Consider the following 55,561-nt stretch of genomic DNA (forward strand, 5'->3'; position numbering starts at 1 on the left):
GCCGTTTCTGCGGCGTCCGGACCTGCTGCGCAGCCTGATCAGCTACTGGCACAACCATCCTTCGCTGTCGTACCTGTTTTCCGGCCTGTTCATCGGCCCGACGTCCCAGGCACCGCGCATCGACGAGGCGCGCAACGACTCGCTCTACGAGATGGAAATCGCTTTTGCGCAGATGCCGGCGCCAGGCGAGGAAGTTGCGCCGTGGGTGGTGGACCGTCTGCTGCGTAACCTGCTGATCGACGTCACCGGCAATACCCACCGTGCCGAGTTCTGCATCGACAAGCTTTACTCGCCCGATGGTGCAACCGGACGTCTGGGGCTGCTGGAGCTGCGTGCGTTCGAGATGCCGCCGCATGCACGCATGAGCCTGGCGCAGCAGTTGTTGCTGCGCGCCCTGGTGGCGCGCTTCTGGCGTGAACCCTACGCCCCCGCGAAACTGGCGCGCTGGGGCACGCAACTGCATGACCGCTTCATGCTGCCGCACTTCATCGAGCAGGATTTTGCCGATGTGGTTGCCGACCTCAACGCGGCAGGCTACCCGGTGCAGGCCGACTGGTTCTCTGCGCACCTGGAATTCCGCTTCCCGAAAGTGGGCGATTACGCCGTCAACGGTATCGAGCTGGAGCTGCGTCAGGCGCTGGAGCCCTGGCATGTCCTGGGTGAAGAGGGCTCGGCCGGCGGCGCGGTGCGCTACGTCGATTCATCGCTGGAGCGTCTGCAAGTGCATATCAGCGGGCTGCCGCCGCAGCGCTACGTGCTGACCTGTAACGGTGTGGCAGTGCCTCTGCAGCCGACCGGGCGGGCCGGCGAGTTCGTTGCCGGTGTGCGTTATCGCGCCTGGCAGCCGGCCAACTGCCTGCAACCGACCATCGGCGTGCATGCGCCACTGGTTTTCGATCTGCTCGACACCTGGATGCACCGCTCGCTGGGTGGCTGCGAGTATCATGTCGCCCATCCGGGCGGCCGTAATTACGAAACCTTGCCGGTCAACGCCAACGAAGCGGAAAGCCGTCGCCTGTCACGTTTCTTCCGCATCGGCCATACCCCGGGCAAACTGGACGTTCCGTCGCTCAACATTAACGACGAGCTGCCGATGACGCTGGATATGCGTCTGCATTAAAAAAACAGTGGCTCTGTGCGTCAGATGCACACGGACGTGACATCTGACTGCACTAATCTGAAGTCCTTACGTTGCCTGCCGAGCCTTCCATGCCCGACCTGCTTGACCACTACCCGCTGTCCGAGGGTACCTACCACGAAATGCTCGACGCCTACGGAGCCGTTCGCCCGCACTGGCGTCGTCTGTACGAGCACATGCGGCGCAGCAGTGCAGCGCAACTGATCCAGCGTCAGGCCCTGCTGACCCGGCAGATTCAGGAAAACGGTGTCACCTACAACGTGTATGCCGACCCCAAGGGCGCGGATCGCCCGTGGGAGCTGGACCTGTTGCCGCACATCATTGCAGCGGATGAATGGCAGCACGTGGCGGCAGGGATTGCCCAGCGTGCGCGGCTGCTCAATGCAGTGCTCGCCGACCTTTACGGCCCGCAGACGCTGATCGCCAATGGCCTGTTGCCCGCCGAACTGGTGTTTGGCCACAACAACTTTCTCTGGCCGTGCCAAGGCGTGAAGCCTCCGGAAGGCACGTTCCTGCACATGTACGCCGTTGATCTGGCGCGTACCCCGGACGGGCGCTGGTGGGTGACTGCCGACCGTACCCAGGCGCCTTCGGGTGCCGGTTATGCGCTGGAAAACCGCCAGAGCGTCGCGCGCGCCTTGCCGGAAACCTACCGCGACCTGCAAGTCCGGCACCTGTCGGGTTTCTTCGATGCGCTGCAGCAGACCCTGGCCCGTCAGGCGCCGACCAGCAACGAAGCCCCCCTGATCGTTCTGCTGACGCCGGGCCGTTTCAACGAAAGCTACTTCGAACACTTGTACCTGGCGCGGCAACTGGGCTATCCGCTGGTCGAGGGGGGCGATCTGACGGTGCGCGATGCCACGGTCTACCTGAAGACCCTCAGCGGCTTGCGTCGGGTTCACGCCATCATGCGCCGGCTGGACGATGACTTCTGCGATCCCCTGGAATTGCGTACCGATTCTGCGCTGGGTGTGCCGGGGCTGCTTGAGGCGGTGCGTCAGGGCAATGTACTGGTCGCTAACGCGTTGGGCAGTGGTGTGCTGGAGTCGCCCGGGCTATTGGGCTTTTTGCCGAAAATCAGCCAGTACCTGTTCGGCGAGGATCTGATCCTGCCCTCGGTGGCGACCTGGTGGTGCGGAGAGCCGCCGGTGCTGGCTCAGGCGCTGGAAAAACTGCCGGATCTGTTGATCAAACCGGCGTTCCCCTCGCAGCACTTCGCGCCGGTGTTCGGCCGTGATCTGAATGAGGAGCAACGCCTCGCACTTGCCCAGCGCATGCAGTCGCGGCCCTATGCCTATGTCGCTCAGGAACTGGCGCAGTTGTCCCATGCTCCGGTGCTGCAGGCCGATGGCACCGGTTTGCAGCCGCGCGCCATCGGCATGCGTGTGTATGCCGTGGCCAGCCTCGACGGCTATCGCGTGCTGCCGGGCGGCCTGACCCGAGTGGCCGCCGAAGCCGATGCCGACGTGGTTTCGATGCAGCGTGGCGGGGCGAGCAAGGACACCTGGGTGCTGGGCGAGCGCTCGCACCTCGGCGAGCCGTGGAAAGGCCAGCGTAAGCTGGGTGTCTACGACCTGATCCGTCGCGATCCTTATCTGCCGTCACGGGTGGTGGAAAACCTGTTCTGGTTCGGCCGTTACTGCGAGCGCTGCGACGACAGTGCGCGCCTGCTGCGCATCATGCTGACGCGCTACGTCGACGATGATGACCCTCTCGCGCTGCAAGCTGCCGTCGCGCTGGCCGAGAGTCTGGGCATGCTGCCCGAGGCGCAGGAGGGCGAAGAACTGAAGGATCGCCTGCTTGTCGCGCTGCTGGGGGACGAGTGGCCGTTCAGCCTGCGCGCCAATTTGCAGCGTCTGCAATGGGCGGCCTCGCAAGTGCGTGGCAAGTTATCCAAGGAAAACTGGCAGGCGCTGGTCGAGTTGCAGCGCGAGGCCTTGAGCCTGGAAAGCGAAGAGCCGGATTTCGGCGAACTGCTGGATTTTCTCAACCGTCTGGTGATGTCGCTGGCGGCCCTGTCCGGCTTCGCCATGGATGACATGACCCGCGACGAGGGCTGGAGCTTCCTGATGATCGGGCGACGGATCGAGCGCCTGAAGTTTCTCAGCACCAGTCTCTCGGCGTTTTTGCGCGGGCTGGTGGTTTTCGAGCGGGCCGGTCTGGAGTGGTTGCTGGAGCTGGGCAACAGCAGCATCACCTATCGCTCGCGCTACATGGCGGTGCCGCATCTGATTCCGGTACTGGACCTGTTGCTGCTCGACGAGCAGAACCCGCATGCGGTGCTGTTTCAGCTCAAGCTGGTGCAGCGCTCGTTGCGCCGCCTGAACGACGAGTTCGATGCGCCACGCGACAGTAGCCTGGCGGTGCTGGCCCAGCGTCTTGCCGCGTTCGACCTGGGCAGCCTGGAGAATCCCTTGTTTGGCCAGAGCAGTATCGATGCCGTGCTCGACGGGCTGGCGGACTTGCTGCAAAGCATTGGCGACAGCAGTGGCCTGGCATCCGATCGCCTGGCGTTGCGCCACTTTGCCCACGTCGATGATGTCAGCCAACGCACGGTGTCTGTCTGATGAGCGCTTTCTACCAGATTTTCCATGACACGCATTACAAGTACGACAGCCCGGTCTCGCTGGCCCAGCAACTGGCGCACCTGTGGCCGCGCAGCAGTCCCTGGCAGCGTTGCACCGAGCAGGCGCTGGAGATTCTTCCGGAGCCCACCACGCGTCGTGATGAGCTGGATGTGTTCGGCAACCCGCTGACCCGTCTGGCCTTCGAGCGTCCGCACGATGAGTTGCAGGTCAATGCGCGGTTGCGTATCGAGGTCATGGAGAAGCCGTTTCTGGATTTCAATCTGTCGCCGGAATGGGAAGTGACCCGCAGTGCGCTGACGTACAGCGCCAAGCCGATGACCGAGGACATTCTGGAGGCCTGCCGCTATCGCTTCGAATCCCCCTACGTTCACCTGAAGCGCTCGTTCGTCGAGTTCTCGCAGGTCTGTTTCCCGCCGGGCCGCCCGTTATTGCTGTGCGTACAGGCGTTGATGGAAAAGATTTTCGAGGAGTTCACCTTCGATGAAGAAGCCACTCAGGTCGCCACGCCGCTGGTGGAAGTGCTGGAGCGGCGGCGCGGCGTGTGTCAGGACTTCGCCCATTTGATGCTGGCGTGTCTGCGCTCCCGTGGCCTGGCGGCGCGCTATGTGAGCGGCTATCTGCTCACCCAGCCGCCACCGGGGCAGCCGCGGCTGATCGGTGCCGATGCCTCGCACGCCTGGGTCTCGGTATTCTGTCCGGCCTCGGGCTGGGTCGACTTCGACCCCACCAACAACGTGCAGCCTGCGCTGGAGCACATCAGCCTGGCCTGGGGACGCGATTTCTCCGATGTCTCACCGTTGCGTGGCGTGATTCTGGGCGGCGGCACGCATGATCCGGAGGTGCGGGTCACGGTGATGCCGGTCAGCGGCTAATTACCGGGTCCCGTGAATCGTTCTTCAAAAGGACGCTCTGTCACGAGCGTCCGAGAGACGATTTGACGCACGTCCTTGGAACCCCGGCGCTGATCGGGCACTCTCTTCTTACATCAGTTTTACGTTAATCAAGTCCTGCCCTGGAGATTCAAATGATTCGCAAGCTTGTAGCGATTTCGCTGTTGTCATTGGCCAGTGGTCAATTGCTGGCTGCCGAGTGCTCGGTCACAGTCGATTCGACCGATCAAATGATGTACGACACCAAAGCCATTGAGATCGACAAGAGCTGCAAGGAATTCACCGTCAACCTGACTCACTCCGGCAGCCTGCCGAAGAATGTCATGGGCCATAACTGGGTGCTGGGCAAAAAAGCCGACACCCAGGCAGTCGTCACTGACGGCATGGCCGCGGGCATCGACAAGGACTATTTGAAGCCGGACGACAGCCGCGTCATCGCCCACACCAAAGTCATCGGCGCTGGCGAAAAGGACTCGGTGACGTTTGACGTGTCGAAGCTCGACGCTGCCCAGGAATACCAGTTCTTCTGCACCTTCCCCGGGCACATCAGCATGATGAAAGGCGCTGTGACGCTGAAGTAACGGCAGGTCTCCGGAGCGTCTGAGAGTATCGTTCCTCACGCTCCGCGTGGGAATGCCGTTCGTGACGCTCTGCGTCACAGATCTGAGCCGCTGCGCACATTCAGGATCGGACGCGGAGCGTCCAGAACTGCATGCCGACGCAGAGCGTCGGCACGATAGCCAGCAATGAGCGTCACAAATCCGTGCCGCGCACTCACTCACGGCGCGTAAGGCAGCTCGCGCTTGTGCTGGGTCTTGGCGTAGGTTTCGCAAATGATCCGGAACGCTTCCTCGCGTACCGGCTCGCCGTGCAGGAAGGCGTCGATCTCGGCGTAGGTCACGCCGTGCGAAGCTTCGTCCGGTTTGCCGGGTGACAGGTCTTCCAGGTCCGCAGTCGGCACTTTCTCGACCAGTGATTCAGGTGCGCCGAAATGGCGGGCGATGGCGCGTACCTGGTTTTTCACCAGGCCGCTCAACGGTGCCAGGTCGCATGCGCCGTCGCCGAACTTGGTGAAGAAGCCCATCACCGCTTCGGCCGCGTGATCGGTGCCGATCACAAGGCCATGGTAAGCGCCGGCGACGGTGTACTGCGCGACCATGCGCATGCGCGCCTTGGTGTTGCCGAGCACGAAATCCACCGAGGTCGCTGGAAGCCCGTCGAAGGCCTTCACCTCGGCTGCCAGGGCCTTGACGCTGCTGCCGATGTTGATGGTATGGCGCTCGTCCGGCTCGATGAAGTCGACAGAGGCCTGGGCTTCGTGCTCATCGGCCTGCACCACATAAGGCAGGCGCACAGCGATGAAGCGGTAGGCGTTGTCACCCGTGCTTTCACGCAGTTCCTTGACCGCGCGTTGGGCGAGCAGGCCGGCCGTCAGCGAGTCGACCCCGCCGCTGATGCCGAGCACCAGGGTCTTGAGCCGTGCGTTCTGCAGGCACTCCTTGATGAAGTTGACGCGGCGGGCGACCTCGGCCTGCAGCGCGTTCTGGTCCGCGAAAGGTGGCTGGACCTTGAGCTGTTCAGCAATCTGGCGCTGTACGGCGTGCATGATTCACTCCTCGTAGATAGGACAATTCAAGCGGGTTTTTCCGGGCTCGGCAAATCCGGCACCTTGAACACATGCCGCAGGTAAGCGACAAAGTTCGGGTCCTTGCACTGCGTCTTGCCGGGCTCATCAGAGATCTTCGCCACGGCCTGACCGGCGCACGCCGTCATTTTCAATACCATGTTCATCGGCGCAATGCCGGGGATGTCGGCCGTCAGGTTGGTGCCGATCCCGAAGCTGACATTGATGCGTCCGCGCAACGCGCGAAAGATATCGAGCGCCTTGGGCAGGTTCAGCCCATCGGAAAACACCAGGGTCTTGCTCATCGGGTCGATACCGAGCTTCTGGTAATGCGAGATGCATTTTTCGGCCCACTTCACCGGGTCGCCCGAATCATGGCGCAAACCGTCGAACAGCTTGGCGAAGTACAGATCGAAGTCGTTCAGGAAGGCATCGGTGGTGATGCAGTCGGTCAGCGCGATCCCCAGCAGGCCGCGATATTCACGGACCCAGCAATCGAGCGCGGCAATCTGACTGTCGATCAGACGCGGTCCCAGCTGCTGATGGGCCATGATCCATTCGTGGGCCATGGTGCCCAAGGGCTTGAGGTCAAGCTGGCGGGCCAGATGCACATTGCTGGTGCCGACGAACTGGCCTGGAAAGTCGTTTTTCAGGACGCCGAGCATTTCTTCCTGCACGCGGTAGGAGAACCGCCGGCGCGTGCCGAAGTCCGCCACTTTCAGCTCGGCCAGTTCATCCGTCGTGGCATGCGTGGTCAGCCATTCGAACTTGTCATACAGACGATCCCGCGCCTGGCTGAGCAGGGTGTCCGGGTAGCGATGCCGGTTGCGCACTTCGCTGACGATGGCCAGCAGCGGCACTTCGAACAGGATGACGTGCAGCCACGGCCCGTGCAGGCGAATGCACAGTTCGTCATTCTCGATGGTGGTTTTCACGTAGCGGGTATTGAAGCGGAACAGCCCGAGAAAGCGCAGAAAATCCGGTTTGATGAAGGTGATGCGTTCCAGAAAAGCCAGGTGTTCGGGGCTTAGCGACAGCTCGCACAACAGCTCGATCTGGTGCTTGATTTCATCCAGATAGGGGCGAAGGTCCTCCCCGTTGCGGCAACGGAATTCCCACTCGACGTCCACGTTCGGGTAGTTGTGCAGGACGGCCTGCATCATGGTCAGCTTGTAGAAATCGGTATCGAGCAGGCTTTGCACGATGCGATTGGAAAAGGCGCTCTCGCTCATTGAATCAGGCTCTCCAGAGCAGCCGGATAAAGTGGGGCGCGTGACTTCCTGTCTGTCACCATGGAAGGCTCACGGCCGGATGGGTGTGCATTGTCGCCCTTAAGCGGGGGGTTGATCCAACTGTTCCAGCATCCACTGTAGAAAAACCCGGATTTTGGGCACGTCGGCGGTGTGTTCCGGATAGGACAGGTAGTAGGCGCTGTTAGTGCTGGGCAATGCGTAATCCCAGGCAATCACCAGTTTGCCCTCGGCCAGTTCCTCCTCGACCAGAAAGCGTGGCAGCAGCGCAACGCCGCAGCCGACCTGGGCTGCGCGGATGCACATATAGAAAGTTTCAAAGCGTGGCCCGTGATAGCTGTGGTCGGTGTGATAGCCCTGGCTTTCGAACCATTCATGCCACGCTTCGGGGCGGAAGGCATTCTGCAGCAGGACCAGCTCGCTCAGTTGAGTCGGGTCGGCGAGAGGCTCGTCCGGCAGGCTTTCGGGGGCGCACACAGGCACCAGTTCCTCACCGAACAGCTTCACGCTTTCTGCGCCGGGCATGGCCGCCTGGCCGAAATAGAACGACACGTCACAGCGGCCCTTGATCAGGTCATCGGATTCCTGTTCGTTGATAAGGTCCAGGTGAATGTGCGGGTGACGCAAGCGCCAGCCCTTGAGGCGCGGCACCAGCCAGCGCGCGCCGAATGTCGACGGTGTGGAGACGCGCAACACCTCGGTTTCTCCGCCGTAGGAGCGCAGGAAGTGGGTAGACATCTCGATCTGGGTCAGGATCTTGCGCACTTCAGCCAGGTACAGCGCCCCGGCTGGCGTCAGTTGCAGACGGCGGCGCACGCGCTGAAACAGCAGGTGCTGAACCAGCTCTTCGAGTTGTGCGACCTGCTTGCTGACGGCGCTCTGGGTCAGGTTGAGTTCTTCTGCCGCGCGCGTGAAGCTCAGGTGCCGGGTCACTGCCTCAAAGCATTGCAATGCGGCTATCGAGGGCAGGTGACGTTTGTTCAGCATGATGACTTCTCTGTCTGCGGCGCGCGGGGGCTGGCGTAAGCGTTATGAATAATCGGAATGATATCTCGCTTAAAGGTCGTTTGTCGGGTGTACGCGGGGAGGTTATTACTGGCGTCGCGTGACGCGCGCTCCAGAATCGAACGATGGCTGCGGCAGGTCTCGTTTAATCCGCTAGCCTCAAATGGTGCGTCTCGTAGCGTTCGCGCACCGGGCGTGTGCAATTCGGTGACGTGTGCTGTTACACGTGGGTTGCCCATCATGGCATGCGCTGGTTGCTACTCGTGTGCGCATGGGTTGCTCTTTTTTCGGCCTGGGTTGCACCTTGCGCGCCCGAAGTGCCCACGGTGCCCTGTTGCGCGATGTTGAATGATGGAACGACACGAAAAACACGACATCGCCCTCAACCAAAAAGCGATGGCACGCGCCTTGCTCTGAGCAACTCTGTATCTGTTCGATCATGAAAGTGCCAACTAAAAAAATACCCTCAGGAGCACCACTTATGTCGCATACGTTTTACAGGAAAGGTTTTCTGGCAATCGCAGTGGCTACTGCATTGGGCGTGTCTTCGTTTGCACAGGCGGACGTGAAAATCGGCGTAGCGGGCCCAATGACCGGCGCGAACGCGTCGTTTGGTCAGCAGTACATGAAGGGCGCGCAGGCAGCAGCCGACGCGATCAATGCGGCAGGTGGTGTGAACGGGGAAAAAATCGTCTTGGTTAAAGGCGATGACGCCTGTGAGCCAAAGCAGGCCGTTGCGGTTGCAAACCGTCTTGTGGATCAGGAAAAAGTGATTGGTGTGGTCGGGCACTTCTGCTCGTCGTCGACCATTCCCGCCTCGGATATCTACAACGATGCAGGCGTGATTGCCATTACTCCGGGCTCGACCAACCCGACGGTGACAGAGCGTGGCTTCAAAGAAATGTTCCGCATGTGCGGTCGTGATGACCAGCAAGGTGTGGTCGCCGGTGATTATATCGTTGACGTGCTCAAGGGTAAGAAAATTGCCGTTATCCACGACAAGGACACCTATGGCCAGGGCCTTGCCGATGCAACCCGCAAGCAGCTGGACAAGCGCGGCATCAAGAAAGAAGAAATTCTCTACGAGGGTCTGACTCGTGGTGAAAAAGACTTCAGTGCGCTGGTGACCAAGATTCGTTCGTTTGGCGCCGACGTTGTGTACTTCGGCGGCCTGCACCCGGAAGCCGGTCCACTGGTTCGTCAGATGCGCGAGCAAGGCCTCAAGGACGTCAGGTTCATGTCCGATGACGGCATCGTCACTGACGAGCTGGTTACCACCGCTGGCGGTCCGCAATACGTAGACGGCGTGTACATGACCTTTGGCGCAGACCCGCGGGTGTTGCCGGAAAGCAAGGCTGTCGTGGACCAGTTCCGCAAAACCGGTTACGAGCCTGAAGGCTACACACTCTACGCTTACGCTTCGCTGCAGACGCTGGCTGCCGGTTTCAATGGCGCCAAATCCAACAAGGGCGAAGAGGCTGCCAAGTGGCTCAAGGCCAACTCCGTCAAGACCGTTATGGGTGATAAAGCCTGGGATGCCAAAGGTGACCTGAAAGTCTCCGACTATGTGGTTTACCAGTGGGACGCCACCGGCAAATACAAGCAACTCGAAAAACAGAAGTGAGATAAACCTCGTGTCAGTTCTGCCCGGCAGAGGCTGACCGGGTGATGGGCTCGCCCATGAGCGGGCCTGCATCTCTTTTGTTGTTTTCGGACCTGCCGATCGCGCCTCACGAGGGGGCGATCAGTGGGGTGCTGAGCTGCCCTTCAGTGTGTGAGCGTGCGTGATGGATGGAATCTTCCTGCAACAAATGGTCAACGGACTCACCCTCGGGTCTGTTTATGGCCTTATCGCCATCGGCTACACGATGGTCTACGGCATCATCGGCATGATCAACTTCGCCCATGGCGACGTGTACATGATTTCCGCCTACCTGGCCGCTATCGGCCTCGCGGTTCTGTCTTTCTTCGGCGTGGAATCCTTTCCATTCCTGATTCTCGGTACGCTGATCTTCACCATTGTGGTCACTGGCGTTTACGGCTTCGTCATCGAGCGTGTGGCGTACAAGCCACTGCGTAACTCGACCCGCTTGGCACCGCTGATCAGCGCCATCGGCATTTCCCTGATCCTGCAGAATTACGCACAGATCAGCCAGGGTGCGCGCCAGCAAGGCGTGCCTACACTGCTCGAAGGTGCGTGGCGCTTTGAAGTCGGCAGCGGCTTCGTGCAGATCACCTACACCAAGATCTTCATCCTCATTGCCGCCTTCGTCGGCATGGGCGTGCTGACCTACATCATCAAGTACACCAAGCTGGGCCGCATGTGCCGCGCCACACATCAGGACCGCAAGATGGCGTCGATCCTCGGCATCAACACCGACCGTGTCATCTCCTACGTGTTCATCATTGGTGCTGCCATGGCGGCACTGGCCGGTGTGCTGATCACCATGAATTACGGCACGTTCGACTTCTATGCCGGCTTCATCATCGGCATCAAGGCGTTTACTGCCGCCGTGCTGGGCGGGATCGGCTCGTTGCCGGGTGCCATGCTGGGCGGCTTGATCCTGGGGGTTGCCGAGTCGCAGTTCTCCGGTCTGATCAACTCCGATTACAAAGACGTGTTCAGTTTCGGCCTGCTGGTGCTGATCCTGATTTTCCGTCCCCAAGGCCTGCTGGGTCGCCCACTCGTGGCGAAGGTATAAGTATGTCCGCTCCTGTTGCTGTTCCTGTTTCCAAACCTGTCGAAATCAAGAAGAGTCTGATCGATGCCGTGGTTGCCGGGTTGCTGGCGCTGATCGTGTTCGGCCCCATCGTCGGGATCGTGCTCGATGGCTACAGCTTCAACCTGCAGCCGACCCGCGTGGCCTGGCTGGTGGGCGTGGTCGTGATCGGTCGCTTTCTGATCAGTCTGTTTCTGCAAACACCCAGAGGCCTGCGTGTTTCCCAGAGCTTCGAAAGCTCCGACTCCGGCGTGCATGTGCTCAAACCGGATCATCGATCGAGCCTGTACTGGATCATTCCGCTGCTGATCGTGATTGCCATCGTGTTCCCGATCTTCGCCAACAAGTACATTCTGACCGTAGTCATCCTCGGTCTGATCTACGTGCTGCTGGGCCTGGGGCTGAACATCGTGGTCGGTCTGGCGGGGCTGCTCGACCTTGGCTACGTGGCGTTTTACGCCATCGGTGCTTATGGTCTGGCGCTGGGCTATCAGTATCTGGGCCTGGGCTTCTGGTCGGCCTTGCCGCTGGCGGCGATCGCGGCGGCGCTGGCCGGGTGCATTCTCGGCTTCCCGGTGTTGCGCATGCATGGCGACTATCTGGCCATCGTGACGCTAGGGTTCGGCGAGATCATTCGCCTTGTGTTGAATAACTGGCTGTCGTTCACCGGCGGCCCGAACGGTGTGCCGGTGCCGGCGCCCACCTTCCTCGGGCTGGAGTTTGGCCGACGCGCCAAGGACGGCGGGGTGCCGATCCATGAATATTTCGGCTTCGATTACAACCCGGACCTGAAATTCATCTTCATCTACACCGTGCTGTTCCTGGTCGTGCTGGCGGTGCTGTTCATCAAGCATCGCCTGACCCGCATGCCGATCGGGCGTGCCTGGGAAGCCTTGCGCGAGGACGAGATCGCCTGTCGTTCGATGGGCCTCAATCATGTGCTGGTCAAGCTGTCGGCGTTCACCATCGGTGCGTCGACCGCAGGCCTTGCCGGAGTGTTTTTCGCCAGCTATCAGGGCTTCGTCAACCCGACCTCATTCACCTTTTTCGAGTCGGCGCTGATTCTGGCGATCGTGGTGCTGGGCGGCATGGGCTCGACCGTCGGTGTGGTGATCGCCGCGTTCGTGCTGACCGTTGCGCCTGAACTGCTGCGCAGCTTCTCCGAATACCGCGTGCTGCTGTTCGGGATTCTGATGGTGCTGATGATGATCTGGCGACCACGCGGCCTGATTCGCATCAGCCGCACCGGGGTAAAACCGCGCAAGGGCGCGCTGGTGACAGAGAGGGCTGCGCGATGAGCACTGAAGTGATTCTCTCCGTCGAGCACCTGATGATGCACTTTGGCGGCATCAAGGCCCTCAGCGACGTCAGCCTCAAGGTCCGGCGCAATTCGATTTTCGCCCTGATCGGCCCCAACGGTGCGGGCAAGACCACGGTCTTCAACTGCCTGACCGGTTTCTACAAGGCCACTGGCGGACGCATCGAACTGCACACTCGTGGCAAGACCACCAATGTGATCAAGCTATTGGGCGAGCCGTTCCAGGCGACCGACTTCGTGTCGCCGAAAAGCTTCCTCAGCCGGGTGTACTACAAGATGTTCGGCGGCACCCATCTGGTCAACAGGGCAGGGCTGGCGCGCACGTTCCAGAACATTCGCCTGTTCAAGGAAATGTCGGTCGTCGAAAACCTGCTGGTCGCCCAGCACATGTGGGTCAACCGCAGCCTGATCAGCGGGATCCTGAATACCAGGGGCTATCGCAAGGCCGAAGAGGATGCGCTGAACACCGCGTTCTACTGGCTGGAGGTGGTCGATCTGGTGGACTGCGCCAACCGTCTGGCTGGCGAGTTGTCCTACGGGCAGCAGCGCCGTCTGGAGATTGCGCGAGCCATGTGCACGCGGCCGCAGGTGATCTGCCTGGATGAGCCGGCTGCCGGTCTCAACCCGCAGGAAACCGAGGCACTCAGCGGCATGATCCGCCTGCTGCGTGACGAGCACGACATGACCATTGTGCTGATCGAGCACGACATGGGCATGGTCATGGGGATTTCCGACGATATTGTGGTGCTCGACCATGGCAACGTGATTGCGATGGGCGGGCCGGAACAGATCCGTAATGATCCGAAGGTGATCGCTGCGTATCTGGGCGCTGATGAAGAGGAGCTGGTATGAGCAAGCCGATCCTCGAACTGAAAGAGATCGATGTGTTTTACGGGCCGATTCAGGCCCTGAAGAAAGTCTCGCTGCACATCAATGAGGGTGAAACGGTGAGCCTGATCGGCTCCAACGGCGCGGGCAAGTCCACGCTGCTGATGTCGATCTTCGGTCAGCCGCGCGCGGCCAGCGGGCAGATCATCTATCAGGGCACCGACATCACCCAGAAGTCCTCGCATTACATCGCCTCCAACGGCATTGCGCAGTCGCCGGAGGGACGGCGGGTCTTTCCCGACATGTCGGTCGAAGAAAACCTGATGATGGGCACCATTCCGATTGGCGACAAGCATTCGGCCGAAGACATGCAGCGCATGTTCGAGCTGTTCCCCAGGCTCAAGGAGCGCCGCAATCAGCGCGCCATGACCATGTCCGGAGGCGAGCAGCAAATGCTCGCCATCGCCCGTGCGCTGATGAGTCGTCCGAAATTGCTGCTGCTCGATGAGCCAAGCCTGGGTCTGGCCCCGATCATCGTCAAACAGATCTTCTCGACCCTGCGTGAACTGGCAGCCACGGGCATGACGATATTTCTGGTCGAGCAGAACGCCAACCATGCGCTCAAGCTGTCCGACCGGGCCTATGTCATGGTCAATGGCGAGATTCGCCTGTCCGGCACGGGGCGGGAATTGCTGGTAAATGAAGAGGTAAGGAACGCTTATCTGGGCGGGCACTGAGTTCGTCAAAACCCTGCCGTTTTCGTCGCGCGCCCCGGATGCTCAAACATCCGGGGCGCGGTCGTCTGCAATTGTGGAAAACAATTTTGGCGCGTCTGATAAGTGCGACATAAAACCGCTGCAAAGGGTTGTTTTGTCACCGTTTTGACTTGTTCAGGTTTACTGTGGAACCGGCTGTTAATAACTTGGGAGTATTTACCTGCAGCCCTTTATGCATAAGGCCTGCAGAAGAATGATCAAATTTCGTACAGAGGTTTTCGGCCGACGTGACGGGGCATTTGTCAACAGCATCCGGGCTGGTCGTTCATACAGGCTTTACAGGCGAGCAGCCTGTGGATAAGTCTGTTAACAAGCCTTGGAAAGACTGCCCCGGACGTTATGGGGTCTGGGCTACAGGCCATCACTGTTTTCTGACGCTTGGCGACCCCTTGGCGGTCTCGGGCAAAGTCAAGGAAAAAACTTCGCCTGATACGCTGCAGGCCCCGAAACACGTGATGTTCAGCGGACCTGACTTGCCCCCAGAGATTGTGGGTCTGACTGTGGATAAGGTGGGCAAAAGTGCCTGTGAGGCCCGTAGCGCATGGCCCGCTCCGGATTGGTTGTTTTTTGTACAAATACACTCGGTTGTTGCATCGATGTCCCGCTGACGGGCATTCTGCTGCCCTTGCCAGAAACTTATTAACAGGCAGCGCTGTTTTTGCGCCATGTCAGGAGAATGAAATGACTTCCACTGTATTCATCACGGGCGCCACTTCCGGTTTTGGCGAGGCGTGTGCCCGTCGTTTCGCCGAGGCGGGCTGGTCGCTGGTGCTGACCGGTCGACGCAAGGACCGCCTGGATACCTTGAGCGCCGAGCTGTCGAAGCAGACCAAGGTGCATACGCTGGTGCTGGATGTACGTGACCGCAAGGCGATGGAGAGCGCCATCGCAGGTTTGCCTGAAGAGTTCGGCAGCATTCGCGGGCTGATCAACAATGCCGGTCTGGCGCTGGGAATCGATCCTGCGCCCAAGTGCGATCTGGATGACTGGGACACCATGATCGACACCAACGTCAAAGGTCTGGTGTACACCACGCGTCTGCTGCTGCCGCGTCTGATCGCGCACGGTCGCGGCGCGAGCATCGTCAACCTGGGTTCGGTCGCCGGTAACTACCCGTATCCGGGCGGCAACGTCTACGGTGGCACCAAGGCCTTTGTCGGGCAGTTCTCGCTGAACCTGCGCAACGACCTGATCGGCACCGGCGTGCGCGTCACCAACCTTGAGCCGGGGCTGTGCGAGAGCGAGTTTTCGCTGGTGCGTTTCGGCGGTGATCAGGCCAAGTACGACGCCACCTACGCAGGTGCCGAGCCGATTCAGCCTCAGGACATCGCCGACACCATCTTCTGGATCATGAACACACCCGCGCACGTCAACATCAACAGCCTGGAACTGATGCCTGTCAGCCAGACCTGGGCCGGCTTTGCGATTGATCGCAACCGCGGTTGATTGATTGCTGATCGGGCCGCGCAGCTGCGGCCCGATCAGCTGTCTGCGGGTGTTGGCGGCGGGAATGCACTGACGAAGCGATTTTCGACGAAATCTGCCAGGCCGATGTAGCAGGTCGCCAGGTGGTAGGGCGTGGTCGACGGCATGTCGCTGCGGCTGACCCTGCCATCGGGCTCGACGCACTCGTTCCAGCCCCTGGCATGCAGAAAGCGCTGCTCGAAGGCCGACAACTGCTGGGTCAAGGCCGCTTCGCAGTCCGGGCGCAGGGCCATGGCCCGCAGGTATTCCGCCTGGGCCCAGATACGCTGGGTGGCATCGCGTACCGTACCATCGAGCGCCAGCATCGCCGTCACAGCGCCGCTGTGTGGATCGACGCCCTGCGCCTGAGCGTAGGCGAACGCGCGGGTCATGGATTCATGCAGCTCGCGCCCGTGCAGTTCCGGCGACGATTGCAGCAGAAAGAACCATTCGAACTGATGCCCTGGCTCGTACCAGTTATCCACAGCGCCCAGAGGCTTCTCCAGCATCACGCCGGTTGCGGTATCGACGAAACGGCGCTGCATGTGGATAACCAGTGCGTCCAGTGCCGCCTGCGTGGCAGGGTCGGCACGCACCGACAGGGCAGCCAGAAACGCCTCTGCCAGATGCATCAAGGGGTTTTGCAACGGTCCGGTACCCAATACCGACCAGTCCTCAGCGAGCTGCGCCTCGTACAGCCCGTCGTCGTCGGCAAAGCGTTCTGCCACAACGTTGAGCGCTGCGTTGAGCACCGACTCTGCCAGCGGGTCCTGCACGTTCGCCCAGTAATGGGCGCAGGCAAAGATAATGAAGGCGTGGGTGTAGAGGTCCTTGCGGCGATCCAGCGGCTTGCCTTGTGGATCAATGCTGTAGAACCAGCCGCCATGCTCGGCATCGTGGAAGTGCTGTTGCAGGGAACGGAACAATTCACCGGCCCGCGCCCGTGCATCCGGCACTTGCGCGTGATCGATGAGGCTGGAAAACAGAAACAGCTGACGCGCACAGGCCATGGCGCGATAGCGTTGCGGCGGTAACGGTTGATCACTGGCGTCGAGTGCTTCGTAGGGCAATGCCAGTTGTGCGTTCCAGCCAGGCCCCTGCCACAGCGGAACGACGACCTGCATGAAGTGCTGCTGCAGGGCGGCGAACAGCGAGGTCAATTCAGGCGTGGAGGCGGAGCGGGTCACATGAGGCATCGGCTGGCATCGCGGCAGTGTCGAGGTGCGCAGCATGTTATCAGGATTGCTGCACGAGGGCGGGTGATGATCGTTCCTCACGCCAGGCGCGTGAGGAAGCTCTGGCAGTCAGCCAATCAGCGCCAGTCGCTCATTGATCGCGGCTTCGATCCCTTGGGCATCCAGGCCGCACTCGGTGAGCATCTGCGCAGGCTTGGCATGCTCGACGTAGACATCCGGCAGGCCCAGGTGCAATACCGACTTGAGGATATTGGCGCGTGCCAGAAACTCGCTGACCGCAGCACCGGCACCGCCCATGACGGCGTTTTCTTCCAGTGTGACCAGCAACTCGTGATTGGCGGCAGCTTCGCTGACCAGGGCTTCGTCCAGTGGTTTGACGAAACGCATGTCGATCACCGTTGCGTCGAGCTTCTCGGCCACCACCAGCGCTTCGGCCAGTTGCACGCCGAACGCCAGTATCGCAACGCCCTGGCCCTGACGCCGCACAACGCCCTTGCCGATCTCGAGCGGTTCAAGATCGGCCTCGATCACCGCGTTAGGGCCGGTGCCGCGTGGGTAGCGCACTGCTGCAGGGCCGGTATGCAGATAACCGGTGCTGAGCAACTTGCGCAGTTCGTTTTCATCGCTCGGCGTCATCACCAGCATGCCGGGGATGCAGCGCAGGTAGGAGAGGTCGAAGCTGCCTGCGTGAGTCGGGCCGTCTTCGCCCACCAGTCCGGCGCGGTCGATGGCGAACAGCACGTCGAGGTTCTGTACCGCGACGTCGTGTATCAGCTGATCGTAGCCACGCTGCAGGAAGGTCGAATAGATCGCCACGACCGGCTTGCTGCCTTCGCACGCCATGCCGGCCGCCAGGGTCACTGCGTGTTGTTCGGCGATGGCCACGTCGAAGTAACGCTCGGGGAAGCGTTCGCTGAACGCGACCAGATCCGAACCTTCCTTCATTGCAGGCGTGATGCCGACCAACCGTGCGTCAGCGTCGGCCATGTCACAGATCCACTGGCCGAACACGCCGGAGTATTTCGGTGCGCTGATCTTTTTCTGCGCGGCAGGCGCATTCAGCGGCTCGAGCTTGGTAATGGCGTGATAGCCGATCGGATCGACTTCAGCCGGTGCAAACCCCTTGCCCTTCTTGGTCACCACATGCAGAAACTGCGGGCCCTTCAGGTCACGCATGTTGCGCAGGGTGGCGATCAGGGTCGGCAGGTCGTGGCCGTCGATAGGGCCGATGTAGTTCCAGCCCAGCTCTTCGAAAAGCGTGCCCGGGACCAGCATGCCTTTGGCGTACTCTTCGGTGCGCCGCGCGATTTCCCATGCTCCGGGCAGGCGCGAAAGCACCTTTTTGCTGCCTTCACGCATGCTGCTGTAGGTGCGGCTGGAAAGAATCTTGGCCAGGTAGTTCGACAGCCCGCCGACATTGCGCGAGATCGACATGTCGTTGTCGTTGAGAATGACCAGCATGTCGGCGGCCACTTCCGGCGCGTGGTTCAGCGCTTCGAAGGCCATACCGGCAGTCAGCGCACCGTCGCCGATCACGGCAATCGATTTGCGCTCGCTGCCCTGCAGGCGCGAGGCAATCGCCATGCCCAGCGCGGCGCTGATCGAGGTGCTGGAGTGTCCGACACCAAAGGTGTCGTACTCGCTTTCACTGCGACGCGGAAAGGCGGCAACCCCTTCCTTCTGGCGCAGGGTGGACATGCGCGCACGACGGCCGGTGAGGATCTTGTGCGGATAGGCTTGATGACCCACGTCCCACACCAGACGGTCGTCCGGGGTGTCGAAAACGTAATGCAGCGCGATGGTCAGCTCGATGACCCCGAGGCCGGCACCAAAATGCCCTCCGGTCTGGCCAACGGAATACAGCAATTCCAGGCGCAGTTCATCGGCCAGGGTTTCCAGCTCGGCTTCGCCCAGACGGCGCAGGCCGTGCGGGGTATCGGCTCGGTCGAGCAACGGCGTGACCGGGCGCTCGCGGGGGATCTCTTTGAACGTCGTGGGCATCAGGCGAATCGTTATAAGTAAAAGAGGCGGCAGTTTACCTTATGCATCGTACGCTGCCCATGAAGTGAGTCGGCGGATGATCTGCCGACTGACATGTGTAATGACTGAGACCACGATGAAGCGTGGTTGATTCAGCGGATTTTCCGGTCCGGTGACAGTGATCAGTGGCGACGTTCGACGATGTAGCGTGCCAGCTGGCGCAACGGCTCTGCGGCAGCATCGAACGGGCTCAGCGCCAGAAGCGCCTGATCACGCAGTTCCAGTGCGTAGTGTTTGGCCGCTTCCAGGCCCAGCAGCGCCGGGTAGGTCGGCTTGTCGCGAGCGATGTCGGCGCCCTGGCGCTTGCCGAGGGTCGCGGTATCGCTTTCGACATCGAGAATGTCGTCCTGAACCTGAAAAGCCAGGCCGATTGCACGCGCGTAGACCTGCAGAGCATCGAGGCGCGGCTGATCGGCGTGACCGCTGGCCAGTGCGCCAAGCCGGACGCTGGCTTCGATCAATGCGCCGGTCTTGTGGCGATGCATGTATTCCAGCGCGGCCTGATCGAGCTTCAGCCCCACTGAACCCAGATCGATAGCCTGACCACCCACCATGCCCGCCGGTCCGGCCGCAGTCGCGAGGGCCGTGACCATCTGCAGACGCGTCTCGGCATCGCGTGACGTCAGGTGTGGCGCGAGCAGGGCCGTGAAAGCCAGGCTCTGCAGGCCGTCACCGGCGAGGATCGCGCAGGCTTCATCGAAGGCCTTGTGTGTGGTCGGCTGGCCGCGACGCAGGTCGTCGTCGTCCATTGCCGGCAAATCGTCATGTACCAGCGAATAGGCATGAATCAGTTCAACGGCACAGGCGGCGCCGTTGGCATCCTCGGCTACACCGCCCAGTGCTTCGCAGGCGGCATACGCAAGCAGCGGGCGCACGCGCTTGCCGCCGTTCATCACGCTGTAGCGCATGGCTTCATAGAGACGTTCGAGCTCAGGGCCCGGAGCCTTGAACAGCCCGTCGAGTGCTGCGTTGACGCGAGTCTGGCTTTGCGCTTGATAGCTCGCGATCATTCGGGGAGTTCCGCATCGTCGAACGGCTCTTCGCTCAGCTCGCCATCGCGCTCCAGCAGCACCTGAACCTTCTGCTCGGCCTGGGTGAGGGCGCTCTGGCAGTCGCGGGTCAGGCGTACACCTTGCTCGAAGGCGGTCAGGGAGTCTTCCAGCGACAACTCGCCATTCTCCAGCCGCTCTACCAGCGCTTGCAGATCAGCGAGTGACTGTTCGAAATCCAGTGCAGCTTTCTTGCGGGCCATGAGGGCATTTCCGGTAGAGGTTAAACCGCGCGACACTAGCAGAGCGATGGCGTCTGGGCAAATTGCGGCGACGGAGCCGCGCTCTTCAAGCGGCTGCCGGGGTCACTCTGCCGCGAATCCGTTGCGCAGGTCTGCGATCAGGTCTTCCGGGCTTTCCAGGCCGACCTGCAGCCGCAGCATCGGCCCTGCACCGCGCTCGGGACCGTGTTGTTCCACTTCCGTGATCAGGCTTTCAAAACCACCCCAGGAATAGCCGATGCCGAACAGTTCCAACGCGCCGGTAAAGCGATCCAGCACTTGCCGGTCAGCGGTGTTGAATTCGAAACTGAGCAAGCCGTTGCAGCCATGGAAATCGCGCTTCCAGATGGCGTGGCCCGGATCGTCCGGCAAAGCGGGATAGAGCACGCGGGCAACCTGAGGCTGGGCCTGCAGCCATTGTGCGATCTGCAGCGCATGGCGCTCATGCATGGCCATGCGCGCCGCCAGGCTGCGGGCACCACGCAGCACCAGATAGGCATCGTCGGGGCTGACGGTATTGCCCACGGCGGTGTTCATGGTTTTCAGGGTATGCCAATGCGCTTCGGTGGTGCTGACGCTGCCCATCATGACGTCGGAATGGCCGGCCACGTACTTGGTCAGGGCCATCAGCGAAATGTCCGCGCCCAGCGCCAGCGGCTTGTACAGCACCCCCGAGCCCCAGGAGTTATCCACAGCCAGCAGCAGATTCCTTGCTTTGCACAGCTGCGACAGAGCGGGCAGGTCACACATGTCGAATGTCAGCGAGCCGGGCACCTCGGCATAGATCATCCGGGTGTTGGCCTTGATCAGCGATTCCACGTTACTGCCGTCGGCCGCGTAGAAGTCGAACTGGATGTCGAAGGCGGTCAGCATGGTTTTCGCCAGCCGTCGAACAGGGCCATAGACCGATTCGGTGATCAGGACATGATCGCCTGGGCGCAGAAACGATTGAAACATCTGTGCCACTGCGGCCAGCCCGGTCGGGTACAGGCAGGTGCCGTGTGCGCCTTCGAGCTCGGAGATCAGGTCCTGCAAGGCAAACGCAGTCGGGTTGCCGTTGGCGCCGTAAGTCAACGAGCGCTCCGGCCCCGTGGTGCGAATTTCCGCCTGCCGCAAGCTTTCCAGACTGTCGAACAGCACCGTACTGAGGCGCACGACGGGTGGGTTGACCGCAATCCCGGGCCCGCTGCCGGCGCTGCGGCCGCGTTGCGACAGGGCGGTGTGGGCACGAGGGTCTTTGTCTTGCGGCATTAGAGGCTCCGGGTGGAAAAGGCTTGCAGGCTGCGGCTCAGGTACCCGCAAGCGTAATGCATCGTGCGCCTGGCAGGTATCACTGATCGTTCAACACAGCGCTCGCGTAGAACTCATGCAGTTTCGCTTGCAGTAACTGTCTGTCCGGCAGGCGGGTCTGGTACTCGGCAATCAACGCGGGTGAAAGCGAGCGGTTCAGAGCGTACTCGACGACTTCGTCGTTTTTGCTGGCGCAGAGTAAGACGCCAATGGCCGGGTTTTCATGGGGTTTGCGTTCATTGCGGTCCAGCGCTTCCAGGTAGAAGTCCAGTTTGCCGAGGTATTCGGGCTCAAAGCGGCCGACCTTGAGTTCAATGGCAACGAGGCAATTGAGGCCTCGATGGAAAAACAGCAGATCCAGAGCAAAGTCCTGGCTGCCGACCTGCAACGCGTACTCGGAGCCGACAAAACAGAAATCGCGGCCTAGCTCGATCAGAAAGTCCCTCAGGCGTTTCAACAAGCCGCCATGCAGGTCCGCTTCGGCGTGCCCCGGTGGCAGCTCCAGAAACTCCACCATATAGGCATCACGGAATATATCCAGTGCGGCCGGCCGGGTTTCCTTGAGCATCGCCGAGGCTTTGGCTGGCTGGGTGACAGTGCGCTCGAATAGAGCGTTCTTGAATTGGCGTTCAAGTTCGCGTTTTGACCACCTTTCCTGAGTTGCCATTTTCAAGTAGAACTCGCGTTCTTCAGGACGCTTGCTCTGGCTGAAAATGATCAGGTTATGTGACCAGGATAATTGTCGCGCCAGTGGCGCGACTTTCTCTTCTGCACGGTAAATCTCATAGAATTGACGCATGCGAAAGAGGTTGCTGCGCGTAAAACCACGCAGCCCTGGCTGGGTGGTGGCCAGATGCTCGGCAAGCTGGGTGACCACCGCGTCACCCCATTCAGCGTTTTCAAGCTTGCGACTGATGTAGGCGCCGACTTGCCAGTAAAGCTCGATCAATTGGGTGTTCACCGCCTGTGCGGCCTGCTGTCGAGCGCTCCGTATCATGGCGAGCACTTCATCAAAGCGATCATGTACAGGCGTATGCGGTGTGTTGGGAGTACTCATACTGAAAGTACTCCACTGCGTGGCAACCTGATGGGCGATTGCAAGCGAAAGTCTGGAAGAACAGTTGTTCGGCTCATAAAGGCGCGTCCTTGGGCGGTGGCTAAGGTCGGCTACTTTACGTGCAGATCAGGACGTTCTGTTCCAGAGTTTCCTGTGGGTTTGTAGCATCAGGTTTCTGTCCGCGAAGGACTTGACGTGTGCCTTATTTATCCAGATCGGACGCCTGATGCCGCTCCGGAACCTGATCGGCTTCTTCGCCCCAGGTGCGGTTGACCTTCTGGCCTCTGATGACGGCAGGGCGTGCGGCGATTTCTTCTGTCCAGCGAATCAGGTGCGGGTATTCGTGTACCGAGAGGAATTCGGCAGCCGAGTACACCTTGTTCTGCACCAGTGCGCCATACCATGGCCAGACCGCGATATCGGCAATCGTGTAGGTGTCGCCGGCCAGGTAGCGGTGCTCGCCCAGGCGACGGTTCAGCACATCGAGTTGGCGCTTGGCCTCCATCGCGAACCGATTGATGGGGTATTCGAGTTTCTCCGGCGCGTAGGCATAGAAATGCCCGAAACCGCCGCCCAGATACGGCGCAGCGCCCATCTGCCAGAACAGCCAGTTCAGCGTTTCGGTTCGGCCTGCCGGGTCGGCGGGCAGGAAGCTGGAAAACTTTTCGGCCAGGTACAGCAGGATAGAGCCGGACTCGAATACCCGAACAGGTGTTTCATGGCTTCGATCCAGCAATGCCGGGATCTTGGAATTGGGATTGATCTCGACAAAACCGCTGGAGAACTGATCGCCCTCGGAGATACGGATCAGCCAGGCATCGTATTCCGCACCGCTGTGCCCGAGCGCCAGCAGCTCTTCGAGCATGATCGTGACTTTCACACCGTTGGGGGTGGCCAGTGAATAAAGCTGCAGCGGGTGCTTGCCGACCGGCAGCGCCTTGTCGTGCGTGGGGCCGGCGACGGGCCGGTTGATGCTGGCGAACGTGCCGCCCGCCTTTGTTTCCTGCTGCCAGACCTTCGGCGGGGTGTAGGACGTTTGGGTCATGAGGAGCCTCGCTTGTTCAAGGGTGTTCGCTGGACCGGTCGTGTTGCAAAGGACCATAGACGTTATAGATCAACGTACGGGCTGGGAAGTGCCTTGCGATCGTGAACGAGTGTAGCGAGGCAGCGAGTGGCCCATTTCGCTACCTTTGGGAGTTTGTGGAATATTCCTACGGCAACTAAGGCGTCGTCCTATAGCTGTAGCCAGGTAAAAGAAGAGAATATGTGTTCGCAGCACGAGGATCATAAGGTTATCCATTCATGATCCTGGTTGTCAAAGTTGCTCTCTCTGATTTTCCCATTAATAGCTGGATACCGTATGCCGTCTTTTTGCAGCCCTGGCGTGATGAAGTGGCGCGACCTGATCATTAATCTTGTCATCAAGGAAATAAAAATCCGCTACATGGGCGCAACATTGGGCTTTATCTGGTCATTGGGCAATCCGCTGGTTGTCACGCTCACGTATTACACGGTGTTCACGTATATTCTGCCCAGTAGTCAGGACCGCTTTGCGCTGCACCTGGTGACAGGTATCGTCCACTGGATGCTTCTGGCACAAATTGTTTCGCAAAGCGGAGAGTGGCTGATCAATAACGGCAACCTCATTCGAAAGTTGCGGTTTCCCCGTCTGTTGCTACCCATTTCCGGGGCGCTGGCAATCGTTGTTTTCTGGGCCGGCTGCATGCTCGTCTATGCATCATTATTTGCCGTGCTCGGCGGCGTCTTTTCGCGTGCGCTGTTGTTTTATCCGATTGTGCTGATCGCGTTCATGGCGTTGATCATGGGCGTTGGTCTGGCACTCAGTGTCATCCAGGTCACCGTACGGGATGCCAAGCACTTCATCGACGTGTTTCTACCCTTGTTGTTCTGGCTCACGCCCATTGTATGGGTGAGCTCATCGCTGCCCGTCGGTATCGCCAACATTGCGGCCTATAACCCGATAGGTCTGTACTTCAACAGCTTTACCAGCATTCTGCATGCCGGAGTCGTTCCAGAGCCCCGTGATCTGCTGCTGTGCGTGTTCATGGGCGCCGCGTCGCTGCTGGTGGGGTTGTTCATGTTCAGGAAGGTGGACAGCGTGGTGGAGTATTTATGAGTCGCGTCGTCATCAAGGCAGAAAACCTCACCAAACAGTTTGTTCTGCGCCACAACAGGGGCGGTTTGAAGAAGAAGTTTCTCGGGCTGTTCGACGCTCGATATCGTGAACGTGCCGAAACATTCACGGCAGTCAGCGATGTATCGTTCACCTTGCACAAAGGCGAGTCGCTTGCACTGGTGGGGCATAACGGTTCAGGTAAAAGTACCTTGTTGCAACTGGTTTCACGCATTCTTGTGCCGACCAGTGGGCGTCTGACCAGCGTGGGCCGGGTAGCACCGCTAATCGAAATAGGGGTGGGTTTTCACCCTGAACTGACCGGCGAGGAAAATATCTACCTCAATGCCAGTCTGTTTGGATTGAGTAACAAGGAAGTGCGTTCGCGCTTCAATGAAATTGTCGATTTTTCCGGGTTGGGAAACTTCATCGATACACCGGTAAAGAACTATTCGTCTGGCATGTACATGAGGCTGGGTTTTTCAGTCGCCGTTCATGTCGAGCCTCAGACATTACTGGCTGACGAAGTACTGGCGGTAGGTGACGAAGAGTTCAAACGCAAATGCCACGAACGAATTCGAATAATGCAGGATGACGGGATGGCCTTGATTCTGGTTACCCACCAAATAGACGAAGGCAAGAAGTTTTGCCAGCGTTATTTAACGCTTGAGCGCGGCCGGATGACCGAGCACGGTTATTACTGATTCACTGCTTCGCGATGCCCTGCGTCCTGCCAACTGAGCAATAACTCAATTCATAAAGGGATTTCCATGTTGCAAATTATCGTTCCGATGGCCGGGGCCGGGAGTCGCTTTGCGGTTGCGGGCTACACCGATCCCAAACCGTTGATCCCTGTACATGGTGTACCGATGATCAAGGTCGTGATCGACAACCTGACGCCGGAGTGCTCGCACAGATTCATCTTTATCTGTCAGGCGGAACAGGTCGCCCGTTACGGGCTGAGGGAAAAACTGAAGGCCTGGGCGCCCGGCTGCGAGATTGTCGAACTCGGCGGGCTGACCGGGGGCGCTGCGTGCTCGGTGTATGCAGCAAGACACCTGCTCGACGACAGCCAGCAAGTGATGATCGCCAACAGCGACCAGTACGTCGATGTGGATATAAACGCCTATCTGCAGGCAATGAACGAGAGCGATGCAGAGGGTTTGATCATGACCATGAAAGCCAACGATCCGAAATGGTCTTTCGTGGGCTTCGGTGCAGCAGGCCTGATCGACCGTGTGGTGGAAAAAGAGGTTATCTCTGACGAGGCCACTGTCGGCATCTATAACTTTCGCCGCGCAGGTCAACTGATATCGGCCATCGAGGCGATGGTCGCGAAAGATCTTCGCGTCAATGGCGAGTTCTATGTCGCACCGGTTTACAACGAGCTCATCGGGCAGGGCGCCAGGGTCATTCATTACAGCATTGGTGCAGAAGGTCATGGCATGTATGGCCTGGGCATCCCGGCAGACCTCAACCAGTTCCTGTCGTTGCCGCTGAGCAGGCAGGCAGCCTCGGGAAAAGAGGCCTGAGATGCAGATCATCAGCCATCGCGGCTATTGGCTGCAAAAGCCGGAGCGCAATCTGCCCGAAGCTTTTCATCGATCATTCGACCTTGGCTTCGGCACCGAAACCGATGTCCGTGATGTGGCGGGCCAACTGGTCATTTCCCACGACATGCCCGCGGGCGGCGAGCTGACGCTGGATGGCCTGCTCGACATCATGGCGGGCCGCAACCTGCCTCTGGCCATCAACGTCAAGGCGGATGGCCTGGCACAGGCTCTCGCTGCAACCTTCGCCCGTTACGGCCATACCAACTGGTTCACCTTCGATATGGCGGTGCCGGACATGCGCAGTTACCTCAACGCCAACCTCACCACTTACACCCGTCTCAGCGATGTTGAGCCGTCGCCAGCCTGGCTCGAACAGGCAGCCGGCGTCTGGCTTGACGGTTTTGAGGGTGAGTGGTTCTCCAACCAGGTCATTGGCGATCTTCTTTCCCTGGGCAAGCGAATTTGTGTGGTGTCACCCGAATTGCACGGGCGTGGTCATGACGCCCTGTGGCAGCAATTGCTCGAGTTCAGGTCGCAGGACCGTTTGACGCTGTGCACTGATCTTCCCGCAGACGCAGCCACTTTCTTCACGTGAGGCAATCATGATCAAGGCAGTGATTTTCGATATGGACGGTGTCCTTATCGACGCCAAAGAATGGCATTACGACGCACTGAACAAAGCGCTCAGCCTGTTCGGTTACAACATCAGTCGCCACGAACACCTCACCGCCTACGACGGTCTGCCCACCTCGCGCAAACTCGACATGCTGAGTGTCGAACGCGACCTGCCGGTTGCCTTGCACGCCTTCATCAACGAGATGAAGCAGCAGTACACCATGGAGATCGTTTACGCCCAGTGCAAACCGACCTTTGTGCATCAGTACGCGTTGTCGTCACTGAAAACGCTGGGTTACAAGCTGGCAGTGGCGTCCAACTCCATCCGCAACACCGTGGAGGTCATGATGAACAGGGCAGATCTCGACCAATACCTCGATCTGCGCCTCTCCAATGAAGACGTCAGGCATGCCAAGCCAGCGCCGGACATTTATACCAAGGCCATCAGCCAACTGGGTCTTCGGCCTGAAGAATGCCTCATCGTCGAGGACAACGAGAATGGCATCAAGGCCGCCAGAGACTCAGGCGCACATGTTCTGGTCGTGGCTGAAACCTGCGACGTAAACCTCAATAACATTCTTGGCAAAGTCGAACAGATCAACTTCGACAAGGCGGCTGTCCTGTGAGCGCGTTGAATATCATCCTTCTGACCGGCAGGCAGTCAGAGGCGCTGCACGATGAGGGCGAGTACCCGCACTACCTGTGCGAATACAACGGCAAGCCACTGATTCATACACTGATAGACAACTGTGCGGTACTTCAGCCGCGCAGGATGATCTGCACATTCTCGAACCACGATATCGCCCGGCTGCACCTTCGCAGCATGCTCCCGCAGATGCACCCGTCGGCCAGTGTTCTAGCGGTTCACAACGTCACCCGGGGCGCGGCGTGCACGGCGCTTCTGGCGAGCGAAGAAATCGACAACGATGACGAATTGCTGATTCTCAGTGTCAGCGACTTTCTGGATATTGAGTTGCAGGATGTAGTGCGCACGTTTCGGCAAAGTCATGAGGATGCCGGAGTGGTCATCTTCAATTCTCTGCACCCGCGTTATTCATTCGCGCGCCTGGATAGCGACCGCCGGGTTATTGAAGCTGCCGAAAAAAATCCGATCAGCTCAAACGCCATTGCAGGTGTGTACTGGTTCAAGTCCGGATCGCTGTTCGTGTCGGCGGCCAAGGAGATGATTCGCAAGGACGCCAGGGTCAACGACAACTTCTACATAGCCCCCGCTCTCAATGAGCTGGTGCTGTTGCAGAAGAGGATCGGCGCCTACCGGATCGAACCCAGTCAGTACCGGCCATTGAAAACCGACAGTCAGCTCCACGCTTTCGAAGCAGGAGAAATGCGATGAAAACGGCCAGACTGGAAGACATGGTCAAAGGCTGGTTCGTGGGCGGATTCGAACCTGCAGTTTTCAGTACCGAGTCCTGTGAGGTCGGGGTCAAGGCCTACAAGGCAGGTGAAAAGGAAGCGGCTCATTACCACAAGGTCGCCACCGAGATCACCGTGCTCATTGCCGGGTCGGTCAACATGCGCGATCAGGTCTGGCATGCCGGCGACATCATCGTTCTGGAACCGGGCGACATCACGGCGTTCGAAGCGCTCACCGATGCGACCACCGTTGTCGTGAAGGTGCCGGGTGCGCTTGCTGACAAGTACGTCGTCTGACCATGAAAACGACCCATCTGCAGCATCACCCAAGCCTCGGCTACATAGCGGCTGGCAGTCTGCGCAGCCTCCCGGTTGGGCTACTGCTGCCCCATGAGTGTTCCAGCTTCATCTCGTTCCGCGCGCATCCGTTCCGCAAGCCTGAACGGGTGATCAGGAAACTGCATGCCGCACAGCGTCCGTTGTGTCTGTATGGGGCGGGTAGCTACTGTTTTTATGGTGTCCAGAGTGATTCACCGCTGGCACCCCTGCTGCTGTGGGACGGTGCGCACTTTCTGAATGTTGGCGAAAAAATAACGGTCATCGAAGACACGCCTATCGAGTGTTATCTGGATCGTGATTACTTTGCGGGATCACTCAAGGTGATTGCGCGTTCGGCCAACTCGGTCACTTACAAGAAAGTATCCAGGCTGACTGCGGAATCCAACGACGATCTCGACAGCTGGACCTTCGGCATTCCTGTCGGTCCAGGCGACGCCACCGTTCTCAATGCCGTCGTGAAGCGCATTCTGGAAATTGACATCCCGCACAAGGAGATACTGCTGTGCGGCACGCCGGGAAGTAACTTCGCCTATTTCGACAAAGTCCGCATCGTGGGTGAGGACATCACTGCCCCGCCTGTGCAGATCTGCAAGAAGAAAAACCGTCTCGCGCTGGAGGCCAGACACAGCAATCTGGTGATCCTGCATGATCGCGTTTTTTTGCCAAAACATTTCGGGGAAGTTGTCCGCCGCTTTGGTCCGCGCTATCCATTGATGACCTTGCAAAGCATGTTCTTCGATAACCGAATCAGCATGCACCCGCGTCGCTACTCGGATTACGGCATGGCCATGGACGAGGTCGCTCAGGGTCTGCTGGGGCTGCACCGCACCAGCGGTAATGCTCAGTCCATTGCGCCGTCAATATTCCCGGACGTCGACCGGACCGGGTTCTGTTTCGCCAGCCCGATGCGCTACAACAGCGACGCCAGCTACCCGACAGGCAGCCTCTACATTTGTCGCAAGGATGTCTGGAATGCCTGCCCGCTGGACGAGTCCCTGCACTGGGTGGAATACGAAGACATCGAGCATGCACTACGCGCATCCCGGGCAGGTATTCCAAACCGTATCAATCCCTTTGGTATCACTCAGTCGGTGACCTCCCGGGCGCTGCTGGGTGGCAAGGGCTCAGTCGAATCGGCTAACGGGCGCCTTGAGGTGTCCGGGCCTTGCTATGTGTCCCTGCTTCAAAAGAAACCTCTTTTCAATCTGTCTGCCGAGGCCGCATTGGCCAGACTGCAACAGTTCGGGGACAAATACCTGGCCAATCCATCGGCGGTTGTCATTCCTACCGGTCTTGATCGCATCTCTGTTCGAGCCTGGGTCGAACTGATCGATCGCGTGGCCCAGCAGTCCAGCTTCAGAAATGATATCGACGCAGTCAGAGAATTTCTCGCCGACTTCGAGAGGCTCATGCTGTTCGACCAATTGACAGAAACCCGTCAGGAGTTTCTGGTCAATCGCTTCCTCACAGACCCTGTGCTGGCCAAACAGACGCTGATCACGCAAAGCTGTGAGGTACGCAATATGTTGCGTCAACGCAGTACGCAGACCTGGTTCGTCCGCCAGCAGGATGACTACTTTCACCACAATCTTCTTTCGCTCCCCGGCATTCTGATTTCTGCGATTCGTGTGTACAGAAATAACGGGAAAATCTTCTACTTTGAAAGCCTGTGGGCTGCCGTGAGGGCGGTCTACAACTCCACACCTTTCAAGTCCTACATCCAGGGGGCGAAGTGAAGGTATTCGTCGTTTCTCATCTGAGCCCCAGCCCCTCCAGTCATCAGTTGATCTGTCAGCTGGCGCACATTCAGCACGAGCACAGAAAGACCGTTCCCGTGCTTGTGATTGATGACCGCTACAACCTGAGCGAACTGCCCGTCAGCGATCTACCGACGGAACACGCCCTGTTCAGCCTGGAGGATTTTCTTCACGACAATGGTCTGAGCGGCATTGTGGCGAACAGAATTGCCCAGCACATGGATAAAGTCGAAAGCGACTGGGTGCTGATTGATTTTGGCCAGCATGACTCGGCTACCTGCATGGACTTCATCCAGAAAATTGCTCGTTACAACTATCTGAGCGCCAGGCTGCGAAAGCGAAACCTCGTGATCATGGTGCCCTCCATGCATCTGGGCATTTATTCGCGAACCCTCAATGCGTCGTTCAACAATTTGCCGGCAAGCACAACCGCCTCAGCCCGTTCCGTTCAGATTAGAAGGTTATTGATGGTCACTCGTCTTGAGCGAGTACTGATAAGTCTTCCATTGCTGGCAGGCATTCTGCGTCGAATACGGCGTGTTGCTCTGCGCGTCTTTCGGCGTGTTGCAAGATCCCATTGACCGATCTGCCGCTAGCCGTCGGTAGCAGGCGCTTCTCATTACAAGGTTAAACACATGCCTCATCTTGTGGCCGTCGATTCCAGAAAAATCAGCGTGGTTATTCAGGGCCCCCTGTATCGCAACCTGAGTTCCAAACGAAATATCTTCGTCTGCATCGCGTCGATCCGGACGCACCTGCCAGATGCCGAAATCATCGTTTCGACCTGGCGTCATGAAGATACGTCCGGTGTGAAGGCGGACCAGATCGTCATGTCGGATGATCCGGGTGCCTTCGTCGATGACGCCGGTAATCAGATCAACATCAATCGCATGCTGCGATCGACGTTATGCGGTATTCAGAGCGCTTCAAGACCCTATGTCATGAAAATGCGCGCCGATCACAACCTGACCAGCGCTGCACTGGCCGTCATAGGCCAATCTGATGATACCGAGCCGGGCGAGACGCAACTGTTCGACACGCCCATCACTACCACGACGCTTTATATTCGCGACCCTGAACGGTTGCCGATGTTGTTCCATATATCGGATCTCGTTCAATTCGGCACGCGCAATGCGATGCTCGCCATGTGGGAGCAACCCCTGTTCGAAAGGGACGAGCTTTTCAACGACCGGCCGTCTCGCAACCCGTTTGGCAACTTCATTGGCTACACGTCCGCGCGCCTGGTCAGCGAACAGGCACTGATGCTGGGTGTCATGCACAGGAAGGGCATCGACGCCCGGCTCGCACGACCCTGCGAAGTAGGGCTGAGCAACCTGAAATTATGGGACAACGTCTTGAGACGCAACTTCAGAGTCCTCAACCACTGCGAGGCTGGCGTCGACTTCCCGGAACGCTTTCTGACCAGCCGCCGCGTACTGACGACGCTCTACAAAGCTTCTGCGATAGAGCAATTGCAAAGGCTCGACCCGCAGGGCTACAGGCTGAGAATTGCGCGCATCTGGCTCAATCAATACCTGCTGACCTGCCTGCGCCCCGGCTGGTGGGTGTCCTTTGCGACCATCGTACTGTTCAGCACCTCGCCGACCCTCGCCAAGCGCATTCGCTCGTACTGGCGCACGCTGAGGAAGGTCGCGCATGCGGAGTCTTATCGGGTTTGAGGGCTGGGCGTGGGCAGGTATCGAAAACACGTCATGCGTTGCGCAAGCGTTCATCCAGCTTGCTGAGCAACGCATATGGATCAGTCCCGATCCCCCGACAGACATCCATGAACTCGATGACATCGAGCCTGCGCTCGGCATTCTCCGTCTTCGAGACAAACGACTGCGGTCGCCCTAGCCTGACGGCTAATTCTTTTTGCGTCATACCGGCTGCATTGCGCGCTTCCAGCAAAAGATCAAGCAACGCCTGGTAGCGAGCATTATGGATGGTTTTCACTTGGGCACGCCGTCTGAATAGTCCGGCTACCTAAATAAACCCGATTTGGGATTATCCCAAAATAGGTTTTTCGATTAAGATATGTACCTCAAGGATGTACGCACACGTTCAAGGAGGTCTTATGAAAATCAGAAAAGCCCAGTTGCTGCGCCGTAGGCGTCTTTACCTTGGCTTGTCGCTTACGCGAAACCTATGTCCACAATGTCGTGCGCTAAAGCAACGCTCTAACGCCATCTCATTTGATGTCATGACCCAGCGCCAAATCGTCAGCGCAATGTATGCCTATCTCATGACCAGCTGGGAAGAACTGCCCGAACAGAACAAGCGTGCGCTTGGCTTCGATTCAATCGTGGGCGGTGAAGAGGAAGAGGCAGCGCTGAATCGATTGGCAACGCTGTTTATGGAGTATGCGGATGTTTCCCTGCGCAGGGCGCTGGTGGCGCGGCGGAGGCGTTTGGGGGAGTGAAAGTGATTGAGCGCCGAACGCGACATCTCAAAGAGTTATTCTCGAACCTGAGGGACTGGTCAGCCAGCAATCTCAAATACCCGCGCTTCTGTGCACCGCATTACCCGGATCTTCGATTTGGTCAGCGAGCTGATGACCAAACTGAACAGCGCCGTAGAACGAGATAACTATGCCTGGCAGACTGTTTTGCTCTGCTGCAGCACGCCGGGGCAAAACGTCACGAACGGATCAGTTGAAATGAGCGTTGTCTTCGCAGTGGACTGCTATTTTGATAGTCAAAACAGAGCGTAGATGAGACCTAGGGGGCGGCTATCTCTGGACTGAGATTGCTAGCAGTCAACCGCTTTAACGCAATGCCGAGAGCTTGATCGTCGAACAGCCTGCTTTTCCGAGCCGCCGCACCTGCGCCTCCATCCCAATGTTTCAATGCTTCGCGCACTGCCGGAACCGTTGGAGAAACTCCCGACTTACTCAATAACCAGTCAACCGTCGCCAACAGCTCCATGCCGAAAGGCGACTCAAAGCCGTCAATCAGCTCTGCTGTGCACTCCAGGGCTTGGGAATATTCCTTGGCCTCTGTTTTCAGATAGGTTTGCAGAAAAGCCTTACGGCCCTCGTCAAACCAGATCACGTCGTTAATACCTGCGTCGCTGATGCGTTTATCGCAATGCAGGTAGCTGCCATCGAGATTGTCGAGCAGATGCTCAAGGCGATTGGCGTATGGCCCATATTTGTGGGCTACAAATTTGAGATCCAAGGGGTTCTTTGCGCTTGGCAATTGTTCTATCGAACGCTCCAGAAACCAAGCGAGCTTCTGAATTTCAAGCAGGCTACATTCCATGCCCAAAACCCAGTAACGCCGAACGAGTTCGGCGATGAGTGCACGTGCAGGCGTCAGCTTCTCGACACCGCTGCGCTTCGCGACATTCAGATATTGATCGGTAGGTTCAAAGACAAGTACATCGACATCCAGATTACTCAAGACATCAACAATCTGCTCACGGACCTCTACCCATTTCAAACCGCCATTACCAGCACCGAGAGGTGGAACTGCTACGGATTTGACTTGGTTATCGATCAAAAAGCGGCGCAGGTCCCGTAAGCCTTCAGTTATCCATGCCATCTGCGAGGGGGAACGCCAGTGACGCTTGGTAGGAAAATTCACTATCCAGCGCGGCCCGTCCAGTTCGTTGACTGCCGTTACGTGAACCTTTCCGGTCTCTACCTCACCAGCCTTGCACGCCGCCGAATAGAGGCGGTAGTTTTCGGTAAAGCGCTCCTTGAACATCAGTGCAATGCCTTTTCCCATCACGCCTACCGTGTTCACCGTGTTCACGAGAGCTTCGGTATCTGCTTCCAGCAGATTGCCTTGGGTGAATCTGATCATTGGAAATACCATCCCGGGCGCGCGTGGACAGGCAAGGTCAGACCTCTGGCGGCAACGTCTTGCTCAATACGTTCTTTCGTTGCATCGTCGTAGCACATGATGCCAAGGAGTCCTGTGATCGGTAGGTGATGGTGAATGAGCGCTTCGGCCTGATAACGCTCCATCCTACGTGGATCATCAGCATCGCGCTTGAAATCGCGTCGCTGGATTATAGACCAGTCGACCCGGTCAAGATCTGCCAGATCGCTGTAGTAGTCGGTCCAGTCGGGATAGGCATGTGCGTTGGTGAAGACGAAAGCGAGACCGAGATGTTCGGCGCGGGGAAGGCTTGAGACCAGAATCACTATCTCTTCATTGCTACGCTGCTGAACGCTCCACCCGGACTGGATGTTTTTCATCATCACAGAGAAAGGTGTGAAGTAGAACGGCACGTAGTCAGACAATACGCCCCCGGGAGCAATGGGAACAACGCGGTTGCGGCGTTTGTCGATCAGGTCGGTGTTGCCGATGTTCACATAATACGGTGCCTGCACGTCGGAGCTGGCGCAATGTAGGCCGTTATCCAGAATCCAGGGCAGATTATCGCGATGGACGATCCGCCAAATCAGAGCTTTTTCTGGATTCAGACTGCGATAAATCATCTAAGAAACATTCCCCTGTTCACCCCGAGCTGCACATTAAAACCAGCGTCGCGCATTTTAGCCCCGCAGAAGGCCTCAATCTCGGCATTCGAAACAAAAATCTTGAAGAAATCTTGAGGGGAAACAATATTGGGCGATAGGCGCTCTGCCATGCAGACGCTTTTACATTCGGCATCATGATAGTCCCTTACATTCATGACGGCCCAATTGATAGCTTCGAAGCCTTCGGCATAGTCGAGTAGCTGAATGGCATGATTAGCTAGTGGGTGTTGAGGGATGATCTTCCAGCGGTTTTTGAGCGCGAAGTTTCGATGAATCGTGATCACGGCAAATTGAAGGTCAGGCGCTGCTGCGCTGAACCCTTCCTTGTGCTGGCGGAGATTCATGTTGCTTAAGATAGCGAATATCCACTGTCCAGCCGCAAGAAGAAAGCAGCAGACATTAAAAAGCCGGCTTGTGGCCGGCTTCTCGTAGGCGGTTCTGATCTATTTTTGATAGACCGCAATCGCCTTCAACAGATGCGCCTCTTGAAGAAGCGCGAATAGGCAACAGGGCAAACGGATCACATGCCCCGTTCAAACACCGCATCGCATGACTGCGTCAGGTGCTCTGGATGGCGAACAGGATACTGAACTTCGCCTTCCATGCCCAGCCCGAATGCCTTTCAGCCGTAAACGCCTCATAACAGCAGCATGGCATTGCGTCGGCTGTTCAGGGTCGACCACCAGAATATCCAGCCCAGAATCCGTATTTTTTCCCGGTCAATGTCTTCGGCGCTGAACAGTTCGTCCGGGTATTCGGCGTCGTTGTGGCTGCGCAGGCGCAGGCCGCCGTTGGGGAGGCGGTAGAGGTAGCGGACGCGCAGGATGCCGCCGTGTTCGAGGGCGTAGATTTCGCCGTCGATGACCTGAGTCAGCTCGCGGTCGACGCCGAGGATCGAGCCGTCCTGGATCTTGTCGGCCATGCTGTTGCCGACCATGGCCACGCACATGCAGTTTTTCGGGTCGATGCCCATGTTCTGCAGGACTTGCAGGGGCAGGCGGATTTTCTGTCCGGGGGCTTCGGCGAGGACGGTCTTGCCGACGCCGTGGGTGGATTCGGCTTCCATGAAAATCTGGATTTCCACATCGCCGCGCGACACGTTTCTGGCCTGATGAATGATGACGCGGGTATCGCCGCCGGTGTTTTCATTGGCGCATTCGTTAGGGTGTTTGGGGCCTTCGCCGGTGCGCAGCCAGCGGGCGTTGACGGTCAACAGTTCAGCCACCTCGTCAATCCGCGCCATGGGCACGCCGCGCTTGAACCAGTTATTGACGTGTTGCGGCGTGATTTTGCGGTTGGCGGCAAAATCAGTCGCTGTGAGATGGCACTCCCGAAGGAGGATGCGGAGTCGATCACCTGATGTATTCATAGTGGCGAAGTCTACGGGCGTCGCCGGGGCGTTTAAATGAACGAGGTGTTGACGTCGACGTTATCCCAGGGTGGGCGTGGCTATCCGGACTACGGATGGAATGAATGTCGTGTAGGTGGATTCCGTAATAGCGCTTTTGGCGCTAAACGAGGTATTGCGCGTTTACCCCCGCTATACGGGCCTTAACGAACTGTTCATTGAATGTCTAAAAGCCGGGCGCATTTTTAAACGTGCGTGCTGCAAAAAAGATGGATTGGGTTTCAGCGAGCGAGGTGTGCGGGGAGGTACAGCGAGGAGGGGGACGCGTGTTTCAGGGCACGGGTGTGGCGTGCCCTGAAACGCCAATCGATGATCAGCCTTTGTACGCTGCAACCGATTTGGTGATCTCGGCACGGGCAGCGTCAGCGTTGCCCCAACCTTCGATCTTCACCCATTTGCCTTTTTCGAGATCCTTGTAGTTCTCGAAGAAGTGCTTGATCTGCTCGAGCAGCAGCGGCGGCAGGTCGGTGTACTCTTTCACGTCGACGTACAGCTGGGACAGCTTGTCGTGTGGCACTGCGATAACTTTGGCATCGCCGCCGCCGTCGTCAGTCATGTGCAGGATGCCGACCGGGCGTGCGCGGATAACCGAGCCAGGGGTAACCGGGTATGGCGTTACCACGAGCACGTCCAGCGGGTCGCCGTCGTCAGCCAGGGTGTTGGGGATGAAACCATAGTTGGCCGGGTAGAACATCGGGGTGGCCATGAAACGGTCAACGAACAGGCAATCGGAATCTTTGTCGATTTCGTATTTGATCGGCGCGTGGTTGGCCGGGATTTCGATGGCGACGTAGATGTCGTTCGGCAGGTCTTTACCAGCCGGAATCTTGCTGTAGCTCATTGGGCATTGCCCCCCTGGTTGAACAGACAGATTGTGGCGCGAACCGCCATAAAGTGGTCCGGATTATAGGCATATTCTGTTTTGGTTGCCACGCATGGCCTTGGAGGCCGTCAGCTGTCCCGGTAAGCCGGGTCCTGTTGACGCAGCAGGTCGAGCCGCGCCAGGGTGTCCTGACGGTAGAACGCTTTCAGTTGTTCGTAGACGGCCGGGTAACTGCCGTGCAGCAGGTCGGGCGCGCTGAAGAAGTATTCGCTGGTCACGGCGAAGAACTCGGCCGGGTCTTCGGCGGCATATGGGTCGATGGCGGGTTCGGCCTCGGGGTTATGGTCCAGTTGCCGGTTGAGATCATCGAACGCGCTTTGCATGACGCGGGCCCACTCGGTTACCTGCATGTCGCTGTGCAGCGGCGGCAGGCCATTGGCGTCGCCGTTGAGCATGTCGAGCTTGTGCGCCAGTTCATGGATCACCAGGTTGTAGCCATCCCAGCCGCCGCTGCTCAATACGCCGGGCCAGGCCAGAATCACTGGGCCCTGCAGCCAGGCTTCGCCGCTGTGCTCACCATCCCACTCGTGTTCGACGCCGCTGGCATCGCGATGGCGCTGCGGGCTGACGAAGTCGTCGGGGTACAACACGATTTCATGAAAACCCTGATACCAGTTCAGTTCGCCGAGGTTCAGCAGCGGCAGCTGCGCCTGGGCGGCGAGAAACAGCCGCTGTTCGTCATCCAGATCAACGCCCGGCAGCGCGCTGAGGTGTTTGTCATGCAGAAACAGCACGCAGGCGTCACGCAGTTGCGCGTGCTGCCCGTTGCCCAGGCCATCGAGGATCGGCAGACGTGCGCAGACGTTCTGCCATAGCTCTTCAGCAACCGGGTGTCGGGCCAGCGTGCGCTGCCTGCGCCAGTGGCTGAATGACCACATGATTCAGCGCGCGTCGACCGGACGCGCGGTGCGGCTGCGCACCACGCCAATGACCATCGGCACCAGCGACAGCAGGATGATTGCCAGTACCAGAAAGGTCAGGTTGTGCTTGATGAATGGCACGTTGCCGAAGAAGAAGCCCAGTGTCACCAGGCTGCCGACCCACAGCACCGAGCCCAGCACGCTGAAGCCCACGAAGCGTGGATAGGACATTCTGCCGACGCCCGCGACGAAGGGCGCGAAGGTGCGGATAATCGGCAGGAAGCGCGCCAGCGTGACGGTCTTGCCGCCGTGGCGTGCGTAGAAATTCTGGGTGCGCAGCAGGTAGTCGCGGCGGAAGATTCGCGATGACGAATTGCTGAACAGTTTTTCGCCGACCGTGCGGCCAATCACGTAGTTGGTGCTGTCGCCCAGAATCGCTGCGAGCATCAGCAACCCGGCCAGCAGGACCGGGTCCATGCCGCCGCCAGCAGCCACGGCGCCAGCGATGAACAGCAGCGAGTCGCCCGGCAGGAAGGGCATGATCACCAGTCCGGTCTCGCAGAAAATCACCAGAAACAGAATCGCATAGACCCATGTACCGTAGTTGGTCACCAACAGGTCAAGGTAAACGTCGAGATGCAGAATAAGGTCGAGCGGGTTGAATTCCATTAAGGCACCTGAGGCGAGAACCCTGTCCGGGGTCGCATGCGGAAGAAACGACTGCGCGGCATTATAGAAGCAGAATGCGCAGAAGGGGTTTTGGAATAAACGGCGGGGTTGAATGGGAGGGCGCAGTACAGTCTTGGGGAGGGAAGAGCGGGCCGCAATATTCATCCGGGCTTATGCCGCAAGCCGGGAGGGTTAGGCGAATCTGCCCGGCGGCTGTGAACGGCATAAGCCAGTGTGGTGCCTAGTGTGGCGCGGCAGGGCCGTCGAGCAGGAAGTTGCCGATGGGTTTGTCTGAATGATCGCCAGCGCCGTCTGATTCCAGAGTCTGCAGTTCAGCCTCGTCTTTCAGGTTGACCCCGGAAATCTGCCGCCTGCAGGCCTCGCGCATCAGGTACAGCAGCCGATGAGCGGCCATGCCGTAGCTCAAGCCTTCCAGGCGAACATTGGAAATACAGTTGCGGTGCGCATCGTTCAGCCCGACCTTCGGCGCATAGGTGAAGTACAGGCCCAGACTGTCGGGGGAGCTGAGACCGGGGCGCTCGCCGATCAGAATGACCACCATCTTCGCACCGAGCAGTTCACCGACCTCATCGGCCACGGCGACGCGGCCCTGCTCGACCATGATCACTGGCGACAGCGACCAGCCCTCGGCGCTGGCCTGTTCTTCCAGGCGAATGAGGAAAGGCACCGCATGCCGATGCACCGCCAGGGCGGACAGACCGTCGGCGACGACTATTGCCAGATCGAGACCGCCCGGATGAGCCGCGGCGTAGTCGCGCAACGTCTGCGCTGATTCGTCATTCAGGCGACGGCCCAGGTCCGGGCGCTGCAGGTAGCTGTCCCGGTCGGCGGCGGCGCTGTGCAGCAACAGGGTTTCACGGCCTTTTTCGGTCAGTTGTGCGCTGATCGCGGCATGGTCGAAGGCCAGATGCACTGCATCGCGTGCCTGCGCATGGGCGGCTTGAAAGTCCAGCTGCGCAGAGGTCGGCAGGCTGGTACCGGTACGCCCCAGCGCGATGCGCGCAGGGGGCAGGCGGCGCAGTTCCAGCCATGGATTGGCGGGGACGGCGCTGTCTTGTAGTTCGTTCATCGGCTCGTCACTCATGCTAGATGCGCCAGCGCCTGACGGAAGGCCGGCGGCAGGCTGTCGCCGAAGCGCACACGGCCGTCGGCCTGGGTGAAGATGCCCATTTTTTCCAGCCAGGCTTCGTATTCCGGCGCAGGACGCAGGCCCAGGCTTTGTCTGGCGTACAGCGCGTCGTGGAACGAGGTGGTCTGGTAGTTGAGCATGATGTCGTCGGAACCGGGGATGCCCATGATGAAGTTGATCCCCGCGACGCCCAGCAGGGTCAGCAGGGTGTCCATATCGTCCTGATCGGCCTCTGCGTGGTTGGTGTAGCAGATGTCACAGCCCATCGGCACGCCGAGCAGCTTGCCGCAGAAGTGATCCTCCAGACCGGCGCGGATGATCTGTTTGCCGTTGTACAGGTACTCGGGGCCGATGAAACCGACCACGGTGTTGACCAGAAACGGGTTGAAATGCCGGGCGACGGCGTAGGCGCGGGTCTCGCAGGTCTGCTGGTCGACGCCATGGTGGGCGTTGGCCGACAGCGCGCTGCCTTGCCCGGTCTCGAAATACATCAGGTTCTGCCCGAGGGTGCCGCGGTTCAGGCTCAGGCCCGCTTCATAGCCTTCCTGCAACAGCTTGAGGCTGATGCCGAAGCTGGCGTTGGCGGCTTCAGTGCCGGTGATCGACTGAAACACCAGGTCGACCGGCACGCCACGGTTGATCACTTCAATGGAGGTGGTGACGTGGGTCAGTACGCAGGACTGGGTCGGTATTTCATAGCGCTGAACAATGGCGTCGAGCATTTCCAGCAGGGCGACGATGGACGAGGTGCTGTCGGTGGCCGGGTTGATGCCGATCATGGCATCGCCGTTGCCGTACAGCAGGCCGTCGAGCACGCTGGCGGCAATGCCGGATGGGTCGTCGGTGGGGTGATTGGGTTGCAGGCGTGTCGACAGCCGGCCGCGCAGGCCCATGGTGTTACGGAAGCGCGTCACCACCCGGATTTTCTGCGCCACCAGCACCAGATCCTGCACGCGCATGATCTTTGAAACGGCGGCAGCCATTTCCGGGGTCAGGCCGGGGCCCAGTGCGCGCAGACTGGTTTCGTCAGCCTTGTCGCTGAGCAGCCAGTCGCGAAAGCCGCCGACTGTCAGATGACTGACCGGAGCGAACGCCAGTTTGTCGTGGGTATCAATGATCAGCCGGGTGACTTCGTCCTGTTCATAGGGAATCAGGGCTTCTTCAAGAAAGTGCTTGAGCGGAATATTCGCCAGCGCCGTTTGCGCGGCGACCCGTTCGCCGTCGTTCTGCGCAGCGACTTCGGCCAGGTAATCACCGGAGCGCGCAGGACTGGCCTTGGCCATGACTTCTTTGAGGCTGTCGAAGCGGTACGTCTGCGCACCGACAGAATGGGAAAAGCTCGCCATACAGATTCTCCATGACGTCGCGCTGTTCGCGTCGGACGTGGTCTTTCGGTCGAACCAGTGACGTCCCGGTTCAAACGACTATGGGAAGCAACGTAAGCAATTAATACTCCATCCCGACCGGGAGTGCGAGTTTGCAGGCGTAAACGGATTAGTCCAGGGCAGGATACATCACGCCGCAGCGTTAAGCCGGGGCGTGATGCACAGGGTTGGTGCGTGATGTGTTTTTTGTTACCGCGCAATAGGGCTCGGTGCTATACACAAGTCCGCTTTTGATTCTGGCCGAAGGCCGTGGGAGCGAACTTGTTCGCGAAAGGGCCAGTACATTCTCCAGGAAGGTATAGTCCGAACTACCGTCTTCGCGGACAAGCGAAGCGTCGCCCGGTCCGCTCCTACAGGGGCGTGTTCCAACCTGAGCAGCGGACCTGAATACCTAGAAGAAACCCAGCGGGTTGGTGTCGTAGCTCACCAGCAGGTTTTTGGTCTGCTGATAATGCTCAAGCGCGATTTTGTGGGTTTCGCGGCCGACGCCGGATTTCTTGTAGCCACCGAACGCGGCGTGTGCCGGGTACAGGTGGTAGCAGTTGGTCCACACGCGTCCGGCCTTGATCGCCCGGCCCACGCGGTAGGCGCGGTTGATGTCGCGGGTCCACAGGCCTGCGCCCAGGCCGAACTCGGTATCGTTGGCGATGGCCACGGCTTCGGCTTCGTCCTTGAAGGTCGTGACGCTGACCACCGGGCCGAAGATCTCTTCCTGGAACACGCGCATTTTGTTATTGCCTTTGAGCAGCGTCGGCTGGATGTAGTAGCCGGTGGACAGGCTGCCCTCCAGCTTCTCCACTTTACCGCCGGTCAACAGTTCGGCGCCTTCGCCCTTGGCGATGTCCAGGTACGAAAGAATCTTGTCGAATTGTTGCTCGGATGCCTGGGCGCCGACCATGGTGTCTGTGTCCAGCGGGTCGCCGCGTTTGATCTTCTCGACCTTGCGCAGCACCGCTTCCATGAACTGTGGATAGATCGACTCCTGCACCAGCGCGCGGGACGGGCAGGTGCAGACTTCGCCCTGATTGAAGAACGCCATGACCAGGCCTTCAGCGGCCTTGTCGATGAACTCCGGCTCGGCGCTCATGATGTCTTCGAAGAAGATGTTCGGTGACTTGCCGCCCAGTTCCACGGTGGACGGGATGATGTTGTCCGCCGCCAGTTTCATGATGTGCGAGCCGACCGGTGTCGAGCCGGTGAAGGCAATCTTGGCGATACGTTTGCTGCTGGCCAGCGCTTCACCCGCCTCGCGGCCATAACCCTGCACGATGTTCAGCACGCCGGGAGGCAGCAGGTCGCCGATCAGTTCGATCAGCACGCTGATGCCCAGCGGCGTCTGCTCGGCAGGTTTGAGCACGATGCAATTACCGGCCGCCAGCGCAGGGGCGAGTTTCCAGGCCGCCATCAGGAGCGGGAAGTTCCACGGGATGATCTGCCCGACCACGCCCAGCGGCTCATGAATGTGATAGGCCACGGTATTGCCGTCGATTTCGGCGGCGCTGCCTTCCTGCGCGCGCAGCACGCCGGCGAAGTAGCGGAAATGGTCGGCGGCCAGCGGGATATCGGCGTTGAGGGTTTCGCGGATCGCTTTGCCGTTGTCCCAGGTTTCGGTGATGGCCAGGACTTCCAGATTGGCTTCGATGCGATCGGCAATCTTCAGCAGGACCAGCGAGCGGGCCTGTACCGAGGTCGAGCCCCAGGCTGCAGCGGCGGCGTGCGCAGCGTCGAGTGCCTTGTCGATGTCTTCGGCGGTGGAGCGCGGAAATTCTGCGATGGCCTTGCCGGTGACCGGCGAGGTGTTGGTGAAGTACTGGCCTTTGACCGGCGCGACGAACTCGCCACCGATGTAGTTACCGTAGCGTTCCTTGAAGTTGACGATGGCGCCTTCGGTACCGGGATGAGCGTAACGCATGGTATGTCTCCTGGTTCTTGTTGTGAGGGAGTCTGTGTCGATTCTGCTTTCGGGTATCTGGCAACGAGCGTTCAAGAATAGGCCATTTGCATTCGGCCGTGGCTAGGACTTTAGGCTTATCTGCCGGGCATTGAAATGGGGCGTACGCGCAAGACGACGGACAAACTCAGGGTGCCATTTCACCGTCCCTACGTTAACCTGCGCAGATGTTCTGAGAGGTTGGTCATGCATATTCATATCCTTGGTATCTGCGGCACGTTCATGGGGTCTCTGGCGGTGCTCGCCAAAGCGTTGGGGCACCGGGTCACGGGCTCCGACGCCAACGTCTATCCACCGATGAGCACCCAGTTGCAGGCGCAGGGCATCGAGCTGACCCAAGGCTATGATCCCGTGCAACTGATCCCCGCGCCGGACCTGGTAGTGGTCGGCAACGCGCTGTCGCGTGGCAACCCGGCGGTTGAATATGTGCTCAACACAGGTTTGCCGTATGTGTCTGGCCCGCAGTGGCTGGCGGACCATGTGCTGCAAGGCCGCTGGGTACTGGCCGTGGCCGGCACGCACGGCAAGACCACCACCAGCAGCATGCTGGCCTGGGTGCTGGAACACGCGGGCATGAGCCCCGGCTTCCTGATCGGTGGCATCCCGCAGAACTTCGCCGTGTCGGCACGTCTGGGCGAGACCCCGTTCTTTGTGGTCGAGGCCGATGAATACGACAGCGCGTTCTTCGACAAACGCTCCAAGTTCGTCCACTACCGTCCGCGGACAGCGATTCTCAACAATCTTGAGTTCGATCATGCCGACATCTTCCCCGACCTGCCGGCCATCGAACGTCAGTTTCACCATCTGGTGCGTACCATTCCGAGCGAAGGCCTGGTGATCCATCCGACGACCGAGCCGGCGTTGTCGCGGGTCATCGAGATGGGCTGCTGGACGCCGGTACAGACCACGGGCCAGAACGGTCAGTGGCAGGCACGGCTGTTGAGCGAAGACGGCTCGCGCTTTGAAGTGCTGTTCGAAGGCGAACTTCAGGGCGCCGTCGACTGGGACATGACCGGTCAGCACAACGTGGCCAACGCCCTGGCGACACTGGCAGCCGCTCGCCATGTGGGCGTCGTGCCGTTGCTGGGGGTGCAGGCGCTCAGTGCGTTCAAGAGCGTCAAGCGGCGCATGGAAAAGGTCGCCGACGTGCGCGGCATCACTATTTATGATGACTTCGCCCATCACCCCACGGCTATCGCCACCACACTGGACGGCCTGCGCAAGAAGGTCGGTGATGCGTCGATCATTGCGGTCGTCGAGCCGCGCTCCAACTCGATGAAGCTTGGCGCGCATCGCGACGGCCTGCGGGAAAGCGTGGGTCAGGCGGATCAGGTGGTCTGGTATGCGCCCCCCAATCTGGGCTGGGATCTGGCGGCAACAGTCGCGGGAGGCACTGTGCCTGCGTTGGTCTGTGATTCCCTTGAGGCAATCATCGCCCAGGTCAAAAGCCAGGCGCAGCCCGGTACGCACATCGTGATCATGAGCAACGGCGGCTTTGGCGGCCTGCATGGCAAGCTGGCGGAGGCGCTTAAATGAGCGGCCCGGAGCGCGTTACGGTTGCCATGACCGGCGCTTCCGGCGCGCCATATGGCCTGCGCCTGCTGGATTGTCTGGTGCGTGAGGACCGGGAGGTACATTTCCTGATCTCCAAGGCGGCGCAACTGGTGATGGCCACCGAGACCGACGTACGCCTGCCGCCCAAGGCGATGATGATGCAGGCGTTTCTGACGGAGTACACCGGTGCGTCTGCCGGGCAGATTCGTGTCTATGGGCGCGATGACTGGATGTCGCCAGTGGCCTCCGGCTCGGGTGCGCCGAGCGCGATGGTGGTGGTGCCGTGTTCCACCGGTTCGCTGTCGGCGATCGCCACCGGGGCCTGCAACAACCTGATCGAGCGCGCCGCTGACGTGACGCTGAAGGAGCGACGCCAGTTGATTCTGGTGCCGCGCGAAGCGCCGTATTCCAGCATTCATCTGGAACACATGCTCAAGCTGTCGAACATGGGTGCAGTGATTTTGCCGGCGTCTCCCGGCTTTTATCACCAGCCGCAGACCATCGACGACCTGGTGGACTTTGTCGTTGCGCGGATCCTCAATCTGCTGAATATCCCTCAGGACATGCTGCCGCGCTGGGGCGAACACCATATTGGCAGCGATGAATAAGCTGCTGCTGGTCGCGCTTGCGCTGGCGCTGACCGGCTGCGCAACGGCACGCACGCTCAATGCGGCCAAACCGGGCGCGCCGGTGGTGTATGCCGGTACGCGCTTGAATATGTATGCGCTGCAGGGTGGTTGCTGTGCCGCCGACCGATTCGGTGCACAAGCTCCCAGCTACCCTGGCCTTGACCTGCCGGGCAGTGCGCTGCTCGACACCCTGCTGCTGCCACTGTCATTGCTGACGGCCGCGGGACTGGGGGTTCAGGCTACGGGCGGGCTTTAATGTGACGCAGATCATTCCCATGCGGAGCTGATCGTTATATACAAATCTGCTTTTGATTCTGGCCGCAGGCCGTAGGAGCAAGCCGGGCGACGCATCGCTTGTTCGCGAAAGGGGCGGTATGATCGCCGAAAATGTACCGTCTGAAACATCGCATTCGCGAACAAGCGAAGCGTCGCCCGGTTCGCTCCTACGGCCTCCGGCCAGAATCAAAATCGGACTTGTGTTTAAAGATGAGCGCGGAGCGTGGGGACGATCATCGCTGAGCCTCGGCGAACCTACTTGCCCAGCTTGCGCAGCTCATCCGATTCGACGATCCGTTCGCCGTTCTGCTCTTCCAGCGCCAGCCGCCACAGGGCGCGGGCCAGGTGGCAGGCTTCGATGGCGCCGTATTTGCCGGGGATCAGTTTGGCGATAGGTGCCGCCAGTTGCTCGACCCAACGGGTTTCAGGACGGCTGCCCACCAGCAGGGAAGGGCGGGCGATGGTCAGTTGCGGCCAGCCCTGGGCACGAAGCGCCTGTTCCATTTCGCCTTTGACGCGGTTGTAGAAGGTGCTGGACTGCGGATCTGCGCCGACTGCGCTGATCACCAGCAAATGGCGAGCGCCGAGCTCGCGGGCGCGGCTGGCGAACGCTGTGACCATGTCCAGATCGACCGCCTTGAAGGCGTCCTGCGAGCCCGCCTGTTTGATCGTGGTGCCCAGGCAGCAGAATGCGATGTCCACCCGGCCAGACAGCGTTGGCAGCAGCGTCGCCAGCTCGCCGACCGGATTTTCCAGGTGCGAGTGTTCGGCCAGCGGCTTGCGCGTCGGTGCCAGCACGCGGGTGACGGTCGGCTCGCTGAGCAGCCGGTCCAGCAAATGCTCGCCTGTAAGGCCCGTGGCTCCTGCGAGCAGGATGTGTTGCGGCGTCAGGTACATATCGTTCTCCTTGATACTGCTAAGCCTAGCGGCTAGTCGAAGTCTTCGCTTCCGTGCGGTTCAACGCCGTGCTCAACGCGCGTTCGGCCTGGCTCTTGCGCAACTGCTGCCAGCGCGCCAGGACTCCTTTGGGTGCCCATATCTGCGGTTCGGAGGCCTCGAAGTTGTCTTCGGTCTCACGTTGCGCAACATAGGCCTTCGCTTCGTTGAAAGCGTGTTGCAGGTCATCGGTTTCGACCAATGCCCTGGCAAATAGTGCATCGCCAAAATAAGTGAAGTCGGCCTCTTCCGAGCAGCCGAACGAGACGCGGTCGGCGCGCTAGGCGGTCATGATCAGCGTGCGTTCATCTTTCAGGTCGGGAATGAAGCCGCCGGAATAACAGGCTGAAATCACCACAACCTTGTCACGATTCTTCAGTGGCGCGAGGGCCGCGGCCAATGCGTCGGCGGGCAGGTCTGCCAGCGACAGGCGCGGCTGGTCGAGCACCAGTTCATGATCCTGAGTGCCGTGGCTGGTCAGATAAATGAACACCAGGTCTTCCGGGCCGGTGCGCTGGGCGAGTGTCTGCACTGCGCGGGTGATGGTTTCACGCGTCGCCATCGGCCGGTCATCCATGTGATCGCGATGATTGACCAGGCTGACTTGCCCGACGGCACCGAAGCGCGACTTGAGCAGATTGCTCACGTAGTCCGCTTCGCGCATGAACACGCTCTGCTTGCCGTCGCCACCTATGACCAGCGTGTACAGCTCGGTGGCCGGTGTCGACGCCGGCACTGCTGCCAGTGCCTTGTCCAGCAGCGAACCCTGGACCAGCAGCCCGGCTTCGAGTGGGTCCGGGAGCAATTTGCCTTTGGCATCACGGATTCGCTCGCCGTTGGCCCAGATGCCGCGCTGCTCCTTGCCATCCGGAGAAATCAGCACGCCATCGCCCTGGTAGGTGTCATCGGCGAACTGGCCGATGTAGCGGCTGCCATCGGCCAACAGCAACTGGCCCTGACCCATGAAGCGCCAGTTGTCGAAATCACCCTGGTAGCGGCTGCCGTCAGAGCCGATCAACTCGCCTTTGCCGGTCAGCGCGCCTTCCTTGAACTCACCGCTCCAGACGTCACCGTCGCTGTTTTCATAGCGCCCCTTGCCGTCCAGCTGGCCGTTGCGGAAATTGCCGACGTATTGATCGCCTTCAGCACTGGTGAAGCTGCCGGTGCCCTGCAATTGACCGTCGATGAAGTTGCCACTGTACTGGTTGCCACTGGCGTCACTCCGCGACCCCTCGCCGTTGGCCTTGCCATTGGCGAACATGCCTTGATGCTGGCTGCCGTCTTCCAGTTCCAGGCGACCGGGGCCGTCGTATACACCGGCCTTGAACTGGCCACGATAAAGCACGCCCTTGTCTTTCTGGGTGCCTTCACCGTCCCGCATGCCAAGTTTGAAGCTGCCGACATAACTCGCGCCAGCGCGGGTGGTCAGTCGGCCCTGGCCATTGAACAGACCTTGCTCGAAGCCGCCCTTGTAGACGTCGCCATTGCTGGCGTGCCATTCGCCCTGACCCTGCCGCAGGCCGTTTTCGAACTGACCTGCGAACCAGCTGCCGTTGGGGTAATCGATGCGGCCCTGGCCCTGCAGGACGCCGTTGACCAGATCGCCCCGGTAGCGTCCGCCGTCGGGCAGGCGACCGTCGGGTGGCAAAATTGATTCGCCATCACCGCAGCCTGCGATCAAGAGTGTCAAAGCCAATGGAGCGAGCGCGCGCATGTGAGATCCCGGAAGAATGATTCAGGGGCGAGCCCGGCTCCGCTTGAGCAGATGTTAGGGGGCACGACCGCAGGGGAGTATGCCGCAGCGAGTCAACGGGATGAAACAGTCTGTTACGACTGTTTCATGTTTTAAACGCTTTATACGAAACACAACGTTAAAGGTTCGGCCACAAAAGCGGGTTTTTCCTGACCTTCGATCTCCAGCGTGGCCGTTGCCTTGAGCAACCACTGGCCGGGTTTTTTCTCGCTCACGTCGGTCAGCTGGACCTTGAGACGCACCCGCGAGTTGACCGTCACCGGTTGAACGAAGCGCACACTGTCCATCCCGTAATTGACCGCCATCTTCAAGCCTTCGGGCAGTACCATGATGCCCTCCATGAGCTTGGGAATCAGCGACAACGACAGGAAGCCATGTGCGATGGTCGCGCCGAACGGCGTCTGCGCCGCTTTGACCGGGTCGACATGGATGAACTGGAAATCCCCTGTGGCGTCGGCGAACAGGTTGATACGCTGCTGGTCGATAGTCAGCCAGTCTGAATAGCCTGCGTCCTTGCCGATGTACTGCCTGAGTTCTGTGACGGGTACAGAAGGCATACTGCTCTCCTTGTCTGATGAGGGTGTACTGAACGGCCACTGCCCGCAGCAGCCAATGCGTGCAGGCGAATCACCAGATCAGCAGAGGGGAGCTGGCCGGTCAAGCAACTGCAGCAATGCGAATACCCACTCATGACCTCTGGCGCAGCGTGTTTATAATGACGCCGATCGTTCGCCGGGTTCGTTTATCTGCTGGAGTCTTCATGCTGTTAAGGGGTTTGACATGGCTGGTGCTGTTCCAACTGCTGGGGACCGCGCTCAACCACCTGTTTCTGTCGATTTTGCCAGGGCCGATCATCGGCCTTGTGCTGCTTATGGCGTATTTGATGTGGCGCGGTGAAGTCAGCGAGCCGATCAGCATGGCGGCCAGCAGTCTGCTGCGCTATCTGCCGTTGCTGCTGGTGCCGCCTGCGGTCGGGGTGATGGTGTACGCGTCGGCCATTGCCGAAGACTTCTGGGCGATCTTTGGCACCCTGACCCTGTCGCTGATGATTTCCGTGGTCTTTGTCGGCTGGCTGATGCAGTCATTGATCAAGCGTCAGGCCCAGCGCCGGGAGTTGCCATGAGTCTTGACTGGCACGGTGCATGGCTGTCGGTGATTCATCACCCGCTTTTCGGCATCGCGATCACCCTGAGTGCCTACCAATTGGCGATGGCCGCCTATGAAAGAACCCGCTGGCTGTTTCTGCAGCCTGTGCTGGTCTCGATGGTGGTGGTGATCGGGATCGTGCTGTTCTGCGACCTTGAATACACCGAGTACCGCAAAAGCACCGAGATTCTGGGCACGCTGCTGGGGCCTGCAACCGTTGCGCTGGCGGTCCCGCTCTATTTGAATATGCGACGGATCCGCCAGTTGTTCTGGCCGGTCTTGACTACGCTGGTAATCGGCGGGGTGTTTGCCACCGGTTTGTGCGTGGGGTTCGGGGTGCTGTTCGGTGCCGACCACATGATTCTGATGACCATGGCGCCCAAATCAGTGACATCGCCCATCGCCATGCTGGTCGCCGAGCAGATCGGCGGGGTTGCCGCCCTGGCGGCTGTTTTTGTGTTGATTACTGGCGTATTCGGTGCCATTTTCGGCCCCGGTCTGCTGTCACTGATCGGGGTGGACAATCCTGCTGCCCGAGGCATGGCGCTGGGGCTTACCGCGCATGCGGTAGGCACATCCGTGGCATTGCAGGAGGGGGAAGAAACGGGGGCTTTTGCTGCGTTGGCAATGAGTCTGATGGGCGTTGCGACGGCGTTGTTCCTGCCGCTGGCAATGTCGCTGGCCATTTAAAAGGAGGCTTTTCTATGACGCTGCCATTGTTTCCGCTGAATGCTGTGCTGTTTCCAGGGTGCGTGCTTGATCTGCAGCTGTTTGAAGCCCGTTACCTGGACATGATCGGCCGCTGCATGAAGCAGGGGGAAGGGTTCGGTGTGGTGTGTATCACCGAGGGAAGTGAAGTTGGCTCCGCGCCGGACGGCCATTCGTTGATCGGCTGCGAAGCGCTGGTCATGGATTTTCAGCAGCAGGAGAACGGCTTGCTGGGCATTCGTGTGGTCGGGGGGCGTCGCTTCCGGGTTGTCGCCACTGAGGTTCAGCGCGATCAACTGCTGGTGGCCGAGGTCGAGTGGCTTGAAGAGCCCGTGGAGCGCCCGCTGCAGGAGGAAGACGCCGACCTTGTGGCCCTGCTCGAAGCGCTGGCCGAGCATCCAATGGTGGCTTCCTTGAACATGGGTGTGTCTGCCGGTGGGCAATACGCCTTGTCCAACCAGCTTGCCTATCTGCTGCCGTTCACCGAAAAAGACAAAGTGGAACTGCTGGAAATCGACGACCCCGAAGAGCGTCTCGACGCGATTCAGGAATTGCTCGATGAAATGCAGGGCGATCTGCAGGCCTGAGCCCGGATCGCGCTGTTCATTGCGCAGGGTAGCAGAGCGTCTGGAACGCCATGCCGACGCAGAGCATCGGCACGTCTGTCGCGGTTAGCTCGGTGGATACTGCTCCAGAATTTTCGCCACCGTGGTGCGCATGGCCTGATCGCGTTCGGACGGGCTGCCGGCGTTGTCATTGAGGATGCGCTCGGTGCTGCCACGCCAGACCAGCTTGCCGTCCTTGCCGTCGAACATATCGATCTGCACGGTGCCGACCTTGTAGTCGACGCTGCGGGTTTCGGTGTTCATCGGCCCGTTCCAGTAGCCATAACCGCCCCAGGGGCTCCAGCCCCCGCCATAGTTGGTGCTGACCGTCTGCTGACGGTTTTCGACGATCAGCCAAGCCTGCACTTTCAAATCAGCCCGGGCGCCGGCTGCGGCCATGCGTAATCCACGCTGGTCCAGTTGCTCGCCGATCGACTGGCGAAGGCGCTGCTCGGTCAGGTCGCTCTTGAGCCGTGGATCATTGTCGGGCTGATACTGAACGGCGGGCTCCTTCCAGCTCCAGCTGCGATAGCCGCCGAAATCCCGCCGGGCATCGAAGTCGCGATTGATCGAGTTGCTCTGACAGGCCGTCAGCAACATGGCACAGGTCAGCAGAACGATACGGCGAAACATGGCAGTTCTCCGAAAGGGTTACGAAGGCGGGTAGGCCGCCAGAGCCTGTTGCACGGCCTGCCGCAATGCACTGCTGCGGTCGGCCAGATTGTTGCTGGCGCGCGCATCGGCACTGGCGCTCCATACCGGCTGGCCACTGCGCGCGTCAATCAGGTTGATCTGCACCACCATGACCTTTTCCTGATAGGTGCGCACCACCGGCACACTGGCGTAGCCGCCATAACCGGGCCGGTAGCCATCGTAGCGGCCATAGCCCATGCCGCCCCCGTAGTAGGGATCGTAATCTTCACGCACCTGGCGCAGCCGCGTTTCCTGCCGGGTCGTGGCAGCGACGTACAGGTCGGCCGGCTGATTGCCGCGAGCCGGTCGCAAGCCACGCTGGTCCAGGCCGTTGCTCACGGCTTCGACCACCTGCGCCGAATCCACCCATGCGGTACCGGGCGGCAGCTGACCATTGAGCCAGCCCCAGGACCGATAACGCCCATAGTCACGCGGCGGCGCAGGGTAGGCGCTCATGTCCAGCGTTCTTGCCGCCTGCGCGGGGGCGGGAGGCATGGGCAGAGAACTGGCGACATACGGGTTGTCGCTCTGGCAGGCGCTGATCCCGAGCAGAGCGGTTCCCAGCAGCACGGCAAACAAGGCAGAACGGTGTTTCATGGTGGGCTCCGCAGTGATGTCAGACCGGACGGCACATCCAGTGAAGGTATCGACCCAGCCCGGCAAAGGCTGGATGACGCCGATGCGCCAGTTCCATTTCCAGCAGATCCGTCAGCTCGGCCCGAGCCTGGAATTCAACCGGCATGTAATCGTGAAATACCCGCACCCCGCTACGCGTTTCGACTTGCCACAGGCCTTCAAGTTGCGCCGCCAGTTCCCGGGGGTCGAGCGGTTGCTGGGGCGTGAGGCTCTGTTTTTCTCCGGCCATGTCATTTTTGCGCATCTTGCGGAAATGGCCCTTCAGCAGGTTGCGATAGACCAAGGCATCGCGGTTGTAAAACGCCAGCGACAGCCAGCCATCGTCCTTGGTCAGCCGGCGCAGCACCGGGAGGATGCTGTGCGGCTCGGCCAGCCATTCCAGCACGGCGTGGCACAGCACCAGATCATAAGTGTCGCTCAGTAACTCGGGCAGCGCCTGCCACGGGGCCTGAATGAAGGTTGCCGTCTGTCCGGCATCGGCGAAGCGCTGACGTGCGCCTTCGAGCATCGGCTCGGCGGGTTCGGCGAGGGTCACCTGATGACCCTGTTCGGCCAGCCATAACGACATGTGGCCCAGCCCGGCGCCGATATCCAGTACACGAAGCGGTCGCGCCGGCAGGGTCTCGGTCAGGTCGGCCTGCAGTACTGCCAGACGAATGGCACCCTTGGCACCGCCATAGATCTTTTCCGCAAAGCGGGTCGCCAGCTGGTCGAAATGCCGATCACTCACTTGGCAAATCTCCGCTCGCTGTCAGCCAGCTTGTTACGCACCACCGTGTCCATGTCCAGGCCCAGTTCGCTGCACAGCAGCAACAGGTAGAGGACGATGTCGCCGATTTCCTGGCCGGCGTGCTCCAACTGGGCGGCAGGCAGCTCGCGGGACTGGTCTTCGCGCAGCCACTGGAATATTTCCACCAGCTCGGCCATCTCCACACTGGCAGCCATGGCCAGGTTTTTCGGGCTGTGAAATTGTTTCCAGTCATTCTGGTCGCGGATGCGGTGCAGGCGTTGGGTCAACTCGTCGAGGTTCATCATGCTCTCCTGAAGACGCATAGCTTCAGGGGGAACGGGTCGCCAGGCAAGTGGGCGTTGAGGTTTGTTCAGCCGTTGATGGGAGCAGGGCTCCCGTCAGAGGTGTTCATCCGGCTGTGCGTCACTCGCTGACAGGCTGCCAGCTACCGACCATATGCACGATGCCTTCCTGGCCTTCGACACGGAACTGGCCCTGCGAGCCGGCGGCACTGGCCGACAGCGTCACGTCGGCAGGCAGGCGTACAGGCTTCTGGAACTGCACGCTGATCTCGACATTCGAGGCCGGCAAATGCTCGCCCAGCGCCGCGAGCGCCCGGGCCTTGAGCCACATGCCGTGGGCGATGGCGCGTGGAAAACCGAACAGCCTGGCGCTGGGGGCGCTGAGGTGAATCGGGTTGTAGTCGCCCGACACCTTGGCGTACTCACGGCCTATCTGCGCCGTTGCCCGCCAGCCTTGCAGCTCGCTGAGCGGCAGCGGCGCGGCTTCGGGATAGCTCACCGGGCTGTCTTCCAGGTGCACGGCGGTGCACAGCAGGGTGCTTTCTTCTTCCCACAACAGCCCCATGCCGTCTTCGGCCTGGGTGACCAGGGTGAACGTCGCCCCCTTGGCATGCGGGCGCAGATCGGTAGCCTGAACGCTGATGTACAACTGGCTCACACCGCCCAGTGGGCGATGCGTGCGGGTGCGATTGGCGAGGTGAATCAGCCCCAGCAGAGGAAACGGAAAGTCCTCGGAGGTCATCAATTGCATTTGCAGCGGAAATGCCAGCACGTGCGGATAGGTCGGAGGCAGCAGGCTGCTCTCTTCGAATCCGCACACTTTGCGGTACGCTTCAAGCTTGTCGGTATCGACCGCAATCCAGCTGCGCAAGCCCAGATCGGGTAGCTGCATCCCGGTGACCTTGCGCCTGAGCGCTGCCTGGATGAACAGGTTGGACAGGGGCTGCAGGGAATTGAGGTAGCGCCAGTGAGCCGTCATCATCCATCTCCTTGAATTCGATGCGGGTGCTTAAGCCCCGATCACGTTTTGACCACATACACGTAGAACCTGACCGCTCACCGCGCCGCTGCCCGGCTGGCTGAACCACGCCACCGCTTCGGCAACGTCCTGTGGCGAGCCGCCCTGACCCAGCGAACTCATGCGCCGCCCGGCTTCACGCAGGGTGAACGGCATGTGCGCGGTCATTTTCGTTTCGATGAAGCCCGGCGCGACGGCGTTGATGCTGATGCCGCGTGACTTGAGCCCGGGGGCCATGGCCCGTGCAAAACCGATCAGACCGGCCTTGCTGGTGGTGTAGTTGGTTTGCCCGCGGTTACCGGCGATACCGCTGATCGAGGCCATGAGCACGATCCGCGCGTTATCCTTCAGGGCTCCCGCATCGAGCAGTATTTGAGTCAGCACTTGTGGCGCATTGAGGTTGACCGCCAGTACCGAGTCCCAGAAATCTTCCGGCATGTTGACCAGCGTCTTGTCGCGCGTGATGCCGGCGTTGTGCACCAGTATGTCGACGCCGTCGGGCAGGTGTTCGAGCAACTGCGCCGGGGCATCCGCCGCGCAGATATCCAGCGCCAGGGCCTGACCGCCAAGCCGTGAGGCGAGTGCTTCCAGCTCGTTCTTGGTCTGCGGTACATCCAGCAGAATGACCTGCGCGCCATCACGGGTCAGGGTTTCGGCGATTGACGCGCCTATGCCGCGTGCAGCGCCCGTCACTACTGCCTTGAGCCCGGCCAGCGGGCGGGTCCAGTCCTGCACCTTGCTCGGGCAGGCACTGAGGTGGACGAACTGGCCGGAGATGAACGCAGCCTTGGGCGTGAGGAAGAAGCGCAGGGCGCCCTCCAGTTGATCCTGCGCGTCGTCATCCACCTGCAGCAACTTGACCGTTGCGCCATTGCGCACTTCCTTGGCCAGCGAGCGGCTGAAGCCTTCGATGGCCTGTTGAGTGCTGGCCGCCAGCGGATCAGTGAGTGTCTCGGGTGCCTTGCCGAGAATGACCACATGCGCGCAGTGATCGAGATTGCGCAGCAGCGGCTGAAAGAAGTCCCGCAACTGCCTGAGCTGATCGGTGCGCAGGATCTGGCTGGCGTCGAAAACCACTGCCTTAAGGCGCGGACCCTGGTTGGACACCCACGTGGTGGCGCCGGGCATGTCGCTGCCGAAGCTGTACAGCGAGTCGGTCAGACGGCTGGCGAACTGGCGGACCTGATCGCCCAGCGGTCCTGCGCTGATCAGCAAGGTCCCTTCGACGGGGCGCAGACGTCCGGCCTGCCAGCGCTCCAGGTGAGTGGGGGCGGGCAGACCGACGGCCTTCACCAGGCGCCGACCCATGTCGGAGTTGGCGAAATCAATATAGCGATCTGACGGCATGGAACACTCTCCTGAAGTCGGGGTTCAAAGGAATGGACCACGGTGGCATGACGTTTGTTCTTGCGATCGACACGGCTCATTCATTCGCTTGAAGAAAGGGAGTTTTCCATGACGCATCCTCGTCGGGTCGCCATCGTCGGCGGTAACCGCATTCCGTTCGCGCGCTCCAATGGCCCTTATGCCAAGGCCAGCAATCAGGACATG

The 55,561-nt window shown here is 59.8% G+C and carries 57 protein-coding genes and 1 pseudogene (2 of these 58 cut by a window edge); 28 read left to right on the forward strand and 30 right to left on the reverse strand.

The window, feature by feature from the left end; all coding sequences use genetic code 11:
• The 4 genes from KUIN1_RS03210 to azu all read left to right on the forward strand — a co-directional run.
• Positions 1-1,120, forward strand: partial view of a transglutaminase family protein gene (locus KUIN1_RS03210; RefSeq protein WP_104683636.1) — the 3' portion only. It extends 2,159 nt beyond the left edge of the window; the window shows 1,120 of its 3,279 coding nt (coding positions 2,160-3,279); its start codon lies beyond the left edge, outside the window; it ends in the stop codon at positions 1,118-1,120.
• 89 nt (positions 1,121-1,209) lie between these two features.
• Positions 1,210-3,705: a circularly permuted type 2 ATP-grasp protein gene (locus tag KUIN1_RS03215; RefSeq protein WP_058822297.1), complete on the forward strand. Its 2,496-nt coding sequence runs from the start codon at positions 1,210-1,212 to the stop codon at positions 3,703-3,705.
• A complete protein-coding gene (locus KUIN1_RS03220; RefSeq protein WP_004407851.1) occupies positions 3,705-4,598 on the forward strand; it encodes a transglutaminase family protein in 894 nt (297 codons plus the stop codon). Before KUIN1_RS03215 ends, KUIN1_RS03220 begins: the two co-directional genes overlap by 1 nt.
• A gap of 152 nt (positions 4,599-4,750) precedes the next feature.
• Entirely contained in the window at positions 4,751-5,197 is a 447-nt protein-coding gene (gene azu, locus KUIN1_RS03225; protein WP_024660069.1) for an azurin, read from the forward strand.
• Between the two features lie 197 nt (positions 5,198-5,394).
• Here the strand turns inward: azu and nadE are convergent, their stop codons facing one another.
• The 3 genes from nadE to KUIN1_RS03245 form a co-directional block, all read right to left on the reverse strand.
• Positions 5,395-6,222, reverse strand: a complete 828-nt coding sequence (gene nadE, locus KUIN1_RS03235; RefSeq protein ID WP_003317217.1) for an ammonia-dependent NAD(+) synthetase — start codon at positions 6,220-6,222, stop codon at positions 5,395-5,397.
• 26 nt (positions 6,223-6,248) lie between these two features.
• Positions 6,249-7,472, reverse strand: coding sequence for a nicotinate phosphoribosyltransferase (gene pncB, locus KUIN1_RS03240; RefSeq protein WP_010427809.1), 1,224 nt, complete (start codon positions 7,470-7,472; stop codon positions 6,249-6,251).
• Between the two features lie 99 nt (positions 7,473-7,571).
• Entirely contained in the window at positions 7,572-8,477 is a 906-nt protein-coding gene (locus KUIN1_RS03245) for a LysR substrate-binding domain-containing protein (protein WP_004407856.1), read from the reverse strand.
• Between the two features lie 499 nt (positions 8,478-8,976).
• Between KUIN1_RS03245 and KUIN1_RS03250 the strand changes: the two genes are divergently transcribed.
• The 6 genes from KUIN1_RS03250 (at position 8,977) to KUIN1_RS03280 (ending at position 15,583) form a co-directional block, all read left to right on the forward strand.
• Complete coding sequence (locus KUIN1_RS03250) at positions 8,977-10,119, forward strand: ABC transporter substrate-binding protein (RefSeq protein WP_057450408.1); 1,143 nt, start codon at positions 8,977-8,979, stop codon at positions 10,117-10,119.
• Between the two features lie 163 nt (positions 10,120-10,282).
• Positions 10,283-11,197 carry an ABC transporter permease subunit gene (locus tag KUIN1_RS03255; protein ID WP_152091824.1) on the forward strand — a complete coding sequence of 305 codons (915 nt, stop codon included), beginning with the start codon at positions 10,283-10,285 and terminating at the stop codon, positions 11,195-11,197.
• Positions 11,198-11,199: 2 nt separating this feature from the next.
• Positions 11,200-12,513, forward strand: a complete 1,314-nt coding sequence (gene livM, locus KUIN1_RS03260; RefSeq protein WP_152091825.1) for a high-affinity branched-chain amino acid ABC transporter permease LivM — start codon at positions 11,200-11,202, stop codon at positions 12,511-12,513.
• On the forward strand, positions 12,510-13,385 hold the full coding sequence (locus tag KUIN1_RS03265) for an ABC transporter ATP-binding protein (RefSeq protein WP_003431920.1): 876 nt from the start codon (positions 12,510-12,512) through the stop codon (positions 13,383-13,385). Before livM ends, KUIN1_RS03265 begins: the two co-directional genes overlap by 4 nt.
• Positions 13,382-14,098, forward strand: a complete 717-nt coding sequence (locus KUIN1_RS03270; protein WP_100072776.1) for an ABC transporter ATP-binding protein — start codon at positions 13,382-13,384, stop codon at positions 14,096-14,098. The genes KUIN1_RS03265 and KUIN1_RS03270 overlap by 4 nt, the downstream gene beginning before the upstream one ends.
• Positions 14,099-14,818: 720 nt before the next feature.
• On the forward strand, positions 14,819-15,583 hold the full coding sequence (locus KUIN1_RS03280; RefSeq protein ID WP_024638287.1) for an SDR family oxidoreductase: 765 nt from the start codon (positions 14,819-14,821) through the stop codon (positions 15,581-15,583).
• A 35-nt stretch (positions 15,584-15,618) separates the two neighbouring features.
• On the opposite strand, the gene KUIN1_RS03285 is transcribed toward KUIN1_RS03280, so the two are convergent.
• The 7 genes from KUIN1_RS03285 to yghU form a co-directional block, all read right to left on the reverse strand.
• On the reverse strand, positions 15,619-16,833 hold the full coding sequence (locus tag KUIN1_RS03285; protein WP_024638286.1) for an AGE family epimerase/isomerase: 1,215 nt from the start codon (positions 16,831-16,833) through the stop codon (positions 15,619-15,621).
• Positions 16,834-16,905: 72 nt separating this feature from the next.
• Positions 16,906-18,798 (reverse strand): 1-deoxy-D-xylulose-5-phosphate synthase, encoded by a 1,893-nt coding sequence (dxs, locus tag KUIN1_RS03290; protein WP_024638285.1) that lies wholly within the window; start codon positions 18,796-18,798, stop codon positions 16,906-16,908.
• 161 nt (positions 18,799-18,959) lie between these two features.
• Positions 18,960-19,847 carry a polyprenyl synthetase family protein gene (locus KUIN1_RS03295; protein WP_024640883.1) on the reverse strand — a complete coding sequence of 296 codons (888 nt, stop codon included), beginning with the start codon at positions 19,845-19,847 and terminating at the stop codon, positions 18,960-18,962.
• Positions 19,844-20,089 carry an exodeoxyribonuclease VII small subunit gene (locus KUIN1_RS03300; RefSeq protein ID WP_002551852.1) on the reverse strand — a complete coding sequence of 82 codons (246 nt, stop codon included), beginning with the start codon at positions 20,087-20,089 and terminating at the stop codon, positions 19,844-19,846. Before KUIN1_RS03300 ends, KUIN1_RS03295 begins: the two co-directional genes overlap by 4 nt.
• Positions 20,090-20,191: 102 nt before the next feature.
• Positions 20,192-21,358 (reverse strand): cystathionine beta-lyase, encoded by a 1,167-nt coding sequence (gene metC / locus KUIN1_RS03305; RefSeq protein ID WP_058398828.1) that lies wholly within the window; start codon positions 21,356-21,358, stop codon positions 20,192-20,194.
• Between the two features lie 79 nt (positions 21,359-21,437).
• Complete coding sequence (locus KUIN1_RS03310) at positions 21,438-22,454, reverse strand: PDDEXK nuclease domain-containing protein (protein WP_024650739.1); 1,017 nt, start codon at positions 22,452-22,454, stop codon at positions 21,438-21,440.
• 202 nt (positions 22,455-22,656) lie between these two features.
• The gene (gene yghU / locus KUIN1_RS03315; RefSeq protein WP_024640886.1) at positions 22,657-23,499 is read right to left on the reverse strand and encodes a glutathione-dependent disulfide-bond oxidoreductase; all 843 of its coding nucleotides are present in this window, start codon (positions 23,497-23,499) and stop codon (positions 22,657-22,659) included.
• Positions 23,500-23,814: 315 nt separating this feature from the next.
• Between yghU and KUIN1_RS03320 the strand changes: the two genes are divergently transcribed.
• The 10 genes from KUIN1_RS03320 to KUIN1_RS03365 all read left to right on the forward strand — a co-directional run bounded on the left by KUIN1_RS03320 (position 23,815) and on the right by KUIN1_RS03365 (position 31,905).
• Positions 23,815-24,591, forward strand: a complete 777-nt coding sequence (locus KUIN1_RS03320) for an ABC transporter permease (RefSeq protein ID WP_024640887.1) — start codon at positions 23,815-23,817, stop codon at positions 24,589-24,591.
• Positions 24,588-25,292, forward strand: coding sequence for an ABC transporter ATP-binding protein (locus KUIN1_RS03325; protein ID WP_103713806.1), 705 nt, complete (start codon positions 24,588-24,590; stop codon positions 25,290-25,292). The genes KUIN1_RS03320 and KUIN1_RS03325 overlap by 4 nt, the downstream gene beginning before the upstream one ends.
• A 66-nt stretch (positions 25,293-25,358) precedes the next feature.
• Positions 25,359-26,120: a glycosyltransferase family 2 protein gene (locus KUIN1_RS03330; RefSeq protein WP_024638278.1), complete on the forward strand. Its 762-nt coding sequence runs from the start codon at positions 25,359-25,361 to the stop codon at positions 26,118-26,120.
• A 1-nt stretch (position 26,121) separates the two neighbouring features.
• Positions 26,122-26,736 (forward strand): hypothetical protein, encoded by a 615-nt coding sequence (locus KUIN1_RS03335; RefSeq protein ID WP_004407884.1) that lies wholly within the window; start codon positions 26,122-26,124, stop codon positions 26,734-26,736.
• 7 nt (positions 26,737-26,743) lie between these two features.
• Complete coding sequence (locus tag KUIN1_RS03340; protein ID WP_024638277.1) at positions 26,744-27,382, forward strand: HAD family hydrolase; 639 nt, start codon at positions 26,744-26,746, stop codon at positions 27,380-27,382.
• Positions 27,379-28,110 carry a glycosyltransferase family 2 protein gene (locus tag KUIN1_RS03345; RefSeq protein WP_024660351.1) on the forward strand — a complete coding sequence of 244 codons (732 nt, stop codon included), beginning with the start codon at positions 27,379-27,381 and terminating at the stop codon, positions 28,108-28,110. The genes KUIN1_RS03340 and KUIN1_RS03345 overlap by 4 nt, the downstream gene beginning before the upstream one ends.
• Entirely contained in the window at positions 28,107-28,427 is a 321-nt protein-coding gene (locus KUIN1_RS03350) for a hypothetical protein (protein ID WP_004407887.1), read from the forward strand. The genes KUIN1_RS03345 and KUIN1_RS03350 overlap by 4 nt, the downstream gene beginning before the upstream one ends.
• Positions 28,428-28,429: 2 nt before the next feature.
• A complete protein-coding gene (locus KUIN1_RS03355; protein WP_116886433.1) occupies positions 28,430-30,205 on the forward strand; it encodes a hypothetical protein in 1,776 nt (591 codons plus the stop codon).
• Positions 30,202-30,807: a hypothetical protein gene (locus tag KUIN1_RS03360; RefSeq protein ID WP_032657102.1), complete on the forward strand. Its 606-nt coding sequence runs from the start codon at positions 30,202-30,204 to the stop codon at positions 30,805-30,807. The genes KUIN1_RS03355 and KUIN1_RS03360 overlap by 4 nt, the downstream gene beginning before the upstream one ends.
• A 54-nt stretch (positions 30,808-30,861) precedes the next feature.
• Positions 30,862-31,905, forward strand: coding sequence for a WavE lipopolysaccharide synthesis family protein (locus KUIN1_RS03365; protein WP_024660348.1), 1,044 nt, complete (start codon positions 30,862-30,864; stop codon positions 31,903-31,905).
• Positions 31,906-31,936: 31 nt separating this feature from the next.
• On the opposite strand, the gene KUIN1_RS03370 is transcribed toward KUIN1_RS03365, so the two are convergent.
• Positions 31,937-32,182 (reverse strand): helix-turn-helix domain-containing protein, encoded by a 246-nt coding sequence (locus tag KUIN1_RS03370; RefSeq protein WP_004407900.1) that lies wholly within the window; start codon positions 32,180-32,182, stop codon positions 31,937-31,939.
• A 121-nt stretch (positions 32,183-32,303) separates the two neighbouring features.
• Here KUIN1_RS03370 and KUIN1_RS03375 point away from each other — a divergent pair, with 121 nt between their 5' ends.
• On the forward strand, positions 32,304-32,648 hold the full coding sequence (locus tag KUIN1_RS03375) for a hypothetical protein (protein ID WP_116886431.1): 345 nt from the start codon (positions 32,304-32,306) through the stop codon (positions 32,646-32,648).
• 298 nt (positions 32,649-32,946) lie between these two features.
• Here KUIN1_RS03375 and darG read toward each other — a convergent pair whose 3' ends face one another.
• The 10 genes from darG to exaC form a co-directional block, all read right to left on the reverse strand.
• Entirely contained in the window at positions 32,947-34,035 is a 1,089-nt protein-coding gene (gene darG, locus KUIN1_RS03380) for a type II toxin-antitoxin system antitoxin DNA ADP-ribosyl glycohydrolase DarG (RefSeq protein ID WP_116886429.1), read from the reverse strand.
• The gene (darT, locus tag KUIN1_RS03385; protein ID WP_024650729.1) at positions 34,032-34,676 is read right to left on the reverse strand and encodes a type II toxin-antitoxin system toxin DNA ADP-ribosyl transferase DarT; all 645 of its coding nucleotides are present in this window, start codon (positions 34,674-34,676) and stop codon (positions 34,032-34,034) included. Before darT ends, darG begins: the two co-directional genes overlap by 4 nt.
• Positions 34,673-35,062: a DarT ssDNA thymidine ADP-ribosyltransferase family protein gene (locus KUIN1_RS03390; protein ID WP_116886428.1), complete on the reverse strand. Its 390-nt coding sequence runs from the start codon at positions 35,060-35,062 to the stop codon at positions 34,673-34,675. The genes darT and KUIN1_RS03390 overlap by 4 nt, the downstream gene beginning before the upstream one ends.
• Positions 35,063-35,355: 293 nt before the next feature.
• A complete protein-coding gene (locus tag KUIN1_RS03395; protein ID WP_004409537.1) occupies positions 35,356-36,087 on the reverse strand; it encodes a LexA family transcriptional regulator in 732 nt (243 codons plus the stop codon).
• 352 nt (positions 36,088-36,439) lie between these two features.
• Positions 36,440-36,967 carry an inorganic diphosphatase gene (ppa, locus tag KUIN1_RS03400; RefSeq protein WP_003317259.1) on the reverse strand — a complete coding sequence of 176 codons (528 nt, stop codon included), beginning with the start codon at positions 36,965-36,967 and terminating at the stop codon, positions 36,440-36,442.
• Positions 36,968-37,077: 110 nt separating this feature from the next.
• Entirely contained in the window at positions 37,078-37,887 is an 810-nt protein-coding gene (locus KUIN1_RS03405) for a zinc-dependent peptidase (RefSeq protein ID WP_116886427.1), read from the reverse strand.
• A gap of 3 nt (positions 37,888-37,890) precedes the next feature.
• On the reverse strand, positions 37,891-38,538 hold the full coding sequence (locus KUIN1_RS03410) for a DedA family protein (RefSeq protein ID WP_116886426.1): 648 nt from the start codon (positions 38,536-38,538) through the stop codon (positions 37,891-37,893).
• 241 nt (positions 38,539-38,779) lie between these two features.
• Positions 38,780-39,643 (reverse strand): ethanolamine ammonia-lyase subunit EutC, encoded by an 864-nt coding sequence (eutC, locus tag KUIN1_RS03415; protein WP_152091826.1) that lies wholly within the window; start codon positions 39,641-39,643, stop codon positions 38,780-38,782.
• A complete protein-coding gene (locus KUIN1_RS03420) occupies positions 39,640-41,034 on the reverse strand; it encodes an ethanolamine ammonia-lyase subunit EutB (RefSeq protein ID WP_152091827.1) in 1,395 nt (464 codons plus the stop codon). Before KUIN1_RS03420 ends, eutC begins: the two co-directional genes overlap by 4 nt.
• Positions 41,035-41,464: 430 nt before the next feature.
• On the reverse strand, positions 41,465-42,985 hold the full coding sequence (exaC, locus tag KUIN1_RS03425) for an acetaldehyde dehydrogenase ExaC (protein ID WP_058822289.1): 1,521 nt from the start codon (positions 42,983-42,985) through the stop codon (positions 41,465-41,467).
• Positions 42,986-43,210: 225 nt separating this feature from the next.
• Between exaC and mpl the strand changes: the two genes are divergently transcribed.
• Genes mpl through KUIN1_RS03445 form a run of 3 tightly spaced genes read left to right on the forward strand, consistent with a single transcriptional unit; the run spans position 43,211 to position 45,463 of the window.
• Positions 43,211-44,560, forward strand: a complete 1,350-nt coding sequence (mpl, locus tag KUIN1_RS03435) for a UDP-N-acetylmuramate:L-alanyl-gamma-D-glutamyl-meso-diaminopimelate ligase (protein WP_116886425.1) — start codon at positions 43,211-43,213, stop codon at positions 44,558-44,560.
• Positions 44,557-45,186, forward strand: a complete 630-nt coding sequence (ubiX, locus tag KUIN1_RS03440) for a flavin prenyltransferase UbiX (RefSeq protein ID WP_003393457.1) — start codon at positions 44,557-44,559, stop codon at positions 45,184-45,186. The genes mpl and ubiX overlap by 4 nt, the downstream gene beginning before the upstream one ends.
• On the forward strand, positions 45,179-45,463 hold the full coding sequence (locus tag KUIN1_RS03445) for a YceK/YidQ family lipoprotein (RefSeq protein ID WP_024638259.1): 285 nt from the start codon (positions 45,179-45,181) through the stop codon (positions 45,461-45,463). The genes ubiX and KUIN1_RS03445 overlap by 8 nt, the downstream gene beginning before the upstream one ends.
• A gap of 275 nt (positions 45,464-45,738) precedes the next feature.
• Here the strand turns inward: KUIN1_RS03445 and KUIN1_RS03450 are convergent, their stop codons facing one another.
• The 3 genes and pseudogenes from KUIN1_RS03450 to KUIN1_RS03460 form a co-directional block, all read right to left on the reverse strand.
• Positions 45,739-46,380: an NAD(P)H-binding protein gene (locus tag KUIN1_RS03450; protein WP_011266528.1), complete on the reverse strand. Its 642-nt coding sequence runs from the start codon at positions 46,378-46,380 to the stop codon at positions 45,739-45,741.
• Between the two features lie 25 nt (positions 46,381-46,405).
• Positions 46,406-48,133, reverse strand: a pseudogene (locus tag KUIN1_RS03455) (C13 family peptidase).
• Positions 48,134-48,273: 140 nt separating this feature from the next.
• Entirely contained in the window at positions 48,274-48,729 is a 456-nt protein-coding gene (locus KUIN1_RS03460) for a MaoC family dehydratase (RefSeq protein ID WP_011266530.1), read from the reverse strand.
• A 203-nt stretch (positions 48,730-48,932) separates the two neighbouring features.
• Between KUIN1_RS03460 and KUIN1_RS03465 the strand changes: the two genes are divergently transcribed.
• Genes KUIN1_RS03465 through KUIN1_RS03475 form a run of 3 tightly spaced genes read left to right on the forward strand, consistent with a single transcriptional unit; the run spans position 48,933 to position 50,613 of the window.
• Entirely contained in the window at positions 48,933-49,295 is a 363-nt protein-coding gene (locus tag KUIN1_RS03465) for a CidA/LrgA family protein (RefSeq protein WP_004407954.1), read from the forward strand.
• Entirely contained in the window at positions 49,292-50,008 is a 717-nt protein-coding gene (locus KUIN1_RS03470) for an LrgB family protein (RefSeq protein WP_011266531.1), read from the forward strand. The genes KUIN1_RS03465 and KUIN1_RS03470 overlap by 4 nt, the downstream gene beginning before the upstream one ends.
• A 14-nt stretch (positions 50,009-50,022) precedes the next feature.
• Positions 50,023-50,613 carry an LON peptidase substrate-binding domain-containing protein gene (locus KUIN1_RS03475; RefSeq protein ID WP_004407958.1) on the forward strand — a complete coding sequence of 197 codons (591 nt, stop codon included), beginning with the start codon at positions 50,023-50,025 and terminating at the stop codon, positions 50,611-50,613.
• 84 nt (positions 50,614-50,697) lie between these two features.
• Here KUIN1_RS03475 and KUIN1_RS03480 read toward each other — a convergent pair whose 3' ends face one another.
• From KUIN1_RS03480 to KUIN1_RS03505, 6 genes are all read right to left on the reverse strand, one after another.
• Positions 50,698-51,264 carry a DUF4136 domain-containing protein gene (locus KUIN1_RS03480; RefSeq protein ID WP_152091828.1) on the reverse strand — a complete coding sequence of 189 codons (567 nt, stop codon included), beginning with the start codon at positions 51,262-51,264 and terminating at the stop codon, positions 50,698-50,700.
• A gap of 18 nt (positions 51,265-51,282) precedes the next feature.
• Positions 51,283-51,921, reverse strand: a complete 639-nt coding sequence (locus KUIN1_RS03485; RefSeq protein ID WP_011266533.1) for a DUF4136 domain-containing protein — start codon at positions 51,919-51,921, stop codon at positions 51,283-51,285.
• A gap of 19 nt (positions 51,922-51,940) precedes the next feature.
• On the reverse strand, positions 51,941-52,690 hold the full coding sequence (locus KUIN1_RS03490; protein ID WP_024638254.1) for a methyltransferase domain-containing protein: 750 nt from the start codon (positions 52,688-52,690) through the stop codon (positions 51,941-51,943).
• Positions 52,687-52,992: a MazG-like family protein gene (locus KUIN1_RS03495; RefSeq protein WP_152092428.1), complete on the reverse strand. Its 306-nt coding sequence runs from the start codon at positions 52,990-52,992 to the stop codon at positions 52,687-52,689. The genes KUIN1_RS03490 and KUIN1_RS03495 overlap by 4 nt, the downstream gene beginning before the upstream one ends.
• A gap of 121 nt (positions 52,993-53,113) precedes the next feature.
• A complete protein-coding gene (locus tag KUIN1_RS03500) occupies positions 53,114-53,971 on the reverse strand; it encodes a MaoC family dehydratase (RefSeq protein ID WP_032702584.1) in 858 nt (285 codons plus the stop codon).
• A 30-nt stretch (positions 53,972-54,001) separates the two neighbouring features.
• Complete coding sequence (locus KUIN1_RS03505; protein WP_152091829.1) at positions 54,002-55,357, reverse strand: 3-oxoacyl-ACP reductase; 1,356 nt, start codon at positions 55,355-55,357, stop codon at positions 54,002-54,004.
• Between the two features lie 108 nt (positions 55,358-55,465).
• Here KUIN1_RS03505 and KUIN1_RS03510 point away from each other — a divergent pair, with 108 nt between their 5' ends.
• Positions 55,466-55,561: the start of an acetyl-CoA C-acetyltransferase gene (locus KUIN1_RS03510; protein WP_152091830.1), read on the forward strand. The gene runs 1,182 nt beyond the window's last position; 96 of the gene's 1,278 nt are visible here — the first part of the coding sequence; it begins with the start codon at positions 55,466-55,468; the stop codon falls past the right edge of the window.

The organism is Pseudomonas sp. KUIN-1 (genome assembly GCF_009176725.1).
In the GTDB taxonomy this organism is placed as follows: Bacteria; Pseudomonadota; Gammaproteobacteria; order Pseudomonadales; family Pseudomonadaceae; genus Aquipseudomonas; species Aquipseudomonas fragariae.

Excerpts from the sequence above, each read along its gene's own strand:
- KUIN1_RS03350 (WP_004407887.1), top strand. The coding sequence starts at position 28,107 with ATGAAAACGGCCAGACTGGAAGACATGGTCAAAGGCTGGTTCGTGGGC.
- KUIN1_RS03295 (WP_024640883.1), bottom strand. The coding sequence starts at position 19,847 with ATGATCGCGAGCTATCAAGCGCAAAGCCAGACTCGCGTCAACGCAGCA.
- azu (WP_024660069.1), top strand. The coding sequence starts at position 4,751 with ATGATTCGCAAGCTTGTAGCGATTTCGCTGTTGTCATTGGCCAGTGGT.
- KUIN1_RS03485 (WP_011266533.1), bottom strand. The coding sequence starts at position 51,921 with ATGAAACACCGTTCTGCCTTGTTTGCCGTGCTGCTGGGAACCGCTCTG.
- KUIN1_RS03460 (WP_011266530.1), bottom strand. The coding sequence starts at position 48,729 with ATGCCTTCTGTACCCGTCACAGAACTCAGGCAGTACATCGGCAAGGAC.
- KUIN1_RS03390 (WP_116886428.1), bottom strand. The coding sequence starts at position 35,062 with ATGAATCTCCGCCAGCACAAGGAAGGGTTCAGCGCAGCAGCGCCTGAC.
- KUIN1_RS03300 (WP_002551852.1), bottom strand. The coding sequence starts at position 20,089 with ATGGCCCGCAAGAAAGCTGCACTGGATTTCGAACAGTCACTCGCTGAT.
- KUIN1_RS03320 (WP_024640887.1), top strand. The coding sequence starts at position 23,815 with ATGCCGTCTTTTTGCAGCCCTGGCGTGATGAAGTGGCGCGACCTGATC.
- KUIN1_RS03265 (WP_003431920.1), top strand. The coding sequence starts at position 12,510 with ATGAGCACTGAAGTGATTCTCTCCGTCGAGCACCTGATGATGCACTTT.
- eutC (WP_152091826.1), bottom strand. The coding sequence starts at position 39,643 with ATGAGTGACGAGCCGATGAACGAACTACAAGACAGCGCCGTCCCCGCC.
- KUIN1_RS03355 (WP_116886433.1), top strand. The coding sequence starts at position 28,430 with ATGAAAACGACCCATCTGCAGCATCACCCAAGCCTCGGCTACATAGCG.
- KUIN1_RS03500 (WP_032702584.1), bottom strand. The coding sequence starts at position 53,971 with ATGACGGCTCACTGGCGCTACCTCAATTCCCTGCAGCCCCTGTCCAAC.
- mpl (WP_116886425.1), top strand. The coding sequence starts at position 43,211 with ATGCATATTCATATCCTTGGTATCTGCGGCACGTTCATGGGGTCTCTG.
- KUIN1_RS03465 (WP_004407954.1), top strand. The coding sequence starts at position 48,933 with ATGCTGTTAAGGGGTTTGACATGGCTGGTGCTGTTCCAACTGCTGGGG.
- KUIN1_RS03335 (WP_004407884.1), top strand. The coding sequence starts at position 26,122 with ATGCAGATCATCAGCCATCGCGGCTATTGGCTGCAAAAGCCGGAGCGC.
- KUIN1_RS03365 (WP_024660348.1), top strand. The coding sequence starts at position 30,862 with ATGCCTCATCTTGTGGCCGTCGATTCCAGAAAAATCAGCGTGGTTATT.
- metC (WP_058398828.1), bottom strand. The coding sequence starts at position 21,358 with ATGCCGCAAGACAAAGACCCTCGTGCCCACACCGCCCTGTCGCAACGC.
- KUIN1_RS03480 (WP_152091828.1), bottom strand. The coding sequence starts at position 51,264 with ATGTTTCGCCGTATCGTTCTGCTGACCTGTGCCATGTTGCTGACGGCC.
- exaC (WP_058822289.1), bottom strand. The coding sequence starts at position 42,985 with ATGCGTTACGCTCATCCCGGTACCGAAGGCGCCATCGTCAACTTCAAG.
- KUIN1_RS03420 (WP_152091827.1), bottom strand. The coding sequence starts at position 41,034 with ATGGCGAGCTTTTCCCATTCTGTCGGTGCGCAGACGTACCGCTTCGAC.
- ppa (WP_003317259.1), bottom strand. The coding sequence starts at position 36,967 with ATGAGCTACAGCAAGATTCCGGCTGGTAAAGACCTGCCGAACGACATC.
- KUIN1_RS03375 (WP_116886431.1), top strand. The coding sequence starts at position 32,304 with ATGAAAATCAGAAAAGCCCAGTTGCTGCGCCGTAGGCGTCTTTACCTT.
- KUIN1_RS03410 (WP_116886426.1), bottom strand. The coding sequence starts at position 38,538 with ATGGAATTCAACCCGCTCGACCTTATTCTGCATCTCGACGTTTACCTT.
- KUIN1_RS03220 (WP_004407851.1), top strand. The coding sequence starts at position 3,705 with ATGAGCGCTTTCTACCAGATTTTCCATGACACGCATTACAAGTACGAC.
- KUIN1_RS03285 (WP_024638286.1), bottom strand. The coding sequence starts at position 16,833 with ATGCTGCGCACCTCGACACTGCCGCGATGCCAGCCGATGCCTCATGTG.
- KUIN1_RS03395 (WP_004409537.1), bottom strand. The coding sequence starts at position 36,087 with ATGAATACATCAGGTGATCGACTCCGCATCCTCCTTCGGGAGTGCCAT.
- dxs (WP_024638285.1), bottom strand. The coding sequence starts at position 18,798 with ATGCCCACGACGTTCAAAGAGATCCCCCGCGAGCGCCCGGTCACGCCG.
- KUIN1_RS03405 (WP_116886427.1), bottom strand. The coding sequence starts at position 37,887 with ATGTGGTCATTCAGCCACTGGCGCAGGCAGCGCACGCTGGCCCGACAC.
- KUIN1_RS03245 (WP_004407856.1), bottom strand. The coding sequence starts at position 8,477 with ATGCTGAACAAACGTCACCTGCCCTCGATAGCCGCATTGCAATGCTTT.
- darG (WP_116886429.1), bottom strand. The coding sequence starts at position 34,035 with ATGATCAGATTCACCCAAGGCAATCTGCTGGAAGCAGATACCGAAGCT.
- KUIN1_RS03325 (WP_103713806.1), top strand. The coding sequence starts at position 24,588 with ATGAGTCGCGTCGTCATCAAGGCAGAAAACCTCACCAAACAGTTTGTT.
- KUIN1_RS03450 (WP_011266528.1), bottom strand. The coding sequence starts at position 46,380 with ATGTACCTGACGCCGCAACACATCCTGCTCGCAGGAGCCACGGGCCTT.
- nadE (WP_003317217.1), bottom strand. The coding sequence starts at position 6,222 with ATGCACGCCGTACAGCGCCAGATTGCTGAACAGCTCAAGGTCCAGCCA.
- livM (WP_152091825.1), top strand. The coding sequence starts at position 11,200 with ATGTCCGCTCCTGTTGCTGTTCCTGTTTCCAAACCTGTCGAAATCAAG.
- KUIN1_RS03330 (WP_024638278.1), top strand. The coding sequence starts at position 25,359 with ATGTTGCAAATTATCGTTCCGATGGCCGGGGCCGGGAGTCGCTTTGCG.
- ubiX (WP_003393457.1), top strand. The coding sequence starts at position 44,557 with ATGAGCGGCCCGGAGCGCGTTACGGTTGCCATGACCGGCGCTTCCGGC.
- darT (WP_024650729.1), bottom strand. The coding sequence starts at position 34,676 with ATGATTTATCGCAGTCTGAATCCAGAAAAAGCTCTGATTTGGCGGATC.
- KUIN1_RS03495 (WP_152092428.1), bottom strand. The coding sequence starts at position 52,992 with ATGAACCTCGACGAGTTGACCCAACGCCTGCACCGCATCCGCGACCAG.
- KUIN1_RS03310 (WP_024650739.1), bottom strand. The coding sequence starts at position 22,454 with ATGAGTACTCCCAACACACCGCATACGCCTGTACATGATCGCTTTGAT.
- KUIN1_RS03445 (WP_024638259.1), top strand. The coding sequence starts at position 45,179 with ATGAATAAGCTGCTGCTGGTCGCGCTTGCGCTGGCGCTGACCGGCTGC.
- KUIN1_RS03250 (WP_057450408.1), top strand. The coding sequence starts at position 8,977 with ATGTCGCATACGTTTTACAGGAAAGGTTTTCTGGCAATCGCAGTGGCT.
- KUIN1_RS03215 (WP_058822297.1), top strand. The coding sequence starts at position 1,210 with ATGCCCGACCTGCTTGACCACTACCCGCTGTCCGAGGGTACCTACCAC.
- KUIN1_RS03255 (WP_152091824.1), top strand. The coding sequence starts at position 10,283 with ATGGATGGAATCTTCCTGCAACAAATGGTCAACGGACTCACCCTCGGG.
- KUIN1_RS03270 (WP_100072776.1), top strand. The coding sequence starts at position 13,382 with ATGAGCAAGCCGATCCTCGAACTGAAAGAGATCGATGTGTTTTACGGG.
- KUIN1_RS03470 (WP_011266531.1), top strand. The coding sequence starts at position 49,292 with ATGAGTCTTGACTGGCACGGTGCATGGCTGTCGGTGATTCATCACCCG.
- KUIN1_RS03475 (WP_004407958.1), top strand. The coding sequence starts at position 50,023 with ATGACGCTGCCATTGTTTCCGCTGAATGCTGTGCTGTTTCCAGGGTGC.
- pncB (WP_010427809.1), bottom strand. The coding sequence starts at position 7,472 with ATGAGCGAGAGCGCCTTTTCCAATCGCATCGTGCAAAGCCTGCTCGAT.
- KUIN1_RS03340 (WP_024638277.1), top strand. The coding sequence starts at position 26,744 with ATGATCAAGGCAGTGATTTTCGATATGGACGGTGTCCTTATCGACGCC.
- yghU (WP_024640886.1), bottom strand. The coding sequence starts at position 23,499 with ATGACCCAAACGTCCTACACCCCGCCGAAGGTCTGGCAGCAGGAAACA.
- KUIN1_RS03505 (WP_152091829.1), bottom strand. The coding sequence starts at position 55,357 with ATGCCGTCAGATCGCTATATTGATTTCGCCAACTCCGACATGGGTCGG.
- KUIN1_RS03280 (WP_024638287.1), top strand. The coding sequence starts at position 14,819 with ATGACTTCCACTGTATTCATCACGGGCGCCACTTCCGGTTTTGGCGAG.